The organism is Pseudoduganella sp. SL102 (assembly GCF_027856995.1).
In the GTDB taxonomy this organism is placed as follows: domain Bacteria; phylum Pseudomonadota; class Gammaproteobacteria; order Burkholderiales; family Burkholderiaceae_D; genus Rugamonas; species Rugamonas albidiflava.
Genome location: NZ_CP115554.1, coordinates 5683098 through 5740768 on the forward strand (window position 1 = coordinate 5683098; position 57671 = coordinate 5740768).

The 57671-nt window shown below is 67.7% G+C and carries 44 protein-coding genes and 1 riboswitch (2 of these 45 cut by a window edge); of the genes, 20 read left to right on the forward strand and 24 right to left on the reverse strand.

Annotated features, from left to right (window positions below; all coding sequences use genetic code 11):
- The 5 genes from OU994_RS23960 to OU994_RS23980 all read left to right on the forward strand — a co-directional run.
- On the forward strand, positions 1 to 328 hold the end of the coding sequence (locus OU994_RS23960) for an ATP-binding protein (RefSeq protein WP_281607981.1). 1025 nt of this gene lie to the left of the window's left edge; only the last 328 of its 1353 coding nucleotides appear in the window; the start codon falls outside the window, past its left edge; it ends in the stop codon at positions 326 to 328.
- A 191-nt stretch (positions 329 to 519) separates the two neighbouring features.
- The gene (locus OU994_RS23965) at positions 520 to 1005 is read left to right on the forward strand and encodes a VOC family protein (protein WP_218943757.1); all 486 of its coding nucleotides are present in this window, start codon (positions 520 to 522) and stop codon (positions 1003 to 1005) included.
- A 10-nt stretch (positions 1006 to 1015) separates the two neighbouring features.
- Positions 1016 to 1438, forward strand: coding sequence for a YciI family protein (locus OU994_RS23970; RefSeq protein ID WP_281607982.1), 423 nt, complete (start codon positions 1016 to 1018; stop codon positions 1436 to 1438).
- Positions 1439 to 1469: 31 nt separating this feature from the next.
- A complete protein-coding gene (locus OU994_RS23975) occupies positions 1470 to 2195 on the forward strand; it encodes a YciI family protein (protein ID WP_281607983.1) in 726 nt (241 codons plus the stop codon).
- Positions 2192 to 3505 (forward strand): RNA polymerase sigma factor, encoded by a 1314-nt coding sequence (locus tag OU994_RS23980; protein ID WP_281607984.1) that lies wholly within the window; start codon positions 2192 to 2194, stop codon positions 3503 to 3505. Before OU994_RS23975 ends, OU994_RS23980 begins: the two co-directional genes overlap by 4 nt.
- Positions 3506 to 3511: 6 nt before the next feature.
- Here the strand turns inward: OU994_RS23980 and OU994_RS23985 are convergent, their stop codons facing one another.
- From OU994_RS23985 to OU994_RS23995, 3 genes are all read right to left on the reverse strand, one after another.
- The gene (locus OU994_RS23985; RefSeq protein ID WP_281607985.1) at positions 3512 to 3928 is read right to left on the reverse strand and encodes a GFA family protein; all 417 of its coding nucleotides are present in this window, start codon (positions 3926 to 3928) and stop codon (positions 3512 to 3514) included.
- A 70-nt stretch (positions 3929 to 3998) separates the two neighbouring features.
- On the reverse strand, positions 3999 to 4493 hold the full coding sequence (locus OU994_RS23990) for an Imm26 family immunity protein (protein WP_281607986.1): 495 nt from the start codon (positions 4491 to 4493) through the stop codon (positions 3999 to 4001).
- A gap of 24 nt (positions 4494 to 4517) precedes the next feature.
- On the reverse strand, positions 4518 to 4826 hold the full coding sequence (locus OU994_RS23995; RefSeq protein ID WP_131144756.1) for a hypothetical protein: 309 nt from the start codon (positions 4824 to 4826) through the stop codon (positions 4518 to 4520).
- A gap of 123 nt (positions 4827 to 4949) precedes the next feature.
- Positions 4950 to 5053: riboswitch (TPP riboswitch) on the forward strand.
- Between the two features lie 89 nt (positions 5054 to 5142).
- Here OU994_RS23995 and OU994_RS24000 point away from each other — a divergent pair.
- Positions 5143 to 7248: a TonB-dependent siderophore receptor gene (locus tag OU994_RS24000; RefSeq protein ID WP_281607987.1), complete on the forward strand. Its 2106-nt coding sequence runs from the start codon at positions 5143 to 5145 to the stop codon at positions 7246 to 7248.
- A 123-nt stretch (positions 7249 to 7371) separates the two neighbouring features.
- Here OU994_RS24000 and OU994_RS24005 read toward each other — a convergent pair whose 3' ends face one another.
- Positions 7372 to 7887 (reverse strand): ATP-binding protein, encoded by a 516-nt coding sequence (locus tag OU994_RS24005; RefSeq protein ID WP_281607988.1) that lies wholly within the window; start codon positions 7885 to 7887, stop codon positions 7372 to 7374.
- Complete coding sequence (pnuC, locus tag OU994_RS24010) at positions 7884 to 8507, reverse strand: nicotinamide riboside transporter PnuC (RefSeq protein ID WP_281607989.1); 624 nt, start codon at positions 8505 to 8507, stop codon at positions 7884 to 7886. The genes OU994_RS24005 and pnuC overlap by 4 nt, the downstream gene beginning before the upstream one ends.
- A 128-nt stretch (positions 8508 to 8635) precedes the next feature.
- On the opposite strand from pnuC, the gene OU994_RS24015 reads away from it, so the two are divergent.
- Entirely contained in the window at positions 8636 to 10585 is a 1950-nt protein-coding gene (locus OU994_RS24015; RefSeq protein ID WP_281607990.1) for a S9 family peptidase, read from the forward strand.
- Positions 10586 to 10631: 46 nt separating this feature from the next.
- The gene (locus OU994_RS24020; protein WP_281607991.1) at positions 10632 to 11051 is read left to right on the forward strand and encodes a DUF1810 domain-containing protein; all 420 of its coding nucleotides are present in this window, start codon (positions 10632 to 10634) and stop codon (positions 11049 to 11051) included.
- Between the two features lie 50 nt (positions 11052 to 11101).
- Here the strand turns inward: OU994_RS24020 and OU994_RS24025 are convergent, their stop codons facing one another.
- From OU994_RS24025 to OU994_RS24070, 10 genes are all read right to left on the reverse strand, one after another.
- Complete coding sequence (locus OU994_RS24025) at positions 11102 to 13249, reverse strand: S46 family peptidase (RefSeq protein ID WP_281607992.1); 2148 nt, start codon at positions 13247 to 13249, stop codon at positions 11102 to 11104.
- Between the two features lie 140 nt (positions 13250 to 13389).
- Complete coding sequence (locus OU994_RS24030) at positions 13390 to 14778, reverse strand: efflux transporter outer membrane subunit (protein ID WP_281607993.1); 1389 nt, start codon at positions 14776 to 14778, stop codon at positions 13390 to 13392.
- A gap of 8 nt (positions 14779 to 14786) precedes the next feature.
- The gene (locus OU994_RS24035; RefSeq protein WP_281607994.1) at positions 14787 to 18032 is read right to left on the reverse strand and encodes an efflux RND transporter permease subunit; all 3246 of its coding nucleotides are present in this window, start codon (positions 18030 to 18032) and stop codon (positions 14787 to 14789) included.
- The gene (locus tag OU994_RS24040; RefSeq protein ID WP_281607995.1) at positions 18029 to 21139 is read right to left on the reverse strand and encodes an efflux RND transporter permease subunit; all 3111 of its coding nucleotides are present in this window, start codon (positions 21137 to 21139) and stop codon (positions 18029 to 18031) included. The genes OU994_RS24035 and OU994_RS24040 overlap by 4 nt, the downstream gene beginning before the upstream one ends.
- Positions 21136 to 22680 carry an efflux RND transporter periplasmic adaptor subunit gene (locus OU994_RS24045; protein ID WP_281607996.1) on the reverse strand — a complete coding sequence of 515 codons (1545 nt, stop codon included), beginning with the start codon at positions 22678 to 22680 and terminating at the stop codon, positions 21136 to 21138. Before OU994_RS24045 ends, OU994_RS24040 begins: the two co-directional genes overlap by 4 nt.
- Positions 22681 to 22930: 250 nt before the next feature.
- Entirely contained in the window at positions 22931 to 23281 is a 351-nt protein-coding gene (locus tag OU994_RS24050; protein WP_281607997.1) for a hypothetical protein, read from the reverse strand.
- A gap of 261 nt (positions 23282 to 23542) precedes the next feature.
- On the reverse strand, positions 23543 to 32485 hold the full coding sequence (locus OU994_RS24055) for a DUF4214 domain-containing protein (protein ID WP_281607998.1): 8943 nt from the start codon (positions 32483 to 32485) through the stop codon (positions 23543 to 23545).
- A 411-nt stretch (positions 32486 to 32896) separates the two neighbouring features.
- Positions 32897 to 33310 carry a hypothetical protein gene (locus OU994_RS24060; RefSeq protein WP_281607999.1) on the reverse strand — a complete coding sequence of 138 codons (414 nt, stop codon included), beginning with the start codon at positions 33308 to 33310 and terminating at the stop codon, positions 32897 to 32899.
- Positions 33307 to 35187: a signal peptide peptidase SppA gene (sppA, locus tag OU994_RS24065; RefSeq protein ID WP_281608000.1), complete on the reverse strand. Its 1881-nt coding sequence runs from the start codon at positions 35185 to 35187 to the stop codon at positions 33307 to 33309. The genes OU994_RS24060 and sppA overlap by 4 nt, the downstream gene beginning before the upstream one ends.
- A gap of 48 nt (positions 35188 to 35235) precedes the next feature.
- On the reverse strand, positions 35236 to 36747 hold the full coding sequence (locus tag OU994_RS24070; RefSeq protein WP_281608001.1) for a sodium:solute symporter: 1512 nt from the start codon (positions 36745 to 36747) through the stop codon (positions 35236 to 35238).
- A gap of 82 nt (positions 36748 to 36829) precedes the next feature.
- On the opposite strand from OU994_RS24070, the gene dgt reads away from it, so the two are divergent.
- Together dgt and OU994_RS24080 are read left to right on the forward strand one after the other, a co-directional pair.
- Positions 36830 to 38047 carry a dGTP triphosphohydrolase gene (dgt, locus tag OU994_RS24075; protein WP_281608002.1) on the forward strand — a complete coding sequence of 406 codons (1218 nt, stop codon included), beginning with the start codon at positions 36830 to 36832 and terminating at the stop codon, positions 38045 to 38047.
- Positions 38040 to 39107, forward strand: coding sequence for an acyl-CoA dehydrogenase (locus tag OU994_RS24080; protein ID WP_281608003.1), 1068 nt, complete (start codon positions 38040 to 38042; stop codon positions 39105 to 39107). The genes dgt and OU994_RS24080 overlap by 8 nt, the downstream gene beginning before the upstream one ends.
- Positions 39108 to 39112: 5 nt before the next feature.
- Here OU994_RS24080 and OU994_RS24085 read toward each other — a convergent pair whose 3' ends face one another.
- A complete protein-coding gene (locus OU994_RS24085; protein ID WP_281608004.1) occupies positions 39113 to 40153 on the reverse strand; it encodes a PEP-CTERM sorting domain-containing protein in 1041 nt (346 codons plus the stop codon).
- Positions 40154 to 40341: 188 nt separating this feature from the next.
- Between OU994_RS24085 and OU994_RS24090 the strand changes: the two genes are divergently transcribed.
- Entirely contained in the window at positions 40342 to 40668 is a 327-nt protein-coding gene (locus tag OU994_RS24090; protein ID WP_281608005.1) for a DUF3861 domain-containing protein, read from the forward strand.
- Here OU994_RS24090 and OU994_RS24095 read toward each other — a convergent pair.
- Positions 40665 to 41870, reverse strand: a complete 1206-nt coding sequence (locus OU994_RS24095) for an MFS transporter (RefSeq protein ID WP_281608006.1) — start codon at positions 41868 to 41870, stop codon at positions 40665 to 40667. The genes OU994_RS24090 and OU994_RS24095 overlap by 4 nt on opposite strands.
- A gap of 109 nt (positions 41871 to 41979) precedes the next feature.
- Here OU994_RS24095 and OU994_RS24100 point away from each other — a divergent pair, with 109 nt between their 5' ends.
- The gene (locus OU994_RS24100; protein ID WP_281611705.1) at positions 41980 to 42207 is read left to right on the forward strand and encodes a DUF3820 family protein; all 228 of its coding nucleotides are present in this window, start codon (positions 41980 to 41982) and stop codon (positions 42205 to 42207) included.
- A gap of 15 nt (positions 42208 to 42222) precedes the next feature.
- On the opposite strand, the gene OU994_RS24105 is transcribed toward OU994_RS24100, so the two are convergent.
- Positions 42223 to 42636 carry a PPC domain-containing DNA-binding protein gene (locus OU994_RS24105; RefSeq protein ID WP_281611706.1) on the reverse strand — a complete coding sequence of 138 codons (414 nt, stop codon included), beginning with the start codon at positions 42634 to 42636 and terminating at the stop codon, positions 42223 to 42225.
- A 279-nt stretch (positions 42637 to 42915) separates the two neighbouring features.
- Between OU994_RS24105 and OU994_RS24110 the strand changes: the two genes are divergently transcribed.
- Together OU994_RS24110 and OU994_RS24115 are read left to right on the forward strand one after the other, a co-directional pair.
- Entirely contained in the window at positions 42916 to 43275 is a 360-nt protein-coding gene (locus tag OU994_RS24110; protein WP_131148931.1) for a KGG domain-containing protein, read from the forward strand.
- A 388-nt stretch (positions 43276 to 43663) separates the two neighbouring features.
- Positions 43664 to 44413, forward strand: a complete 750-nt coding sequence (locus OU994_RS24115; RefSeq protein ID WP_281608007.1) for an IS1595 family transposase — start codon at positions 43664 to 43666, stop codon at positions 44411 to 44413.
- A gap of 91 nt (positions 44414 to 44504) precedes the next feature.
- On the opposite strand, the gene OU994_RS24120 is transcribed toward OU994_RS24115, so the two are convergent.
- The 4 genes from OU994_RS24120 to OU994_RS24135 form a co-directional block, all read right to left on the reverse strand.
- On the reverse strand, positions 44505 to 45449 hold the full coding sequence (locus OU994_RS24120; RefSeq protein ID WP_281608008.1) for a DMT family transporter: 945 nt from the start codon (positions 45447 to 45449) through the stop codon (positions 44505 to 44507).
- A 66-nt stretch (positions 45450 to 45515) separates the two neighbouring features.
- Entirely contained in the window at positions 45516 to 47714 is a 2199-nt protein-coding gene (locus OU994_RS24125; protein WP_281608009.1) for a bifunctional diguanylate cyclase/phosphodiesterase, read from the reverse strand.
- Positions 47707 to 48669, reverse strand: coding sequence for an EAL and HDOD domain-containing protein (locus tag OU994_RS24130; protein WP_281608010.1), 963 nt, complete (start codon positions 48667 to 48669; stop codon positions 47707 to 47709). The genes OU994_RS24125 and OU994_RS24130 overlap by 8 nt, the downstream gene beginning before the upstream one ends.
- Positions 48670 to 48799: 130 nt before the next feature.
- On the reverse strand, positions 48800 to 49720 hold the full coding sequence (locus OU994_RS24135) for a LysR substrate-binding domain-containing protein (RefSeq protein WP_281608011.1): 921 nt from the start codon (positions 49718 to 49720) through the stop codon (positions 48800 to 48802).
- Between the two features lie 140 nt (positions 49721 to 49860).
- Here OU994_RS24135 and OU994_RS24140 point away from each other — a divergent pair, with 140 nt between their 5' ends.
- The 6 genes from OU994_RS24140 to OU994_RS24165 all read left to right on the forward strand — a co-directional run bounded on the left by OU994_RS24140 (position 49861) and on the right by OU994_RS24165 (position 56781).
- Positions 49861 to 50562 (forward strand): pirin family protein, encoded by a 702-nt coding sequence (locus tag OU994_RS24140; protein WP_281608012.1) that lies wholly within the window; start codon positions 49861 to 49863, stop codon positions 50560 to 50562.
- Between the two features lie 234 nt (positions 50563 to 50796).
- Positions 50797 to 51456: a GTP cyclohydrolase II gene (gene ribA, locus OU994_RS24145; protein WP_281608013.1), complete on the forward strand. Its 660-nt coding sequence runs from the start codon at positions 50797 to 50799 to the stop codon at positions 51454 to 51456.
- Between the two features lie 118 nt (positions 51457 to 51574).
- A complete protein-coding gene (locus OU994_RS24150) occupies positions 51575 to 52993 on the forward strand; it encodes a serine protease (protein ID WP_281608014.1) in 1419 nt (472 codons plus the stop codon).
- Positions 52990 to 53991 (forward strand): FHA domain-containing protein, encoded by a 1002-nt coding sequence (locus OU994_RS24155; RefSeq protein WP_281608015.1) that lies wholly within the window; start codon positions 52990 to 52992, stop codon positions 53989 to 53991. The genes OU994_RS24150 and OU994_RS24155 overlap by 4 nt, the downstream gene beginning before the upstream one ends.
- Before the next feature lie 16 nt (positions 53992 to 54007).
- Positions 54008 to 54607 (forward strand): biliverdin-producing heme oxygenase, encoded by a 600-nt coding sequence (locus OU994_RS24160; protein ID WP_281608016.1) that lies wholly within the window; start codon positions 54008 to 54010, stop codon positions 54605 to 54607.
- Entirely contained in the window at positions 54604 to 56781 is a 2178-nt protein-coding gene (locus OU994_RS24165; RefSeq protein WP_281608017.1) for an ATP-binding protein, read from the forward strand. The genes OU994_RS24160 and OU994_RS24165 overlap by 4 nt, the downstream gene beginning before the upstream one ends.
- A gap of 12 nt (positions 56782 to 56793) precedes the next feature.
- Here the strand turns inward: OU994_RS24165 and OU994_RS24170 are convergent, their stop codons facing one another.
- Together OU994_RS24170 and OU994_RS24175 are read right to left on the reverse strand one after the other, a co-directional pair.
- Complete coding sequence (locus OU994_RS24170) at positions 56794 to 57210, reverse strand: VOC family protein (protein WP_281608018.1); 417 nt, start codon at positions 57208 to 57210, stop codon at positions 56794 to 56796.
- A protein-coding gene (locus OU994_RS24175; RefSeq protein ID WP_281608019.1) for a TetR/AcrR family transcriptional regulator crosses the window boundary here: on the reverse strand, positions 57207 to 57671 show its 3' portion. 192 nt of this gene lie beyond the right edge of the window; 465 of the gene's 657 nt are visible here — the last part of the coding sequence; its start codon lies beyond the right edge, outside the window; it ends in the stop codon at positions 57207 to 57209. The genes OU994_RS24170 and OU994_RS24175 overlap by 4 nt, the downstream gene beginning before the upstream one ends.

The window sequence follows — 57671 nt, forward strand, 5'->3', positions numbered from 1 at the left end:
TAACCTGATCGAGAATGCCCGTCGCTACGGCAAGACGCCCGGCACCGACCTTGCCGAGATCGATATCCGCTGCACCATCAAGGGCATGCACACGGCCCGGCGGGTGGTGATCGACGTGCAGGACCATGGCGTGGGCGTGCCGGAAGAGCGGATGGCCGAGTTGCTGAAACCGTTCACCCGGCTCGACGAAGCGCGCAGCCAGGCCAACGGCGCCGGTCTCGGCCTGGCCATCGTCGAGCGCGTGCTGCAACGGCATGGCGCGGAACTACAGCTGAGCAATCGGGACGGCGGCGGCCTGTCGATCCAGATCAGCATGGAAGCGGCCTAGGCGCCTGCGCGCAGGCTACTGACAGCACCTGTCAGTGGCCTGCGCCATCATGGCGGCCGCACGTGCCCACGCGCGGCCGGCCGGCGCCACGAAAAAAAAATTCAGCAGCTTGTCGATCTGGCGTTTCGCCGTCCGTCGTGGGAGTATGGGAACGCGGTTCGTGTTCCTTAACCACCATCGAGGAGATAGCCATGAACGAAGCTCAGAAAATCCCGGCCGACATGCCCAGCGTGACGCCGCACCTGGTCTGCCGCGGCGCGGCCGACGCGATCGAGTTCTACAAGAAAGCCTTCGGCGCCATCGAACTGGTGCGCATGCCGGTGCCCGATGGCGGCGGCAAGTTGATGCATGCAATGATCCGGATCGGCGATTCGCCGGTGATGCTGGTCGACGAATTTCCCGACTGGAACAGCATTGGCCCGCAGGACTTGCCCAACTCCCCCGTCACGCTGCATTACAACGTCGCCGATGTCGATGCCGCGTTCCGGCGCGCGGTCGAAGCAGGCGGCAAGGCCGTGATGGAACCGCAGGACATGTTCTGGGGCGACCGCTACGGCGTGCTGCGCGACCCGTTCGGCCATAACTGGTCGCTGGCCACGCATATCCGCGACGTCAGTCCCGAAGAGGCGCTGGAAGCGTCGAAGACGGCCATGCCCTGCCCCGAAGTCGCCCAGTAAGGAGAGCGCCATGCGATTCATGATCATCGTGAAAGCGTCCGCCGCCAGCGAAGCGGGCAAGATGCCCTCCACCGAACTGCTCGAAGCGATGGGCAAATACAACGAGGAGCTCGTCAATGCCGGTGTGATGCTGGCCGGCGAGGGCCTGCATCCCAGCTCGAAGGGCGTGCGCATCCGCTACCACGGCAAGGAGCGCACCGTCATCGACGGCCCCTTCGCCGAAACCAAGGAGCTGGTTGCGGGATTCTGGCTGATTCAGGTAAAGTCGCGCGAAGAGGCGATCGAATGGCTCAAGCGTGCGCCGATGGAAGACGGCGATGAAGTCGAGATCCGCCAGGTCTTCGAGGCGGAGGATTTCGGCGCCGAATTCACGCCGGAACTGCGCGAACAGGAGGACCGGCTGCGCGAGCGCCTGGCGGCCGATCCGGCCTGATTTTTCCTTCACCGACGTAGAGGAGAATGGGATGCATTTCATGGTGATACGGCGCGCCGACGCCGCTTCGGAAAGCGCTGATTTTCCAGCCGCGCCGCTGGCCGCCAACCTGGCAGGCGCGGTGCCGGGCGCCCGCTGGCTGCATCCCGGTGGCGAGGCAGCGCGCCTGCATCGCCGTGCCGGCGCCTGGACGATCGAACACGGTCCATTCCCCGCCGGCGAACTGGCGGCCGGCTTCGCCATCATCGACGTGCCATCGAAGGAAGCGGCGATCGCGTGGGCCCTGCAATGGCCCACCGCCGATGCCGAGGGCGGCGCGGTGCTGGAAGTGCGTGAAACCGGCTGTTCCGGCGGCTGCGCCGGCATCGACACGCAATCGCCGCCCCAATTGACGCCATACGCGGTACTGCTGCGCTCCAGCCCCGGCCTGGAAGCGGACGACATGCCGCCGCCTGAAGTCATCGCCCGCATGAATGCGCGCAATGCGCACGATGCCGAGGCCGGCGTGCTGCTGGCGGGCGACGGCCTGAAACCCACGGCGAAAGGCGCGCGCGTCAAGTTCAAGGGCGGCCGGCCGACGGTCGTCGACGGTCCGTTCACCGAGATCAAGGAACTCATCGCCGGCTTCTGGCTGATCCAGGCCGCCAGCCGCGCCGAAGCCATCGCATGGGTGGAAAGCTATCCCTTCCCCTGGCCCGAGGTGAGCCTGGAATTGCGCGCGGTGGCCGCTCCGCCTCCCGGGCCGGCCGCGCATTGAACGAGCGGGTCCATCGCACCGTCGAGGCGGTGTGGCGCATCGAATCGGCGAAGATCATCGCCGCGCTGGCGCGCCTGCTGCGCGACGTCGGCCTGGCCGAGGAAATGGCGCAGGAGGCGCTGGTCGCCGCCCTGGAAACCTGGCCGGCCAGCTTTCCCGACACGGGCACGCCGGACAATCCGGCGGCATGGCTGATGGCCACCGCGAAAAACCGCGCGCTCGATCACCTGCGCCACCGCAAGCTGGCGCAGGACCGCGAACCGCAGCTCACCTATGAAATCGAAAGCCTGCTCGAGGATGCCGCGCACAACCAGGAGCAGGCGCTGGACCGGGCGCTGGACGACCGCATCGGCGACGACCTGCTGCGCCTCGTCTTCATCGCCTGCCACCCGGTGCTGCCGACCGAAGGCCGGGTGGCGCTCACCTTGCGGCTGCTGGGCGGCCTGACGACGGATGAAATCGCGCGCGCCTTCCTGGTGCCCGAGCCCACGGTGGCGCAGCGCATCGTGCGGGCCAAGCGCACGCTGGCGGAAGCACGCGTGCCGTTCGAGGTGCCCGTGGGGCAGGAACTGGTCCAGCGGCTGTCTTCCGTCCTGCAAGTGATCTACCTGATCTACAACGAAGGCTATTCGGCCAGCGCCGGCACCGACTGGATGCGGCCCGCGCTGTGCGACGAGGCGCTGCGCCTGGGCCGCATCCTGGCTGGCCTGGCGCCCCACGAACCGGAAGTGCATGGCCTGGTGGCGCTGATGGAAATCCAGTCGTCGCGCGCCCGCGCCCGCCTGGCGCCGGATGGCTCGCCGGTGCTGTTGCTCGACCAGGACCGCGCGCGCTGGGACCAGTTGCTGATCCGCCGCGGCCTCGCCGCCCTGGAGCGTGCCAGCCAGCCCGGTAAAAGCCTGGGACCGTACGGGCTGCAGGCCGCGATCGCCGCCTGCCATGCGCGTGCCCGCAAGGCGGCCGACACGGACTGGGAACGCATCGCCGCGCTGTATGACGGCCTGGCCCAGCTGGCGCCGTCGCCGGTGGTGGAGCTGAACCGGGCGGTAGCGGTGGCGATGGCCTTCGGCCCCGCCGCCGGCCTCGAAGTAGCCGACACGCTGGTCGACGAACCGGCGCTGCGCAACTACCACTTGCTGCCCAGCGTGCGCGGCGACTTCCTGTTCAAGCTGGGCCGGCTGGACGAGGCGCGCGCCGAATTCCTGCGCGCCGCCGAACTGACGCAGAACGAACGCGAACGCACGCTGCTGGTGTCGCGCGCGGCGGCTTGTCCGGTGCTGGCGGCGAACGCCGGTCGGGACGCTGGATGAGCGCCCTTACGATGGGATGTCGCGCACGCTTTCGCCGCGCGTGCGCAGGTAGCGTGGCAGGGTATCGGCCAGCTGCAGCCAGCGCAGGTGGCTCTGCATATAGGTATGGTCACCGGGCGGCACCAGCTCCGGGTCGTCCAGGCTGGCCGTGGTGACATCGAGTTCGCCCGGGCAGCGCGCATCCTCGAAGGTGACCTGGGTGCCGCAACCGGCACAGAAGCCCCGCTGCACGCCGGCGCTCGACGCATAGTAAGCCAGGCTGCCGGCCGTGAAATGCAGGCCGGCGCGGGGCACTGAAAACCATGCCACGCACGGCGCGCCGCTGGCGCGGCGGCACATGGTGCAGTGGCACAGCGTGCTGTTGAACGGTTCGGCCGTGACCAGGTAGCGCACGGCACCGCAGAAGCAGCCTCCCTGGTGCATCGCCCTCTCCTTCCAGGCCGTGTTCCAGCCTCTTGTTCCAGCCCTGTTCCAGCCCTGTCCTGAAGCTGTCCTAGCCCTGTACTGGCCCTGTTCCGGCGCTGTCCTGGTCCTGTTCGAGCAGCTTGGTCAACAGCAGCTCGGTGGAGCCGTAGCCGTACAGCGAATCGCTTTCCAGGCCCGCCGTTTCATACGGCACCGATACTTCGCGCTCCGGCTTGGCGGGATCGTCCGCATAGGTGGCCTGCCAGGCGCGCTTCAGCGCGTCCGAACGGCGGATGAACACCGGCACCGGCCAGTCGTTGCGTTCGAAATGCCCGGCTTCGCCCAGCACCGGCCAGCGGCCGTTGGCCAGCGCCATGTCGCCGGTGCGGATCGCCTTGACGGCGTCGCCCGCCTTCAGGCCCTGCACATCGGCCAGCGTGGGCATGGTGGCCCGTTTCGGTCCGAACAGATAGGCCAGCATGATCTTCCCCTGGGGCGACATGCGGGCAACGAGCCCGGCCGCGTAGCCGCCGTTAATCAGCGGAACGGCAAACCAGCTTCCTTCGTGGTACGGCTGCTTCATTCGATTCTCATTATGTGGACTGCCTTACATGTTCTCGTCGTAGCGGTATTGGGCCGCGATCGGGCCGGCCTTGAACAGCGCATCGCGCAATTCCTTGTCCAGCTTCGGGTCGCGCCGGCGCGCCCACTCGATCAGCATGGCCACGTGCTTGCGGGCACTGTCGCGCTGGCTGGCCAGCACGAGCTTCAGTTCCGGGTCGGTGCAGGCCGCGCAACGCTGGTTCGCCATGTCCAGCGCGCCCAGCCGGTCGATCAGCGACGTCAGCGCGCGATGCATGTCGAGCACCTGGGCATCCAGGCTCTCGCGGTTTTCAACGACATGTTCCTGCGTCATGGCGCCCTCCTGTCGGCGTGGCATGGAAAACCGGTATTGTCGGTCGGAGTCCATGTTTCCACAAGTATAACAATGGCGCCGGACGGATGGCGCACGACATTGCATTCAAATGTGATAAGCTTCCGCCTTCGCTAGGGGTCCTGGGCATGCTTGCATGATCCGGGTGAGAGATACCCTTCGTACCTGATCTGGATAATGCCAGCGAAGGAAAGCGCAGTACGGTGCTCGTCACTCTCCCCCTCGGAGCCGGTCGCAGCACTTCCCGGGTGTGCTCCTCGCTGGTTCGATAACGAACGAGAACGACAACAGCACCTCGATGAACAAGACCACTTTCGCCGTATCCGCCGCCGCGCTGGCCATCGCGCAGGCTTTCCCCGCACTTGCCCAGCAGGGCACGACCGGCACCAGCGAACCCGCGATGACGGAAATCGTCATCACCGCGGTGCGCGGGACCGCGGAAAGCGCTTCCGTCGCCGGCTTCTCGGAACGGCCCCTGCTGCTGACGCCCGCCTCCGTCAGCGTGATCACGCGCGAGCAGATGCAGGCGCTGAACATCCGCTCCACCACGGACGCGGCGCGCTACGATGCCAGCATCAGCGACGCCTACAACGCGGTCGGCTACGCCGAACAGTTCTCGATCCGCGGCTTCAAGCTGGACAATGCGAACAGCTACCGCAAGGATGGCCTGGCGATTTCGGCGGATACCCAGATCCCGCTGGAAAACAAGGAGCGCTTCGAAGTGCAGAAGGGCCTGGCCGGCATCACGGCAGGCATCGCGGCACCGGGTGGCGTGGTGAACTACGTGACGAAACGCCCCACCAGCACCACGCTGCGCTCGGTGCTGTTCGAAGTGAGCGAACGGGGCAGCCTGCTGGGCACCGTCGACCTGGGCGGCCGCTTCGAGGACCGCCGCTTCGGCTACCGCATCAACCTGGCCGGCGAACGGCTGCGCTCCTACGTGGATGGCGCGGATGGCCGGCGCAGCTTCGTTTCCGGCGCATTCGACTGGCAGATTTCCCCGCAGGCCCTGCTGCAGGTCGATGCCGACTACCAGAAGAAATCGCAGGTGTCGGCGCCCGGCTTCCAGCTGATCGATAACGTCTCGCTGCCGGCGGTGGATCCCGCCACGCTGCTGAACGACCAGCCATGGAGCTACCCGGTGGCCACCGAAAGCATGAACTTCGGCGCGCGCTTCCAGTACCAGCTGGCGCCGGACTGGAAGCTGGAAGTGAAGGCGAACCGCCACGTGTTCAAGCGCGACGACTACACCGCCTTCCCGTACGGCTGCTCGGCCCAGGAACTGTACCCGGGCTTCTGCGGCAATGGCGACTACGATGTGTACGACTACCGCAGCCTGGGCGAACAGAAGAAGCCGCTGGCCGCGCAGGCCATGCTGCAGGGCCGCTTCGCCACCGGCACGCTGTCGCACGAGCTGTCCACCGGCTTCGCCTACTACGGCAACAAGGAAAGCTGGGGCGAGGATGTCTACGAGTATGCCGGCACCAGCAACATCTACCATCCGGTGGTGGTGCCGCCGCGCAGCGACCTGTCGACCGGCCCCGCATCCGTGCAGCGCAAGGACAACGAACGCGCCCTGTTCGTGCAGGACATCGTGAACCTCACCGGCGAACTGGCGCTCCATGCCGGCGCGCGCTACGTGAAACTGAAGCGCGACGAAGCCGGCGTGGCACCGAGCAGCGCCAACTTCTGGCTGCCGAACGTGTCGCTGGTGTACAGCCCGCGCAGCGACGTGGCGCTGTATGCCAGCTACGCGCGCGGCCTGCAGCACGGCGGCATCGCGCCGCTACAGACTGTCAACGAAAACCGCGCGCTGGCGCCGTCGACGTCGAAGCAGGTGGAGATCGGCGCCAAGGCGCTGTTCGGCGGCATCAGCTATGCCGCCGCGCTGTTCCAGATCGAGAAAGGCCTGGAATACATCGATGCCACCAACACCTTCGTGCGCAATGGCGAGGCGCAGCACCGCGGCGTCGAGTTCTCGGCACAGGGCAAGGCCACGCGCGAGCTGACGGTCGGCGCCTCGCTGGCCGCCTTGAGCACGAAACAGGGCGGCACCGGCCAGGCCATCTACGACGGCAAGCGCGTGACGAACGTGCCGGCCATCCGCTCCACCGTCTTCGCCGAGTACGCCCTGTCGCCGGCATTCAAGGTGAACGGCGACTGGCAGTTCGCCGGCAAGAAGGCGTTCGACGAAGAGAACCGGGTATTCGTGCCGAAGTACCACCTGCTGAACCTGGGCACTTCCTACGTGACGCGCGTGAACGGCATGCCGCTGATGCTGCGCGCGCAGGTGCGCAACGCGCTCGACAAATTCTACTGGCGCGACGTGACGCCGGACCTGGGCGGCTACCTGATACCCGGCCTGGGCCGCACGTTCCGGGTATCGGCGCAGCTGGACTTCTGACGGCTCCCCCGTCTGAGCTCGTGTCAGCGTGGCATTGCAGGGCCTTCAAGGAGCACCGCTCCTTGCCTGCCATGCGGTGACGCCTTGCAAGGCGTCACTCCTTCCAGGCACCATGACACGGGCTCAGGCGCTGCCAAGCACCTCTTCCACCTGCCGCAGCCGCTGCGCCAGCGGTCCGCTGATGCGCACGTGGGCGATCGCGCGGGCGGCCAGTTCCTCCGACAGGATCGCGTTCACGGCCGCACTCTGGTCTTCCGGCTCGCGCTGCAGGCCGTCCGGCTTCCACGGCATGTCCGGCGCGCAGACGAACGTGACGTCGTAGCCGCGCGCGGCCACCAGCGCCGCCAGGCGCGGGTCGATGCGGCCGAAGTAGTGGCGGCTGTACACGGCCGTCATCAGCGGCGTGGTGTCGCAGAACAGGAAGCGGCTGGCCCGCGCCATGGCGAGGTCTTCGCGCGCGGCCTGGGTTTCGGCGATATGCAGCTGGTCGGCTTCGACCGGCACGCGCTGGCGCTGTTCGACGAACTCGCGCAGGTATTCGGGCACCCACACATCGCGATAGTGCCCGGCCAGGGCCTGGGCCAGCGTGGTCTTGCCGGATGAAGCGCTGCCGACGATCGCGATGCGCATCGTCCTCATCGCAGCACCATCGCTTCGCTGGCGCGCTGTTCGGCCAGCATCGACTTGCGCCACGCCAGCAGGCCGATCGCCGCCATCGCCACGAACAGCCCGTACAGCAGCGCGGTCAGCATCAGGCCCTTGTGCACGTAAAGCGCCACGTACAGCACGTCGACGATGATCCACACGTGCCAGTTCTCCAGTTTTTTCCGCGACAGCAGCAACTGGCCCACCAGGCTGCCGGCCGTGAGGAAGCCGTCCGCGAACGGCACGTCGGTATCGGTGAACGTCATCAGGAACCACGCCAGCGCGGCGAATCCCGCGAGCCAGCCCAGCGCCGCGGCCGCCCTGCCCCGCCACGCCAGCTGCGTGACCGGCAGCCGCGCATGCGTGTCGTCGCCGTGCAGCCACTGGTACCAGCCCCACACCGAGACGGTGATGAACACCAGCTGCAAGCCCATGTCGCCATACAGCTTCGCCTGGAAGAACACCACGCCGTACAGCGCGGAAGACAGGATCGCGAACAGCCATGCCCAGTGGTTCTGGCGGATGTTCAGCCAGACGGTGGCGATCGACAGCACAAAGGACAGCAGTTCGAGCGGCGTGGTGGACAGGCCGAGCAGGTTGAGGGTTTCGTTCATGAGGCAGCGCTCTGGAGGACGGCGGATTATGCCATGGGGGTGGGAGATGAACCAGCGGCGCCGCTGCTCGCTGTTGCAATTGTGAAAATTCTATATAACAACTATAATTTCCGCAAAATAAGGAACCCATGACTTGCCTGCCCGCTCTCCTCGCCCTGCTGCCGTTCGCGGCGATTGCCGCAACGCCAGCGGTGTCGACACCGCTGCCCATCGAGACCTTCATCGGCGCAGAACCATCTGCCGCACCGCGGATATCACCGGACGGAAAACATCTCGCGGCAGCCACGACGACGGTGCACGATGGCCGCAAAGTCGATGCGCTGGGTATCTATCGTTTGCCCGAGCTCACCGTCGAGAGCCTGATGCCGATGAAGGCGCCGCTGTTACCCCTGCAGTACGCGTGGGTTGGCAATACCAGGCTGGTCGTGGCCCAGGGCAGCCGCAAAGGTTCGCGCGGCGCCGTCCATTCGGCAGGCGAAGTGCTCGCGGTGAATCACGACGGCAAGAAGCAGCAGTATATCTACGGCTACGAGCGGCTGCGTGCCGTCCCTGGCGGCGGCAACGAAGATCATGGGTCGGCTTACATTGCCGACGGGCTGCCGGCACGGAACAACCGCATCCTGCTCGGATCGGTATTGTGGGAAGTCGGCGCGACCGACCTGATCGATGTCGACACATTCAATGGCGCACGCAGGACGCTGACGCGGGTCGACCAGGCCCATGCGATCTTCGTACGGCAGAACGACGGATTTGCGCGTTTCGCACATGGCCGGACCGAGGGTGGCGGCTTCAAGCTGTTCCGCCGCGAAAATACCGAGGCGCCCTGGCTGCCGGTAGCCGCGGCGCGAACTGGCACGCAATTGACACCGGTGGCGTTTTCCAGCGACGACAGCGAATTTTTCGCCCTCCACTCGGCGGACGGGGGACCGGCAGCGCTGATCGCCGAAAACGTCGCTACCGGCCAGCGGCGCGTACTGGCGTCGGACCCGACCGGATCCATCACCGGCCTGATGTGGGGAAGCCGGCGTACGCAGCCGTTCGCGGCATTGGCCACGACCGGCATTCCGGTGGTTCGCTACCTCGCCCCGGATACCGACCCCGATGTGATGCTGCATCGCGACCTGTCCCGGCAGTTTCCCGGCGCAGTGGTCGAATTCACCGATGCTTCCGACGATGGCGGCCTCCTGCTGTTTTCCGTGCGCAGCGACCGTGACCCGGGCGCTTACTACCTGTACGACCGCAAGGCCAACACCGCTGCCATGCTGTTCGAGAAAATGGCTGCGGTGGATCCGGAACGCATGGCGCCACGCCTGCCGATCACGTTCCCCGCCAGGGATGGGCTGCCGATCCATGGTTTCCTGACGATGCCGCCCCACCCCGCCGGCACGAAACTTCCCCTGGTGGTAATACCGCATGACGGCCCGTATGGCCAGAAGGATGACTGGTTCTTCGACGCGGATGCCCAGTTCCTGGCCAGCCGGGGCTACGCCACGTTGCAGGTCAATTTCCGCGGTTCGGCAGGCCGCGGCGAATCGTTCCGCAAGGCGGCGTTCGGGGAGTGGCGTGGCCAGGTGATCGACGACCTGGCCGACGGCGTTCGCTGGGCCACGCGTCAACACGACATCGACGGCAAACGGATGTGCGTGTTCGGCACCGGGTTCGGGGCCTTCGTCGCCATGACATTCGCGTCCCGGGAGCCCGGCGTGTTCAAGTGCGTCGTCGGCTACTCCGGCATCTACGACCTTGCCGCCTACCAGAAGAACAACCTGCTGCAGGACGTCGGCTCTCCCGAACACGTCAGGCGATTCGTCGCCGGCGACCGCTCGGCGATCGACCAGCTCGCGCCGGCATCGCATGCGCAGTCGATCACGGCAAAGGTGTTGCTGATCCACGGCGGCAAGGACGACGTCGCGGCGGACAGTCATGCGGTGCGCCTGCGCGACGCGCTGGAGAAGGCCGGGCGGGCACCGGAATGGTATCTCGAACCTGCCGAAGGCCATGGTTTTACCGACGAACGCCATCAGGTCGAGGTCTACCGCCGCCTCGAAGCCTTCCTGGCGAGGAACATCGGCAAATGAACGCGGCGATCGGCGATATACTGCCAATTCGCTCCGGAGACCGCGCATGCCATTCGACCTCGCCCGCTTCATCACCGCCCAGGACCGCGTCTACCACGACGTGGTGCGCGAGTTGCGCGCAGGACGCAAGACAAGCCACTGGATGTGGTTCATCTTCCCGCAGCTGAAGGAACTGGGCCGCTCGGACACCGCGCAGTTCTACGGCATCGCCTCGATCGACGAGGCGCGTGCCTATCTCGATCATCCGGTACTGGGCGCCAGGCTGCACGAATGCACGCGGCTCGTCAACGCCCATGCGGGCACGCCGGCCGATGTCATCCTGGGGCACGTCGATGCGCTGAAATTCCGTTCGTCGATGACGCTGTTTTCCAGCGCGGCTCCCGGCGAAGCCTGCTTCGCCACGGCGCTGGCGGCGTTCTACGACGGCAAGCCGGACCAGGCCACGCTGGGCCTGCTGGACGCATGAAAAAAGCCGCCACCCTCGCGGATGGCGGCCTGCCCTGAGCGCCGCGGCGCTTACCTGCGCGGATTCGTCTTCGGATACCTGATCGTCATTTCCTTCAGCAGGTTGTCGGCACCGTCGACCTCCTTCATCACCCACAGCATGTAGCGCACGTCGAGGTGGATCGCGCGCGTGATGGCGGTGTCGAAGTACCAGTCCTTGGTGATCGATTCATACGTGGAATCGAAGTTCAGCCCGATCAGTTCGCCGCGCTTGTTGACGATCGCCGAACCGGAGTTGCCGCCGGTGGTGTCGGCGCTGGACAGGAAGTTCACCGGCACGGTGCCCAGCACCGGGTCCTTGAACTGGCCGTAGCGCTTCGCCTTCACCGCGTCCAGCAGTGCCTGCGGCGCGTTGAACGGATCCTTGCCGGTGTGCTTCTCGACGATGCCTTCCACCGTGGTGAACGGACCCTTGGTCAGGCCATCCTTCGGCGAGTACGAATCCACGGTACCGTAGGTGACGCGCAAGGTCGAATTGGCATCCGGGTACACCGGCTTGCCCTGCGACTTCTTCCACGCGATCACGGCGCTCATATATTGCGGGATCACCTTTTCCAGGTTGCCTTCCGATTCCTTCGAGCGCTCTTCCAGCGCCAGCGCGAACGCGTGCATCTTCACGGCCAGCTGCATGAACGGGTCATCCGACCGTTCCAGCGTGGCGGCATCGGCATCGAGCAATGCCAGGCGGGTCTTCGTGTCGCCCAGCTTGCTCTTCCGGTACAGCGCCGGCACGTCGGCCACGGCGGGCAGCAGCGCATCCAGGCCTTGCGGATGGAACGGCGCTGCCAGCTTCGCGTAGCGCTGCAGGCCGGCGGTGAAGCGGGCCTGGTCCACGCTGTCCACGTACGACTGCTCCAGGCGCGCCAGCCGGGCCTTGATCATCGCCAGGTCGCGGTCCTGGTAGCCGGATTCGCGCTGCGCATCGGGCTTCCTGCGCTCCAGCGCCAGGCGGTACAGGGTGCGGGCCGACCTGAACAGGTCGGAGTTGGTGGCCACGTTCCAGCCGAAGGTCTGCTGTTCCAGCGCCATGTCGGCGGCGATCGCCGCATCCAGCTCCGGCAGCATCGACGCCGACACGTTCGCCTGCCTTCCATACCAGGCGCGGAATTCGGCATCCTGCACGTCCTTGATGGCGGCGATGTCCTTGCGCGCGAAGCCATCGAGCAGGCCCTGCGTCTTCTTCATGCGATTGTTGATCGATTTCGCCACCGAGGCGTAGCGCACTTCGTCGTTCTTGTTCTGCTTCGTGGCCGCCGCGATCGTGTCCAGGTCGGCCTGGTATTCGGCCACCATGGCGGGATACGAGGTATCGCGCGCGAAGCGGATCTCGGCCGGCAGCTTGTAGCGGCTGGTGCGGCCAGGGTAGCCGGCCAGCAGGATCGGGTCGCCCGCCTTCAGGCCTTCGGCCGACACCACCAGGAAGTCCTTCGACTTGTACGGCACGTTGTCCGGCGAAGGATCGGCCGGGCGGCCGTCCTTTCCCACGTAGGCGCGCAGGAACGAATAGTCGCCCGTGTGGCGCGGCCACTCGTAGTTGTCGATGTCGCCGCCGTAGTTGCCGACCATGTCCGCCGGCGCGTAGACCAGGCGCACGTCGCGGATCATCATCTGGCGGATGCGGTAGTACTCCAGGCCGCGGTGGAACGCCGGCACCGAGCAGCGGTAGGACTTGTCGGTCTCGCATTCGGCGGTCAGCGCCTTGATGCGGCTCTCGATCGCTTCGTGGCGCGCCTTGCCGCCCGTGTTTTCCAGCCCTTTCAGCACGCGGTCGGTCACGTTCTCGACCTTCTCGGTCACGTACACGAGCGCATTCGGACCACCCGGCAGTTCCTCGGCGCGCGTCTTCGCCAGGAAGCCATTCACGATGTAGTTCTTCTCCGCCGTGGAATTGCGCTGGATCGAGCCGTAGGCGCAATGGTGGTTGGTGACCACCAGGCCATCCGGCGACACGAACGATGCCGAGCAGCCGCCCAGCGACACGATGGCGCTCATCGGGTGCCTGGCCAGGTCGGCAAGCCGCTCGGCCGGGATCTGGATACCGATGCGCTTCAATTCCGATTTCAGTTGCGGCAGCTGGTGGGGTTGCCACTGGCCTTCGTCGCCGTGTGCGACACCGAAGGCGGCCAGCAGAGCGGCCGGCAGGACTAGTTTTTTGAACAAGATATGTTCCCCTGGGGTTGATGAAAAGCCGGGGAAGTATAGGTAAAAAAACGGTGACAGGCACTATTTTTTCACCCAACGGCAGAAGCGGGGGCCAGACCCGCCGGGTCTGACCCCTCGGCTCGTTTTTGGGGCGGGTTTTACTGCTGTAGCCCTCCAACGTTCCATCCGCCGCCTAGAGACTGGATCAGCGCTACCGCCGTGGTCTGCCGGTCCGCCTGCACCTGGATCAGCGCGCGCCGGGCGGACAGCGCGGTGACCTGGGCGCTGACCACTTCCGTGTAGTTCACCTGCCCGGCCCGGTAGCGGTTTTCCATCTGCTGCTCGACCTGGTCGGCCGCTTCGGAGGCTTGCCGGCGCAGTTCCTGCTGCTGGGCCAGCGCCCGGGTGGCGGCCAGCTGGTCCTCGACGTCGGCGAAGGCGGCCAGCACGGTCTGCCGGTAGCGGGCGATGGCGGCGTCGCGCGCGGCCCTGGTCTGCTCGACGCGGGCGGCGATGGCGCCGGCGTCGAACAGGGTCTGCGCGGCCGACAGGCCCAGCGACCACAGGCTGTTCGACGCGCTGAACAGGCCGCCCACCTGGCTGTTGCCGTAGCCGTACGAGGCCGAGAGGTTCAGCGACGGGAAATACGCCGAGCGGGCGATGCCGATGTTTTCGTTGGCGGCCGCCACGTCCCGCTCGGCGGCGGCGATGTCCGGCCGGCGCTGCAGCAAGGTCGACGGCACGCCCGGCGGCACCTCCGGCACCACCACGCTCCACGCGGCCGGCGCCAGCGAGAACTGCGCGGGGGCCTTGCCCAGCAGGACGGCGATGGCATGCTCGTACACGGCGCGCTGGCGGATCACGGTCAGCTGGTCGGCGCGCGCGTTGAAGAGCTGCGTCTGCGCCTGCAGCAGGTCGGATTTGGCGGTGACGCCGGCGCTCACGCGGTTCTGGGTAATCTGCAGCACGCGTTCGTAGCCTTGCACCGTGGTGTCGAGGATCTGCTTTTCCACGTCGGCCTGGCGCAGGCCGATATAGTTGGCCACCAGCTCGCCCTGGGCGGACAAGCGCGCCGCGGCCAGGTCCGCCGCGCTGGCCTGGGCACTGGCCTGCGCGCCCGTCACGCCGGCCCGCAGGCTGCCCCACAGGTCCGGCTCCCAGCTGCCGCCGATATCGACCCGGTAGTTGTTCGACGGCCGGGTGTCGCCGCCGCCCGACCGGCTGCCCGAGCCGTTCAGCGCCACGGTGGGGAACAGCGAAGCGCGCTGCTCGGCCACCACGGCGCGCGCCTGCGCATACTGCGCGGCCGCCAGCGCCACGTTCTGGTTGTTCACCTCCAGCGAGGCGGCCAGTTCGTTCAGGACCGGATCGCCGAACAGCATCCACCACGGGCCGCGCTCCAGCGCATCGGCGGGCGCCGCCGGTGTCCAGCCCTCGGCTTCCTTGTAGGTGGCCGGCGTGGCCGCCGCCGGCACCTCGTACTTCGGGCCGACGGCGCAGCCGCACAGCGCGGCGGCGAGAGCGAGGGTGGACAGGCGATGCATCATGGTGGTCTTCATGTGGTCAGGGGCGCGTCGCCGGCGCCGGCGCGGCTCAGGTTGCGTTCTTCGGGATTGCGGGTGCGCAGCTTGTCGAGCACGATGTAGACGACCGGCGTCGTCAGCAGCGTCAGCAGCTGGCTGGCGATCAGGCCGCCGATGATGGCGATGCCCAGCGGCTGGCGCAGCTCGGAGCCCTCGCCGAAGCCGATCGCCAGCGGCAAGGCGCCCAGCGCGGCGGCCAGGGTGGTCATCAGGATCGGGCGGAAGCGCAGCAGGCAAGCCTCGCGCACCGCGTCGAGGGCGCTCAGCCCGCGCGCCCGCTCCGCCTCCAGCGCGAAGTCGATGATCAGGATGGCGTTCTTCTTGACGATGCCGATCAGCAGGAACACGCCGATCAGCGCGATGATCGAGAACTCCATGCGGAACAGCAGCAGCGCCAGCACGGCGCCCACCCCGGCCGACGGCAGCGTGGACAGCACCGTGACCGGATGCACCAGGCTTTCGTACAGGATGCCCAGCACGATGTAGATGACGACGATCGCGGCCAGGATCAGCAAGGGTTGCTGCCTGTTCGATTCCTCCGCCTGCCTGGCCTGGCCCTCGAAGCTGCCGCGCACATTGTTCGGCATGGCGATATCGGCCTCGGCCTGCTTCACCGCTTCCTGCGCCTGGCTCAGCGTGAATCCTTCGCCCAGGTTGAACGAGATCGTCGTCGCCAGCTCGCCATCCTGGTGGTTGACCGAGGTGGGCGTGGCGCTTTCGGCGAACGAGGCGATGCCGGACAGCGGCACCATCGCCGAGCGCGCGGTCGACAGTGCCGCGCCGGTCGACGAGTCGCGCTGGCCCTGCGCATTGTTGGCCGATGCGTTGCTGCCGCCGGAAGTCGCGGAAGTGTCGGTGCCAGTGCCCGTCTCCACCGTCTCCGCCGCCTTGCCCGGCACATACACATCGCGCAGCGCCTCGGGACTCTGCGCATACTCCGGCGCCACTTCCATCACCACCTTGTACTGGTTCAGCTCATCGTAGATGGTGGCCACCTGCCGCTGGCCGAAGGCGTTGTACAGCGAGTTGGTCACGTCGCGCACCGTCATGCCGAAGCGCGCCGTGGTTTCCTTGTCGATGGTGACGAAGGTTTCCACGCCGTTGTCCTGCTGGTCGGTATCCACGTCCGTCATTTCCGGCGCGTTCTTCATCGCGTCGGCCAGCTTGACCGCCCAGTTCTTCAGGTCTTCGCGGTTATCGCTCTTCAGCGTGTACTGGTAGGTGGAATTGCTGGAACGCCCGCCCATGCGCAAGTCCTGCACGGGATTCAGGAACAGCTGCACGCCGGTCACCTTCGCCAGCTGCGGGCGCAGCCGGTCGATCACGGCCTGGCCGGCCACGTCGCGCTGGTCCGCCGGCTTCAGGTTGACGAACATGAAACCGCCGCCGGCGCGCGATCCGCCCGTGAAGCCGACCACCGTGTCGACAGCCGGATCCTTGCGGATGATGTCCACCAGCTGCCGCAGTTTCTGCTGCATCGCCTGGAACGAGATGCTCTGGTCGGCGCGGATGCCGCCGTTGATCTGCCCGGTATCCTGGCGCGGGAAGAAGCCCTTCGGAGCGGCCGCGAACAGGTACACGTTGAGCGCCACCACGAAGCCCAGGATCAGCATCACCAGCCAGACGCTGTGCAGCGCCCAGTCCAGCGCATGCGCATACACCCGCTGCATCCAGTCGAACCCGGCTTCGAACGCACGCGAGATGCGGCCCGGCGGCTTGCGGTCCTTGTCGGCGCGCAGCAGCCAGGCGCACATCATCGGCGTCGTCGTCAGCGAGATCACCAGCGAGATCATCACCGCGGCCGACAGCGTTACCGCGAACTCGCGGAACAGCCGGCCCACCTGCCCGCCCATGAACAGCAGCGGGATGAACACCGCCACCAGCGACAGGCTGATCGACAGCACGGTGAAGCCCACCTCGCGCGCGCCCAGCAGCGCCGCCTTGAAGCGGTCCATGCCGCTCTCGACGTGGCGCGCGGTATTTTCCAGCACCACGATGGCATCGTCGACCACGAAGCCGGTGGCCACCGTCAGTGCCATCAGCGACAGGTTGTTCAGCGAAAAACCCAGCATGTACATCACGCCGAAGGTGCCCAGCAGCGACACCACCGTGGCGATGGCGGGAATGATGGTGGCCCGCACGCTGCGCAGGAAGGCGCTGACCACGAGTACCACCAGCACCACCGACAGGACCAGCGTGAACTCGACCTCGTGCAGCGACGAGCGGATCGAGGTCGTGCTGTCCGACGCGACGGAGACGGTGATGTCCTGCGGCAGCTGGGCGCGCAGCTGCGGCAGCAGCGCGCGCACGCTGTCCACGGTCTCGATGATGTTGGCGCCCGGCTGGCGGGTGATCAGCACGATCACCGCCGGCTGGCCGTTGAACAGCCCCAGGGTATTCTTGTTTTCCGGGCCATCTTCCACGGTGGCCACGTCGCGCAGGCGGATCGCCGCGTTGTTGCGCCAGGCGACCACCAGGTCGCGGTAATCGGCCGCGGTCCGTCCGCCGGTCGCCATGCCGGGCGCGGCGTAGATCTGCAGGCGCCGGCCTTCGCTTTCGATGGCGCCGCGCGGCCGGTTGGCATTGGTGGCCTGGATCGCGGCGCGCACGTCTTCGGTGGACACGCCATACTGGTTCAGCGCGAACGGCAGCAGTTCGATGCGCACCGCCGGCAGCGAGCCGCCGCCGATTTCCACGTCGCCCACGCCCTTCACCTGCGCCAGCTTCTGCTGCACGATGTTCGACACGGCCTCGTAAATCTGGCCCGGCCGCCGGGTCGGCGATGTCAGCGCCAGGATGATCACCGGCGAATCCGACGGATTCATCTTGCGGTACGTGGGGTTGCTCTTCAGCGTGGCCGGCAGGTCGGCGCGCGAAGCATTGATCGCCGCCTGCACTTCGCGGGCGGCGGAATCGATCTTGCGGTTCAGGTCGAACTGCAGGTTGATGCGCGTCGAGCCGGACGACGAGTTCGACGTCATTTCGTTGACGCCGGCGATCACGCCCAGCCGGCGCTCGAGCGGCGTGGCCACGCTGCTGGCCATCGTATCCGGGCTGGCGCCGGGCAGGTTCGCCGACACGGAGATGGCCGGGAAATCGACCTGCGGCAGCGGCGACACCGGCAGCACGAAGAACGCGGCAATGCCGGCCAGCGCCAGGCCGATCGTCAGCAGGACGGTGGCGATCGGGCGCCGGACGAACGGTTCGGACAGGTTCACGATGCCGCTCCGCCAGGATTCCGGTCACCCGCGGAGAGCTCCGGCTTCCGGCCGAAGCGCTGCGCCAGCCGGTCGAAGCCCAGGTAGATCACCGGCGTGGTGTACAGCGTCAGCAACTGGCTCAGCAGCAGCCCGCCGAAGATGGCCAGGCCCAGCGGCCGGCGCAGCTCGGCGCCCTCGCCCCAGCCGAGCATCAGCGGCACGGCGGCGAACAGCGCAGCCAGCGTCGTCATCAGGATCGGGCGGAAGCGCAGCAGCGCCGCCTGGTGGATCGCTTCCCGTGGCGTTTTGCCGTCCTCGCGCTCGGCCTCGATGGCGAAGTCGATCATCATGATGGCGTTCTTCTTGACGATGCCGATCAGCAGGATGATGCCGATGATGCCGATCACGCCCAGGTCCTCGCCGGACACCATCAGCGCCAGCAGGGCTCCCACGCCGGCCGACGGAAGCGTCGACAGGATCGTCAGCGGGTGGATATAGCTTTCGTACAGCACGCCCAGCACGATGTACACGCAGACCACGGCGGCCAGGATCAGCCACAGCTGGTTGGTCAGCGAGGCCTGGTAGGCGCCGGCGGCGCCCAGGAACGTCATGGTGACGGAACCGGGCAGGCCGATCTCGGTGGCCGCTTCGCGGATCGCCTCCACCGCGCGGCCCAGCGATACGCCATCGGCCGTGTCGAAGCCCAGCGTGGTGGCCGGGTACTGGGCCACGTGCGTGATCTGCAGTGGCGCCGGCCGTTCGGTGATAGTTGCCACCGCCGACAGCGGCGTGGGCTTGCCGCCGCCGGTGCGGATCTGCAGGTCGCCCAGCGACTGCGGTGTCGACAGCATGCCCTGCTCCGCTTCCAGGATCACGCGGTACTGGTTCGTCTCGGTGAAGATGGTGGACACGATGCGCTGGCCGAACGCGCTGTAGAGTGCATCGTCGATGGCCGATGCCGTGATGGACAGGCGCGACGCGGTATCGCGGTCGATGTCGATGTAGGCGGCGGCCCCGGTGGCGCCGGCATCGGACACCACGTTACGCAGCTGCGCCTTTCTCGCCATCTGCACGGCGAGCCTGTTGGCCCATTCGTTGACGGTGGCGGTGTCGGCACCTTCGATCGACACGCGGAACTGCGTCGGGCCGCTCTCGGCGTCGATGGTCAGGTCCTGCGTCGGCTGCAGGTAGATGCGCACGCCGGCAACGCCGGACACGCGCTGGCGCAGCCGCTCCATCAGCTCACCCTGGTCGCCCCGGTCCTGCTTCAGATTGATCAGCATGCGGCCGGTATGCAGCATCGTGTTGTTGGCGGCATCGACACCGACGATGGAGCTGAGCGACTGCACTTCCGGATCCTCCAGGATCGCCTTTGCGGCCTGCTGCTGCAGCTCGGCCATGCGGGCGTACGGTACGGCCTGCGCCGCTTCGATGCGCGCCTGCAGCTGGCCGGTGTCCTGGGTGGGGAACAGGCCTTTCGGGATCAGCATGTACAGCAGCGCCGTCAGCACCAGCGTGCCGAGGGCGACCAGCAGCGTCAGGCCCTGGCGCAGCAGCACCCACTGCAGCGAGCGGTCATAGTGGTGGATTACCCGGTCGAAGAAGCGCTGCACGCGCGCGCCGAAGCCGTTCGGGTCGTCGTCCTTGTGCGAGGTCAGCCAGCGCGCCGACATCATCGGCACCAGCGTCAGCGACACCACGGCCGAGATCAGGATCGTGATCGACAGCGTGACGGCGAATTCGCGGAACAGCCGGCCCACCACGTCGCCCATGAACAGCAGCGGAATCAGCACGGCGATCAGCGATACCGTCAGCGAGATGATGGTGAAGCCGATCTGCTTCGCCCCCTTCAGCGCGGCGGCCATCGGCGTTTCGCCTTCCTCGATGTAGCGGGCAATGTTCTCGATCATCACGATCGCGTCGTCCACCACGAAGCCGGTGGCGATCGTCAGCGCCATCAGCGACAGGTTGTTCAGGCTGTAGCCCATCAGGTACATCACGCCGCAGGTGCCGACCAGCGAGATGGGGACCGCCAGGCTGGCGATCACCGTGGCGCGCACGCTGTGCAGGAACAGGAAGATCACCAGCACCACCAGCACCACGGCCAGCAGCAGTTCCAGCTGCACGTGGTGCACGGAACCGCGGATGCCGGTGGTGCGGTCGGACAGCACGTCCACCCGCAGCGCGCTCGGCAGGCCGGCCTGCAGCTCGGGCAGGCGCTGCTTGATCGCATCCACGGTGGCGATCACGTTGGCGCCGGGCTGGCGCTGCACGTTCAGGATGATGGCCGGCTTCATGTTGGCCCAGGCACCCAGCTTGATGTTCTCGGCCGAATCGACGACCCGCGCCACGTCGGCCAGCCGCACCGGCGCGCCGTTCCTGTAGGCGACGATCAGGCTTTTATAGTCGCTGGCGGTCAGCAGCTGGTCATTGGCGTTGATCGTGAAGGCGCGCGTGGGACCGTCGAACGACCCCTTGGCACTGTTCGAGTTGGCATTGCCGATCGCCGTGCGCAGCGTGTCGAGGCCGAGCCCGTAGCTGGCCAGCGCCAGCGTATCGGCCTGGATGCGCACCGCGGGGCGCTGGCCGCCGGACAGGCTGACCAGGCCTACGCCCGAGACCTGGCTGATCTTCAGGGCCAGGCGCGTGTTGACGATGTTCTGCACTTCCGTCAGCGGCATCGTGTCCGACGTGATGGCCAGCGTCAGCACCGGCGCGTCGGCCGGGTTGACCTTGGCGTACACGGGCGGCGCCGGCAGGTCGGTGGGCAGCAGCGAGCTGCCGGCGTTGATGGCGGCCTGCACTTCCTGCTCGGCCACGTCGAGCGTCTGGCCCAGGCCGAACTGCAGGGTGATGATCGAGACGCCGGCCGCGCTGTTGGAACTCATGCGCTGCAGGCCGGACATCTGGCCGAACTGGCGTTCCAGCGGCGCCGTCACGGTCTGCGCCATCACTTCCGGGCTGGCGCCCGGGTACAGCGTCTGCACCTGGATGGTGGGGAAATCGACCTGCGGCAGCGCCGACAGCGGCAGGAACTTGAAGCCCACCAGGCCGGCCAGCATGATCGCCAGCATCAGCAGCGAGGTCGCCACCGGCCGGCGGATGAAGGGGGCCGATGGACTCATCGTGCCGGTGCCGGCTGTTCGCGGCGTTCGCTGGCGCGCTGGCCACCGCTCATGCCGGCGGCGGTACTGGTGCCGTCCGCGGCGCTCGGCGCGCTGCGCCCGCCCGCTTCCGGCATCGAACGCTCGGGCGCTTCCCCTTGCGTGGCGCGGCGGTCCTGCATCTTTGCCGCATCGCTGCCCACCGCGCCTGGCGCCACGTCCGGCGCGCCGGCCGGCCGGTTATCGGCCTGCGCCCCCGCCTGTGCCCCCGCCTCGCCGCCCTGGGCGCCCTGCCGCTGGCCGGCGTTGCGCCCCTGTCCCGCACCGCGCTGGCCCGGCTTGTCGCCCGGCAGCGTCACGTTGGCGCCTTCCTTCAGCCGGTCGGCGCCCTCGGTGATGACCTTCTCGCCGACCTTCAGGCCGGAAACCACCTGCACCTTGTCCACCGTCGCCTGGCCGCGCTTGACCGGCCGCATCGTCACCGTGCGGTCATCCTTCAGCACCCATACGTAGTCGCCGTCGGTGCCGTGGCGCAGCGCCGTCACCGGCACCAGCACGGCATTGGCGATGGTGCGCATTTCCAGGCGCACGTTGACGAACTGGCTGGGGAACAGCGTCATCCTGTCGTTGTCGAAGCGGGCCTTGGCCATCACGGTACCGGTCGACGTGTCGACCTGGTTGTCCAGCGCGGCAAAGCGGCCGCTGGCCAGCACCTCGGTGCGGGTGCGGTCGAAGGCCTGCGCGACCAGCGTGGCGCCGGTGGAGGCACGGCTCATGATGTCCGGCACGCGGTCCTGCGGCACGGCGAATTCCACGTCGATCGGCGATTGCTGCGTGATCACGGCGATGCCGCTGGCATCGCCGCTCGACACGAGGTTGCCCACGTCGACCACGCGCAGGCCCACGCGGCCGGTGATCGGGGCCACCACCTTCGTGTAGCCCAGATTGAGTCTTGCCGTGCCTTCGGCGGCGCGGTCCGTCATCACCGTGCCTTCCAGCTGTTTCACCAGGGCGGCCTGGGTATCGACGTCCTGCCGGGCGATCGAGTCCTGCGCCAGCAGCGTGCGGTAGCGCTCCAGCGTCAGGCGGGCGTTTTCCAGCTGCGCCTCGTCGCGCTGGCGCTGGCCGGTGGCTTGCAGCAGCGCCATCTCGAACTGGCGCGGGTCGATCTGCGCCAGCACCTGGCCCGCTTTCACGAGCTGCCCTTCCTTGAACAGCACCTTTTGCAGGATGCCCGATACCTGCGGCCGCACCGTGGTGGTGGCGGCCGCCGTCACCGTGCCGAGCGCATCGAGCGTGACCGGCAGGTTGGCCTGCTCGGCCGTGGCGACGCCGACCGTGGTCGCCATGCCGCCGCGGCGCCCGCCCGGTCCGCCGGGACCACCGGGGCCGCCCGGACCACCCATGCCCGGCCCGCCAGGGCCGCCTTCGGCCGGCCGGTGCGTGAGATACCACGCCAGCCAGCCGATGGCGACAATGGCGAGCAGGGCAATCAGGGTTCCAAGGATGCGGGTACGGCGGCGGGGTTTGTGGGGGTTCGTGAGCGCTGCTGGCGAGGTCATCGCTGATCCTTGTGGCTGTTCAGTAGAGTAACTATGCTTATCAAATCGACTCTATCACAGCGACTTCGGCGCCTTGTTTCGCTTTGCTTACATTTACACGCTGAAACGGGCTGGAACGGCGGGAGGCTGGGGATCGCACCGGCACGCGTGCCGGTGGAAATGCTGAACTGGCGGGGTTTGCGCGGTGCCGGCCGCGCCGTGGGGAATACCGGCGGTCGTTACAAACTGGCTACAAATCTCCGCGCCACGCTCATGCGCGCGACAGCAGCCGGGCATAGTTCTGCGGGGCGGCGACACCGGCCATCATCGCATTCGTGAAGGCCGAACCCATCAGTGTCATGGCCTCCTGGTTGGCGCCGACGATGTCGGCAAGTGAGCGCTGCTGGATATCGACGGCATTCCTGGCCAGTGCGGCCATGCAATCCTGCGACGCGTTGGCGATGGCGCGCGCGGCGTGTTCCTGGACGATGCGGATGGAGCTCATCCATATTTCCTGGGTGGTCGACTGCAGCGAGTGCGAATAGGCATTCCCGAGCTGGGCAAAGATGTTCAGGAAGTCCGCGCCCTGGCCGGCAGGCGCAAATGCAGGATACGTAGTCATGGCGGTTCCTATCGAGAGTTGCGGCTAAAAAGGGTTGCGACGAAAAAGGGTTGCGGCGAAAAAGCGTTGCGGCGAAAAAGGATTGCGGCGAACGAGGTGCGCGAAGCGGTGCGCGAAGGGCATGCGGCGCGACCAGCATAGGCCCGCGCTTGCGCGGCGGTCAAGCGAATTCACCCCGCGCGGCGCCGCTCCCCCCTTGCAGCAAAGAAGCGGCACGCCGGGATACTGTCCCCGGCGTGCCGCTGTCGCTGTCCGAACCGGCTACAGCATCGCGATGGTGGTCGACATCGTGCCCGCCAGCGCGATCACTTCCGCCGCGTCGGCGAAGCCAAGCAGCACGTCGCCGCGGTCGGCCCCGCCGCTGGCCAGCGCGTCGAGCCAGTAGCTGGCTTCGCCGTCCGCGGCTTCGCGGTGCAGGCCGTTCCGGTACAGCGCTCCGGTGAATTGCGCATCGCTCATCGCCCCATGCAGGGCCATGCTCTCGCTGCTGGCCATGAAGGCATCGGCGATGTCCATCATCGACATGCCGCCTTCGTGGGCGCCGATCCAGTGGTTCAGGCCCGCCGCATCCGGCGCCCGGTCGAACAGCACGTCATACAGCCGCACGATAACCGCCACGTCGGTGGCATGGAACGCCACCTCGGCGGGCATCGCCAGCTTCTCGGCGGAATTGGCGATGCCCAGCGCCACGTCGGAGCGCGCCGTGCCGGAGGCCAGGTAGCCGACCCAGAATGCCAGCCCTTCACTGTCGGGCACGCGTTCAAAGGCATTCCGGTACAGCTGGCCGACGAACGCGGCATCGTCCAGTTCCGCGGCGCCGAAATGCCCATACAGCGCGTCCGCAACCTGGGACAGGCCGGCGCCCTCCTCCGCCATCCGCACCATCGCGTCCAGCGTGGCCACGCTGGCCTGCTTGCCGGCCAGCGCTTCCACCAGGCGCGCCGCCGTGCCGGCCACCGACATGTCGGCGCCGGTGAAGCGCAGCGTTTCCACGCCGCGGATCATGTCCGTGCCATCCGCGCCACCAGCGCGATGGCTGGCCACGAGGCCGCCATCCACCACGCGGAAGCCGTACTCGCCGCGCCCGGCGCCGGCCAGTTGCACGGTATCGTTGCCGCTGCCGCCGTCGACCGTGTCGTTGCCCTGGCCGCCGAACACCACGTCATTGCCGGCGTCGCCGAACACCATGTCGTTGCCGGAGCCGCTGCCGACGATATCGTTGCCGCCGCCGCCGTGCAGCACGTCGTCGCCCTCGCCCAGCATGATGTCCTGCGCCGCACTGTCGCTCCACACGACCTGCGCGCCGGTCTCGCTGATCACCCGCACCGGTCCCACCACCACCGCGAACTCCACGTCGTGCAAGGCGATGCTGGAGCCGGGCGGCAGCGCACGGGCATCGATGACGAGCGCCGTGGGTGCCTGCCCGGCGGCTTCCGGTGCTCCGGAGATCGCCAGCGTGCCGGGTGCGGCATTGCGCGCCGCGGTCGGCACCAGGGTGTGGACCAGCAACGCGGCGGCGTCATCGAGGCTGTCGATGTAGCCGCTGCCGGCCCGGGTCAGCTGCGCCTGGTCGGCCGAGCCGTCCGCGGTATGCGCACGGATTTCCCGGACCAGGTCCGTCAACGCGGCGGCCACCGGTGCCGGCCGCGCCACGCCGCTGGCTTCCAGGCCGAAGCCCAGCGGCACCTGCGCGGTCAGCAGGCTGGTACCGGCCGCGCTCTTGACCAGCGGAATGTCGGCGCGCTCCCTGTCGCCGACCTGCTCCACCCGGGTCGATGTCACGACAGGAACCGTCACGACCTGCGACACGGAACCGTCGCCGCGGGTGGTGACGACGGTCCGGACGACGAGCCCGTCGATCAGGGGATCCGTGGGTGGCGGATCGACCGGCGGCGGATCGACCGGCGGTGGATCGACCGGCGGTGGATCGACCGGCGGTGGGTCGACGGGCGGCGGATCGACCGGCGGCGGATCCACAGGCGGTGGGTCGACGGGCGGCAGTGTCGTGTTCACGACCGGCGCCGCCGCCAGCGGCGCCGCGTCGTTGCCGGCCGCATCCTGGATCGCGGCGGCATCGTTTCCGCCCGTCGGGTCGGCGTAGGCCACCGTCACCGGCTGGTCATGGCGCACCGCCGTGGCGAGCGTCAGCGTGACCGTGCGGGCGGCGGCGTCGACGGCGACCGCCGATACCGCGATGGCCGTGCCGCCCGCCATCACCGTGAACGCACCGGTGGCCGGGCCATGCGCGGCGTCGAGCGGGCCGGCCTCGTCGTACGTGAGCACCAGCGTGCGGCGGTTGACGGTGGCGCCGGCGAACGCCGGCGCGACGGTATCCGGCACGCTGCCCTCGACCAGCACGCCATCGAGCGGCGGTACGTGCCCGGCCAGGGCCAGCTCGGCATCGTTGCCGGCGGCGTCCCTGATCGTGCTCGCGCCCAGTGCCAGCGCGCCGATCGCGATGCCGTCGGCATCGGTATCGCCGGCCTGCACCGTATAGCGGTACGTGACGGTGTTACCGCTGGCGGAGACGAAGGTGGCGGCGCGCGCGGTGCCACCCACCATCAGGCCCAGCGTGCTGCCGGTGCCGGTGACGATCACGTTTTCGTCGAAACTCACCGTGAACTCCAGCTGCCCGCCGACGGCATACGTGCCGTTGGCCGGTATGCCGACGATGGCGACCGACGGTGCCTGCGTATCCAGCGGTGGCGGGACCGTGGTATCGACCAGCACGCCGCCCAGCGGCGGCAGGTGGCCGGCCAGGTCCAGCGCCGCGTCGTTGCCGGCGGCATCCCTGAGCGTGCCGCCATGGAGCGCGATGCCGAGTACCGCGATGCCGTCCCCATCGCCGTCGCCCGCTTGCACCGTGTAGCCGTAAGTCAGCGTGCTGCCGCTGCTGGACAGTAATTGCGCGCTGCGAGCGCTTCCGCCGATCGCCAGGTCCAGCGTGCTGCCGGTGCCGCCGACGGTCACGTCCTCGCCGAACGCCACGGTGAAGACCAGTTGCGTGCCGGTGCCGTAGACGCCGTTGCCGGGCACCGCCACGCCGGTCACCGCCGGCGCCTGCGTGTCGACCAGGATGCCATCGGTCGAGGGCAGCTGGCCGGGCAGCGCCAGCGACGCATCGTTGCCGGCCGCGTCCCTGATCGTGCTCGCGCCCATTGCCAGCGCGCCGATCGCGATGCCGTCGGCATCGGTATCGCCGGCCTGCACCGTATAGCGGTACGTGACGGTGTTACCGCTGGCGGAGACGAAGGTGGCGGCGCGCGCGGTGCCACCCACCATCAGGCCCAGCGTGCTGCCGGTGCCGGTGACGATCACGTTTTCGTCGAAACTCACCGTGAACTCCAGCTGCCCGCCGACGGCATACGTGCCGTTGGCCGGTATGCCGACGATGGCGACCGACGGTGCCTGCGTATCCAGCGGTGGCGGGACCGTGGTATCGACCAGCACGCCGCCCAGCGGCGGCAGGTGGCCGGCCAGGTCCAGCGCCGCGTCGTTGCCGGCGGCATCCCTGAGCGTGCCGCCATGGAGCGCGATGCCGAGTACCGCGATGCCGTCCCCATCGCCGTCGCCCGCTTGCACCGTGTAGCCGTAAGTCAGCGTGCTGCCGCTGCTGGACAGTAATTGCGCGCTGCGAGCGCTTCCGCCGATCGCCAGGTCCAGCGTGCTGCCGGTGCCGCCGACGGTCACGTCCTCGCCGAACGCCACGGTGAAGACCAGTTGCGTGCCGGTGCCGTAGACGCCGTTGCCGGGCACGGTCACGCCGGTCACCGCCGGCGCCTGCGTGTCGACCACGATGCCGCCGGTCGGCGGCGCGTGCCCGGCCAGCGACAGCACGGCATCGTTGCCCGCCGCGTCGCGGATCGTGCCGGTGCCCAGGCCGATCGCGCCGATCCCGATGCCATCGGCATCGTTGTCGCCGGCCTGCACGGTGTAGCGGTACGTCACGGTATTGCCGGTACCGGACAGGAACACGGCGCTGCGCGCGGTGCCGCCGATGTCCAGGGCCAGCGAGCCGTCGGTGCCGGCGATGGACACGTTTTCGTCGAAGGCCACCGTGAAGTCGAGGTGTTCGCCGGCGCCATGGCTGCCGCCCTGCGGTACCGTCACGCCCGTTACCACCGGCGCGCGCGCATCCACCACGATGCCGGCGGTCGACGGTACCTGGCCGGCCAGCGACAGCACGGCGTCATTGCCGGCCGCATCGCGGATCGTGCCGCTGCCCAGGCCGATCGCGCCGATCCCGATGCCGTCGGCATCGTTGTCGCCGGCCTGCACGGTATAGCGGTAGGTCACGGTGTTGGCGGTGCTGGACAGGAACGCCGCGTTGCGCGTGGTACCACCGATGTCCAGGGCCAGCGAGCCGCCGGTGCCGGTAACGGTCACGCTGGCGTCGAAGACGACCGTGAAGTCGAGTACCGCGCCAGCCGTATGGGCGCCGTCCTGCGGCAGCACCACGCCGGTCACGGCGGGTGCCTGGGTGTCCACCGTGATGCCGGCGGTCGATGGTACTTGCCCGGTCAGCGACAGCACGGCATGGTTGCCCGCCGCATCGCGGATCGTACCGGCGCCGGTATCGATCGCGCCGATGGCGATGCCGTCGGCATCATGGTCGCCGGGCTGCACCGTATAACGGTAGGTGACCGAGTTGCCGGTGCTGGACACGAACGCCGCGCTGCGCGCCGCGCCGCCGATCGTCAGCTCCAGCGTGCCATCGGTGCCGGTAACGAACACCGCGCTGTCGAAGGACACCGTGAAATCGAGCGCCGCGCCAGCGGCATGGGTACCATCCGACGGTACCACCATGCCGCTCACCACCGGCGCCTGCGTGTCCACCAAGATGCCGCCGGTCGGCGGCAGATGCCCGGTCAGCGACAGCGCGGCATGGTTGCCCGCCGCATCGCGGATCGTACCGGCGCCGGTATCGATCGCGCCGATGGCGATGCCGTCGGCATCATGGTCGCCGGGCTGCACCGTATAACGGTAGGTGACCGAGTTGCCGGTGCTGGACACGAACGCCGCGCTGCGCGCCGCGCCGCCGATCGTCAGCGCCAGCGAGCCGTCCGTGCCGGTGACGGCCACGTTCTCGTCGAAGGTCACCGTGAAGTCGAGTTGCGCGCCGACGCCATGGCTGCCACCCTGCGGCACCGACATGCCGGCCACCGCCGGCGCCTGCGTGTCCACCACGATGCCGCCGGTCGGCGGCACGTGCCCGGCCAGCGACAGCGTGGCATGGTTGCCTGCCCCGTCGCGGATGGTGCCGGTGCCGGCGCCGATCGCGTCGATCGTGATGCCGTTGGCCCCGTCCCCGGCCTGCACCGTGTAGCGGTAGGTGATCGTGTTGCCGGTGCTGGACAGGAACGCCGCGTTGCGCGCGGCGCCGCCGATGGTCAGGGCCAGCGTGCCGTCCGTGCCGGTGACGGTGACGTTCTCGTCGAAGGCCACCGTGAAGTCGAGCTGCGCGCCGACGCCATGGCTGCCGCTCTGCGGCACCGTCACGCCCGAAACCACCGGCGCCCGCGCATCGACCAGCACTCCCGCGGTCGACGGCACGTGCCCGTCCAGCGACAGCGCGGCATCGTTGCCCGCCGTGTCGCGGATCGTGCCGGTACCGGCATCGATCGCGCCGATGGCGATACCGTCGGCGTCGCTGTCGCCTGCCTGCACGATATAGCGGTAAGTGATCGTGTTTGCGGTGCTGGACACGAACGTCGCGCTGCGGGCAGTGCCGCCGATCGTCAGCGCCAGCGTGCCATCGGTACCGGTGACCGTCACGTTCTCGTCGAAGGCGATGGTGATATCGAGGTGCGCGCCGGCGCCATGCGTGCCGTTCTGCGGCAGCGTCACGCCGCTGACCACCGGTGCCTGCGTTTCCACCACGATCCCCGCGGTCGATGGCACCTCGGGCGCCAGGTACATCCCGACCTGGTTCCCTGCCGGATCCAGGATCGTCGTGGGGTCGAAGTCGAGCTCGCCGACTTCGATGCCGTCCGCATCCTTGTCCCCGGCCTGCACGATGTAGCGGTAGCTGACCGTGTCGACGTCATGGGACAGGAATGCCGCGTAGCGTACGACTCCGCCGATCGTCAGGATCAGCCTGCTGGCGGAGTCCGTCACGGTCAGCACCTCATCGAACGTGATCGCGAAATCGAGCGCGTCCCCGGTAACATAGGTACCGTCCTGCGGTACCGTCACGCTGGTGATCTGCGCCAGGGCCGTATCGATGAGGATGCCGCTGGTCGGCGGCACGTGCCCGGCCAGCGACAGGATCGCATCGTTGCCCGCCGCATCGCGGATCGTGGCGCTGCCGGCACTGAGCAGGTCGACCGTGATGCCGTCGGTATCGAGGTCGGTGGAGACGATGTAGCGGTAAGTGATCGTATTGCCGCTGCCGGAGAAGAAGTTTGCGTAGCGCGGGCTGCTCCCGACCGTCAGCCGCAGGAAGCTGCCGGCATCGGGATCGGCACCGCCAACGATGACCGGCTCGTCGAAGGTGACCGTGAAGAAGAGCTGCGTATTGTCCGGGTAGATGCCATCGGCCGGTACCGTCATGCCGCTCACGACGGGCGCGCGCCCATCCACCGTGATGCCGCCGGTCGGCGGCACGTGCCCGGCCAGCGACAGCGCGGCATGGTTGCCCGCCGCATCGCGGATCGCGCCGCTGCCGGTGCCGATCGCGCCGAGTTCGATGCCATCGGCATCGTCGTCGCCGGTCTGCACCAGGTAGCGGTACGTGATCGTGTTGCCGGTGCTGGACAGGAACGCCGCGTTGCGCGCGGTGCCGCCGACGTTCAGGCCCAGCGTGCCATCGGTGCCGGTGACAACCACGTTCTCGTCGAAGGCGACCGTGAAATCGAGCGCCGTGCCGGCGGCCCGGGTACCGTCGGCAGGAACCGTCATGCCGCTGACGGCAGGCGCCCGCGTGTCCACCGTGATGCCGGCGGTCGGCGGCACCTGCCCGGCCAGCGACAGCGTGGCATGGTTGCCCGCCGCGTCGCGGATCGTGCCGGTGCCGGCGCCGAGCGCGCCGACGGCGATACCGTCGGCGTCATGGTCGCCGGCCTGCACGGTGTAGCGGTAGGTCACCGTATTGCCGGTGCTGGACAGGAACGCCGCGCTACGCGCGGCGCCGCCGATCGTCAGCGCCAGCGTGCCGTCCGTGCCGGTCACGGTCACGTTCTCATTGAAGGCCACCGTGAAGTCGAGTTGCGCGCCGACGCCATGGGCGCCGTCCTGCGGTACCGTGACGACGGCCACGACGGGTGCCTGCGTGTCCACCACGATGCCGGCGGTCGGCGGCACTTTCCCGGTCAGCGACAGGGCGGCATGGTTGCCTGCCGCATCGCGGATCGCGCCGGTGCCGGTGCTGATCGGGCCGACCGCGATACCGTCGGCATCGTTGTCGCCAGCCTGCACGACATAGCGGTAAGTCGCTGTCCTGGCCGTGCTGGACACGAACGCCGCGCTGCGCGCGGCGCCGCCGATCGTCAGCTCCAGCGTGCCGTCCGTGCCGGTGACGGTCATGTTCTCGTCGAAGGTGACAGTAAAGTCGAGCGCCGTGCCGGTGCCGTGGGCGCCGTTTGGCGGCACCGCCACGCTGGTCACCGCCGGTGCGCGCGTGTCCACCAGGATGCTGGCCGTCGAGGGAACGTGCCTGAACAGCGTCAGCGAAGCGTCGTTGCCGGCCGCGTCGCGGATCGTTCCCGTGCCGGCGCTCAGCGTGCCGACCGCGATGCCGTTGGTATCGTTCTCGCCCGCCTGCACGGTGTAGGTATAAGTGATCGAATTCTGGTTTTTCGAAGCGAAGGTGGCCGAGCGCGCCGTGCTGCCGATCGTCAGGCCCAGCGTGCTGTCGGTGCCCGTGACGATCACGTTCTCGTCGAAGGTGACGGTAAAGGTCAGCGTTTGCCCGGCACGGTAGGAGCCGGCCGCGGGCACGCTGATGTCGCCGGTGACGGATGGTGCGACACTGTCGACCAGCACGCCCGCGGTGCTGGCCACGCCCTGCAGCGCCAGCACCGCATCGTTGCCGGCGGCATCCTTCAGCGTGCCGCCGTTGCCCGACAGCGCGCCGATCGTGATGCCGTCGCTGTCGGACCTGCCGACTGCCAGGTTATGCCGGAAGAGCAGCGCCGTGGTACCGCTGCCGCTCACGTAGTTCGCGTAGACGGTCGTACTGCCGATGACCAGCGCGAGGCGCGGCGTGCCGCCGCTGGTGTCGACGGTAACGGCTTCGTCGAGCGTGACCGTGAAGTTCAGCTGTCCGCCTTGCGCATAGGTGCCCGCCGCCGGTACGGCGACCGCAACGACAGCAGGTGCGAAACTCTCGACCAGCACGCCGGTGGTGTCGCCCACGGCCTGCAGCGTGATGTCGGCTTCGTTGTCGGCAATGTCGCGGATTGCGCCGCCGTGCAGCGCCAGCGTGGTCACCTCGATGCCGTCGGTGTCCGCCAGCCCGGCAGCCACCGTATATCGGAACGTCAGCGCCGCGGTTCCACTGCCTCCCGTGTAGACCGCCTGCACCGTCTGGCCGCCGATGACGAGATCCAGCGCCGGCGTGCCACTGTTCGTGTCGACCAGCACGGTTTCATTGAACGCGACCGTGAAGTCGAGGTGTTGACCTGCGCTGTAGGTGCCCGGGGCGGGCGGGCTGACCGAGTCGACCAGTGGTGCGGTGGAGTCCGGCGGGAGTTCTCCCAGCAGCACCTCGCCGGGACCGATAGCGCTGAAGTTCGCCGAACCGGTGGCGTCGGCGGCATACGTGGTGACCACCATCACATAGGTATGGCCGGCGATCAGCGGCATGTTCGGCAAGTGCGACAGCCAGTTGACCGGCTGGTCGTTCTCATCCCTGAAGTCGATGTCCTCGTTCGCGGCGATGATATTGTCGAGAGGGCGGTCCGGATCGAAAGTGGTGTCGTACAGCCAGATCTGGGTGTCGGAGCGGCCATCGGCCACCAGGCCCACCGCGGAGTCGACCGTGAGCGTGTAGCTGCCCGAGACGGTCGGCGTCAGCACTTCCGTCGCGTAGTTGTAGAGCACGTTCTGATTCGTCTGGTCGACCGCGACGATGTCTGGTCCGTACCAGATCGCGGAATAACCGGTGTCATTGTCCTGGCCGTTGAACAGGTACGGCAGGCGGGGGCGGTAGTATTGATGCTCGCCGTCCAGCACGGCTGAGAACTGTGTCGTTTCGGAACTCATCGCGATTTCCCAACAGTAATTTCGGAAATCAGATGATGCCGGTGGGATATATCGCGCCTTTGCCCTGCATCAAACATGGCCGATAAGATGCGCCGGCAGTCGCGCTTGAACGACAGAAACGGTGCGTTTCCTGTTGCTGGCGCAAGGCAGCGCCGCCACAGTTGTCATTCGTGTATCGGCGATATAAGGCGGCGTGCTCTTCCATACAGGCCGGCCATTCGCTTCGCCGCCAGGGCGGGAAAAATTCTCAGCACCATTGGAAGTTACATACGAGAATTTTTCGTGGTAGGGTGGCATGGCGCAGCTTCGTCCATGAATCGGACATCGCTGGCCGCAATGGCCATGCTCCCTGACCCGGCAATGCCGGATGACAGCGCGGCCGATACCCTGCCGGGCCGCTACCGGCCAGCGTCAGGCGTGCGCCGGGCCTGCCGCCCCCTCCTCATCGAGCCACTGCGCCAGGTGCAGCAGCACGCCGGCCGGATCCCATACATACGTGACCAGGGCGCCGTAAGGCTCGCGCTTCGGCGGCGCCAAGCGCGCGCCGCCGAAGGCGCCGGTGTCGAGCAGCGCTTTGACCTGCGCATGCGCCGCCGCGGCGTCGTCCACGGTGATGTGCAGCATGGTGTTCTCGACCCACTCCTTCGCGTAGGCGTTCTGCAGGTAGAAGCAGTGGCCGCCATTGGCCAACAAAGCCAGGCTCGCGTCCTCGTACTCGACCTGCCAGCCCAGCGCCACGTAAAACGCCTTCGACACGGCGAAGTCGGCGGCGCCAATGAAAGGCCGCACGTCGCGCACGCGCAGGCCGGCCGGCGGCGGCGTCATTCCGGCACGCCGCACAGGCAGTGCGTCAGCGCCATGAACGGTTTCTTCTGCGCCGTCATCTCGTTCAGCCAGTTCAGTTCCTTCACGACATGGCCGGCCATGCCGGCCGGGATGCCGGCCGGTGCCAGCACGCTTCCCACCTGCCGCGCCACGGCGGCGTCGACCAGGTCGGCGACGGCCTGCGGCGCGCCGAAGAAATCGAGCAGCTTGTCGAAGCGGGTGGTTTCGCGCTCGATGTAGACGATGCGCGGGTCGGCGCCCAGCTTGGCACGGCGCGCAGCCGAACGCACCGCGTCGTTGAAGCTGCCCAGCGTGTCGACCAGGCCGCGGTCCTGCGCCTGGGCGCCGGTCCATACCCTGCCCTGCGCCACGGCGTCGATCTTTTCCGGCGTGCTCTTGCGGGCTTGCGCGGCCTTCGTCGTGAATTCCGCATACACGTGGTTGATCGACGATTGCAGCAGCTGGCCGAAGCGCGGGTCCATCGGGCGCGTCGGGTTGCCGGCATCGCCCAGCCAGGTGGTGGGCTGGCCGCCGCTGTGGATACCCAGCTTGTCCATCACCTTGTCGAACGTGGGGAACAGGGCGAACACGCCGATCGACCCGGTGATCGTGGAAGCGTCGGCGATCACCTCGTCGGAAGCCATCGAGATCCAGTAACCGCCCGACGCCGCCAGGTTGCCCATCGAAACGACCACCGGCTTGCCGGCCGCGCGCGTCAGTTCCAGCTCGCGCCGGATCAGTTCCGAGCCGAAGGCGCTGCCGCCGGGCGAATCGACGCGCAGCACGATGGCCTTGATATTGTCGTCCTCGCGCGCCATGCGGATCAGGTTCGAGGTCGACAGGCCGCCGATCGAGCCCGGCGCGGCGATGCCGTCGCCGATCTCGCCGACCGCCATCACCACGCCGATCGCGTCGCCGGACAGCCGGGGCGCCAGGCGCGCCAGGTATTCGTCGAAGCCGACCTGGCGGAACGACTTGTTCTCCGGGTCGGGCACGCCATGCTTGAGCACCAGCGCGCGGATCTCGTCGCGGGTCTTCAGGCCATCGACCAGCTTGATCCCCTGCGCCAGCCGGGCCAGGTTGCCGCCGTGCTGTTCCATCAGTGCCGGCAGGTTGTCGATGCCGCGCGCGATCGTGCCGGAGGGCAGCTTGCGGGCCTGTTCCACGTCCTGCAGGTAGCGGTTCCACAAGTCGTTGTTCAGGTAGGCTTCCGCTTCCATCGCGGCGGGCGACGGCCCGTTGGCCACCAGCGGCTCGGCGGCGCTCTTGAAATTGCCCACTTTCAGCAGGTTCACCGTCACGCCCAGCTTGTCGAGGGCTTCCCGGTAATAGGTGCGGTACTTGCCGTAGCCGTCCAGGATCACGGTGCCCATCGGGTGAAGGTAGACTTCACTGGCGTGGGCGGCGATCTGGTACTGGCCCTGGTTGTAGTTCGAGCCCCAGGCCACCACCCGCTTGCCGCCGGCGCGGAAGCGGTCGATGGCCGCCGCGATCTCGCGCTGCATGGCCGGGCCGCCGCCTTCCATTTCGTCGACCAGCAGCAGCGCGCCGGCGATGTCCGGATCGCGGGCCGCATTGTCCAGCACCCGCAGCACGTCGCGCAGCTGGATGTAGCGGCGCACGTTGTCCTCGCCGAGATTGGCCAGCGCGGCCAGCTTGGCGCCGCCCGGCGCCTGCTCGACCAGCTGGCCGTTCAGGTTCAGCACCAGCATGGTCTTGTCGCCCAGCGGCTTGGCGCCGCCGCCGAAGATCGCATACAGCAAGGCAATGACGATCACCAGGAAAATCAGGTTCATCACGGCGCGGCGGCTGGCATCGATGAAGCGCCACACGCGGCCAAGGCCGCCACGGACGTAGGAAAACACGGATCGGGACACGGGCAACTCCGGAGAATGTTGAAAAGGTAACGCTATACTTGAACTGTATCAGTTTGCGTCTGTTGCCGTGGCACCGGCGGCTCCGGTGCCTTCTTTGCCCTTGCCACGGCTTCCGGGTGAGGAAACCAGCCACAGCCCGGCAAACACGAACAGCCCGTTCACGACCAGCAGTTCCAGCCCCAGCCTGTACGTGCCGAAGAACAGGTGCTGCCAGTGTTCCAGCAGCGCGCACTGCAGGGGCCCGGCGATCACGACGGCGGGCACCAGGCGGTCGCGCACCACGCGGCGCGTCAGCAGGCCGAAGCCGAACAGGCCCAGCAGCGGGCCGTAGGTGTAGCCGGCCAGCTTGAGGATCACGCCGATCATGCTGGCGCTGTCGATCCACTTGAACACCATGACGAGCAGCAGGAACAGCGCACAAAAGCCGAGATGCACGCGGTGCCGCCAGCGCATGGCCGTCCGTTCGTCCAGCGCCTGGGCTGCCTGTCTGCGCTGCATGCCCAGCAGGTCGATGCAGAACGACGACGTCAGCGCCGTGATCGCGCCATCGGCGCTGGGGAACAGCGCCGACACCAGGGCCACGAAGAAGATCAGCTGCATCGCGGGCGGCAGGTGCTCCGTCACGATGGCGGGAAACAGCCTGTCGCCGGTGGCCGTGACGCCGGCCTGCGGCGCATACAGGTGCAGCAGGCCGCCGAGGAACAGGAACAGCCCCAGCACGATCACCAGGATCAGCGTGAGCAGCAGCATGTTCTTCTGCGCACCGGCCAGCGTGCGCACCGAGATATTCTTCTGCATCATCTCCTGGTCCATGCCGGTCATGGCGATGGTGATGAAGGCGCCGGCGACGACCTGCTTCCACAGGTAGCCGGGGCTGTCGACGTCGAAGTCGAACACCCGCGCCAGCCCGGCCGCCCGCATCTGGTCCAGGCTGTCCGCCACCGACAGGTCCATCGCATGCAGCAGGAACCACACGCAGGCGGCCAGGCCGGCCAGCATGCCGGTGGTCTGCAGCATGTCGGTCCAGACGATGGTCTTCACGCCGCCCTCGTAGGTGTACAGCAGGATCATCAGGAGGATCACCAGGTTGGTGGCCCAGAACGGCACGCCGAGGCGGTCCAGGATCGCCGCCTGGAGGATGTTGACGACCAGGTACAGCCGCGCGGTGGCGCCCAGGGTGCGCGAGACGATGAAGAACGCCGCGCCGCTCTGGCCGGCGCGCCGGCCCAGCCGCACCTCGAGGTAGTGGTAGATCGACGTCAGCTTCAGCCGGTAATACAGGGGCAGCAGCACGAAGGCCACCACCAGGTAGCCGATCACGTAGCCGGCCGTGATCTGCAGGTAGCCGAAGCCGTCTCGCCCGACGGCACCGGGCACGCTGACGAAGGTGACGCCGGACAGCGTAGTGCCGACCATGCCGAACGCGACCAGCGCCCACCGGGAGTTCTTGTTGCCGATGAAAAAACTGGCATTGTCGGCGTTGCGGGACGTGGCCCAGGCCACCGCCAGCAGCAGGCCGAAATACACGAAGATGACGAAAAACAGGAAAGCCGGGGACATGCTTGGAACATCCAGAGTGTGAATCGGCAGCAATATACACCGGCGGCCGGCTACAATCGGCGCAGCAGAAAGAGGAACCACCATGTACAGTGCCGCAACACGACAATTCGCACGCGAGCAGGAAGCGCTGATCCTGCCGCTGGAAGTGCGCGTCCATGCGCAGGCCGATGGCCGCGCCGAGGGCCGCGAGGAATGCATGCGCGACTACGCGCGCGTGCTGTATTCATCGTCGTTCCGCCGGCTGCAGGGCAAGATGCAGCTGCTCGGCGTGGACGCCAGCAACTTCAACCGCAACCGGCTCACGCACAGCCTGGAAGTGGCCCAGATCGCCCGTTCGATCGCCGCCGACCTGGGACTGGAACGCAGCGTGGTGGCGGAAACCTGCGCGCTGGCGCACGACCTGGGCAATCCGCCGTTCGGCCACTATGGCGAACGCATCCTCGATGAACTGGGCAAGGAACACGGCGGCTTCGAAGGCAATGCGCAGGCGTTCCGCATCCTGCGCACGCTGGAGAAGAAGCACCATGCCTACCCGGGCCTGAACCTGACGGTGCGCACGCTGGCCGGCATCACCAAGTACTTCCACCGCCGCGCCGACAATCCCCGGAAGTTCCTGTACGACGAGGATTTCCATTTCCTGTCCGGCGAGCTGGCACGCCATGGCCTGGCGATCCGCAAGACGATCGATGCGCAGATCATGGACCTGTCCGACGAGATCGCGTATGCCGCCCACGACCTGGAAGATGCGATGAGCTTCGGCATCATCACATGGGGCGAGATCCTGCACGAGTTCCGCATCAGCCGCGACTTCGCCGATGCCTTCGAGCCGTTCTCGCGCATCGCCCACGGCGCCCACGAAGAGGCGCTGAAAAGCGAGGCGCAGGCCAGTTCGGAGGAATACTCGATCGTGCTGCGCAAGGAAATGACGTCGCAGATCGTGCACGAACTGTGCCGCGACATCGCCGTCATCGATGGCGCGCACGGCCAGGAACTGGGCTACCGCAGCATGGGGCCGCTGGCACGCGGCCTGAAGACGCTGCTGTGGAAGGCGATCCTGCGCAAGAAGGATGTGCAGCTGTACGAGAAACGGGGCGAGAAGATCATCCGCGGCCTGTTCGAGGTGCTGACCGACCGGCGCTACAACCGCGACAACGTGCTGCTGCCGGCGGAACTGCGCTGCCTGAAGGATTCCCGCGAACGGCTGGTGCTCGATTACCTGGCCGGCATGATGGACGTGAACGCCGCCGTCGAATATGAAAAGTATTTCGGCAAGGGCAGCCTGGAGCGCATCTATGGATGACGGCGCGATCGGCGGCGCCGGCGATCCCTGGCGCGAGGCCGAGCTGGCAGGCTTCCTCTTGCCGGAACAGCAGGCGCGCCTCCATGCGCACGGCTGGCTGACGATGCTGGCGCCGCGCGCCGCCGGCGGCGCCGAGCTGCCGCTGCCCGAGGTGGTCCGGCTGGAAGAGGAAATTGCCGCCACCGATGGCAGCCTGGGATGGGTGGTCACGCTGTGCGCCGGCGCCGGCTGGTTTGCCGGCTTCCTGCCCCCTGCCCTGGCACGCGGGATCATGGCCACGCCGGGCGTGTGCCTGGCCGGCAGCGGCGCGCCGACCGGCTTCGCCGATATCGATGGCGACGATGTCGTGATCACCGGCCGGTGGGACTACGCGAGCGGCGCGCCGATGGCCACGCACTTCACGCTGAACGCCGTGCTGCGCGAGCGCGGCGAAGTGCTGCGCGACGAACAGGGCAAGCCACGCATCCGCGCCTTCATCGTGCCGGCGCGGCACGTGGCGCTGGAGGCTTCGTGGCAGGCGATCGGCCTGCGCGCCTCGGCCTCGCACGCCTACCGCCTGGATGGCGCGCGGATACCGGCCAGCCACGGCTTCACGATCGACGCGGCCCATGCGACGGCCGATGGGCCGCTGTACCGCTTCCCGTTCATGGCGCTGGCCTACGTGACGCTGGCCGCCAACCTGCTGGGCATGGCCAGGCATTTCCTGGCGCTGGCCGGGCCGCTGGTCGCCGCGCGGCGCCAGCATGGCAGCGGCGTGCCGCTCGGCGAAGTGCCCGCGGTGGCGGCGTGCCTGGCCCTGGCGCGGGAGGAACTGGCCGAACACCGCACCGCCTTGTACGAAGTGCTCGACCGCGCGTGGGACGCCGTGGTGCGCCACACGCTTGCGGACGAGGCGGCCCTGCAGCGGGTATCGCTGCAGCTGGTGGATACCTGCCGCCGTACCGTCGACAGCCTGTACCCTTGCTGCGGCCTGCAGGCGGCGCGCGAAGATGCGGAGATCAACCGCGTGTGGCGCGATTTTCATACCGCCACACAGCATGCGCTCTTGCTGCCCGACTGAGGTGGTCAGTCGCGGCGCCTGCGCGCGTGGCCGTACAAGGCGAGGCCACCCAGCAGCAGCATCGCGTACGTGGAAGGCTCCGGTACCGGCGTGAGCATCACCAGGCTGTCGCAATCGCCGTTGATGCACCTGGCCGTCAGGATTTCGCCGTGCTCGTTGACGGCATCCACGCCGAAGGTCAGGCCGGACGCCCCATCGACCAGGTCGGCGATGCGGGTGATGGTGTCGCCCTCGACGATCACGGCATTGAAATCGTGGTCACGGCCATAGATCCGGCCGGCCGAATCGATATGGAAGATGCGCGACAGGTAGTCGTAGTGCTCGATGCCGCCATCCTTGATGACCCAGGCCCGGCTGCCGAACCAGTCCGTTTCAGTCCCGAGTACATGGCCGAGCTCGGAAATGCCGCTGATATTGTTGCTGAATTCTCCGCGGACGAGTCCACCAAGGGTGGTCATCGTGCCGTTTTCCCAGAGGAACGGCACGAAGCGTTCGTCGGTATCTCGCGTCACTCCTGCCACTTGTCCCTGGTCATTGATTGCGATCCCATACGTGTCGCCATTCGAACCCAGCATACCCAGGTCCACCGTGCTGCCGTCCGCATTCACGATGTAGCTGCCGTTTACGTCCCCTTTCCTGTCGGTACGAACATAGTTGACCAGCACGGTTTCGGCATTGTTGATGTCCCGGGCTGTGCTGAGGAGATCCTGCGATCCGCCGATATCGCGGTATACGCCGTCCCGCATCACGAAGGCTCGGTAGTGCCAGGAGTCAAAGGTTGTCGTTCCGACAAAAGTGTTCGCGTCATTGATGGCCCGCGGTGTGTGTTGCCCCGGCAACGCGATCGGCATGGCAGTAATGCCATCCCGGCTGAACATCAGCGGAGCGTTGATGCCGTAGTCATAGCCGATGCCGATCCCGCTATTGTTCATGCCCTGCACGTTGTAGGAACCGAGATCGGCGACCACCGTCATCGTATAGTCCGGTGCGGCCACTGCCGGCAGTGTCGCCAGCGAGAAACACAATGAAACTGCCAGTTTGCGCATGAGTTTCGACTCCATTGATTGAAATACATGCAATGTATGCCATCAATGTGGCTTGCTGCCTGCAAGTGTTGTCCGGACACCACCTGGCCGCTTCGCGCCAGCGCGCATGCCCGTGCGGCAGGCGGCCGCCGCTCCGCGAGGACCGCTGATAAGCTCCAGTCTTGTCATGCGTTCACCCGGAGAAGCCGATGAAACAGCACCGCTACCGCATCACCGTCGAACACCTGCAGGACCCGGGCGGCAACCCGGTCACGCGCGATCCGCTGACGTTCGAGACCGGCAACCACGACGACCTTTTCGCCATCGTCGAACGGATGCGCGGGCGCGGCGATTTCGACGCGGCGACCGCCACGTCGCTGGCCGTCGGGCTGAAGCTGTTTTCCGAAGTGATGCTGGAGAACCGGGACCACCCCTTGTTCACCGAATTGCAGCCGCATTTCAAGCAGTTCATGAAGCACCTGAAAAAAGGACCCGCGACACCGGGCGAGTCCTCTCCGGACCCCGAAACGCCTTAATGGGCTGCCGCGTGCACCGGTTTGCCTGACACGGCCGGCCGCGGGTCCTGCCGGTCCAGCCGGCCGGACAGTACCGTCAGGCCGTAAGCCACCAGCACCACCAGCGCGCCGATCCAGCCGGTATGCACGAGGCCGAGCCGGTCGACGATGTGGCCGCCGCCCCAGGCACCGCCGGCAATGCCGAGGTTGAAGGCGGCGATGTTCAGGCCCGATGCCACGTCGACGGCGCGCGGCGTGTGGTGTTCCGCCTGCCGCACCACGTAGACCTGCAGGCCGGCCACGTTGCCGAATGCCACCGCGCCCCACAGCAGGACCGTCAGCACCACCAGCCACGGGTGCGGCGCGGTGAAGGTCAGCACCAGCAGCACGGCCGCCAGGCCCAGGAAGATGATCTTCAGTGCGCCGATCGGGCCGCGCCGGTCGGCCAGCCTGCCGCCCCAGATATTGCCGGCCGCCACCGACACGCCATACACCAGCATCACCGCGCCGACGGCGCTCTCGCCGAAGCCGGCCATCTGCTGCAGGATCGGCGCGAGGAAGGTGAACGCGATGAACGAGCCGCCGTAGCCGACCGCCGTCATGGCATAGACCAGCAGCAGGCGGGGCTGCCCCAGCACCCGCGCCTGCGCCAGCAGCGAGGCCGGCCTGCTGTGCTGGATGTCCTTCGGCACGAACAGCAGGCTGCCGAGGAAGGCGACGACACCCAGCGCCGAGACGGCCAGGAAGGTTTCGCGCCAGCCGAAGTGCTGGCCGATGAAGGTACCCAGCGGCACGCCGGTGACCAGCGCCACCGTCAGCCCGGTGAACATGATGGCGATCGCGCTGGCCGCCCTGTCCTTCGGCACCAGCGAGGTGGCGATGGTGGAACCGATCGAGAAGAAGACGCCGTGCGCCAGGCCGGTGAGGATGCGCGCGGCCACCAGCGACTCGTAGCCGGGTGCCTGCCAGGCCAGCAGGTTGCCGGCGGTGAACAGCACCATCAGCGCCAGCAGCAGGATCTTGCGCGGCAGCTTGCCCGTGAGCGCCGTCAGCACCGGGGCGCCGACGGCCACGCCCAGCGCATACAGGCTGACGAGCAGGCCCGCCGACGGCAGTGTGACGCCCAGGTCGGCGGCGATGGTGGGCAACAGGCCGACGATGACGAATTCGGTGGTGCCGATGGCGAAGGCGCTGATGGTCAGCGCCAGCAAGGCGATGGGCATGGATGACTCCTGTAAAGTGACGGATGCCGTGCAGTATCACGGAAGTCATTCTTTCGAAAAATACCCTTTCAAGCAGAAGTTCTTTGACCCACGCGCAACAATCGCCACCATGAATAGTGAAGCCCTTGCCCTGCTCCTCGTCCGTGAAATGCCATATGGGAAATACCAGGGGCGCAAGCTGGCCGACCTGCCCGGCCATTACTTGGGCTGGATGGCCCGCGAGGGGTTTCCCCGAGGCGAGCTGGGGGCGCTGCTGGCGCTGATGTATGAGCTCGACCATAACAACCTGCGCGGCTTGCTCGATCCGTTGAGGGCCAGTCGTCCGGCTGGCCGGTAACGGGGGCAGGCTTCGTCAACCAGGGATCGACGGTTCGTCGCCGGCACTGCGGACGACGAGCTCGGGATAGCCGGTCGCGGGATCGACCTTTCTGCCAAAAACGTGCGCCGGCAGTACGGCCGCCAGCAACTCCACCGTGGTGCGCACCGTGCAGCCGGGAGCGACGTGGCCGCCGAGCACCTGCCCATCCGCGTCGGCGATGGTCATGTGCAGGTGCGCGCCATCCGGCGACACGGAGCCGGCCAGCGTGAGGATTTCGATATCGCCCACCAGCTCATCGGCTTGCGGCCGGCCGGCGAAACGCAGCCGCGCGACGGACAGCGAGCCGATGCCCTGCAGGACAAAGGCCGCGCCATGCGGCCGCAGCAGCGCTTCGATGGCGCCGCGCACGTCATCGCCGGGGCCCAGCCGCAAGGGCTGCGCATGCATCGCGACAGGGACCTGGCCGGCCTGGGAAGGAAGGGAAAACGCTGGCGTTGCAGAGGAAGTCATGGGGTTCCGGCAGGGCTATGAATGTTACATCATCCAATTGCTGTGTTACTTTTCCATGCGGCGTTGTCCTACAAGGCACTGTCCTGACCTCTTATAAAAACGTCCATCCGATGGGCCTAAGATGAGCGCTCCCTTACACGACTTGCACGCGGTTCCAGGCGTGACGACAGGTCAGGTAAAGGATGTGCAATGTTCATCACATTCAAGGAGATAACCATGGCATCTAAAGAAGGCAATAACCAGGGCGGCAACAAGGGCAACAACCAGAGCGGCGATACCAGCAATCGCGGCTTTGCCTCCATGGACCCACAGCGCCAGCGCGAGATCGCCTCCGAAGGCGGCCGTGCAGCGCACGCTTCCGGCAATGCCCACGAGTTTACCTCGGAAGAGGCACGCAAGGCCGGCAGCATGAGCCACAAGAACGACGGTAATCGCCAGAGCGGCAACCAGGGTTCCAGCGGCGGCAATCAGGGCAGCCAGGGCAACCAGGGGTCGAGCGGTGGCGGCACCCGGGGCGGTACGCCCGAGCAGCATGCCCAGGCCGGCCGTCAAAGCCACAAGAATGACAAGGGCTGAGCGCTGAGCGCTTTCCCGCCGCGCCAAGGCGCAATTTCTGGCCATTCGGAAATATCGAAAGCCGCTCCACGGAGCGGCTTTCCCGTTTTTATCCGCGGCGCTGTGAGCGGTAATTAAGCGAACTTCCCGCCGGAATCGCGGTCTGACTTCCTGTTGAGATACTTCATGTATATCAGGAGGCGGCATGGGCACGGCGGAGGTTCGAGTACTGATCGAAGCATTAATGCAGCAACCGCTTTCAGAAGATCAGGTCGCGTTGCTGCAGGGCTTTCTTGCCTGCGTCGAGCAACCAGGGCAGTGCCATCGCCTGATCGAGGAAGCCGCCGGAAAGCCGCCGTGTCCGCATTGCGGCCGCGAGAAGTCTCACCGTTGCGGTCAGGCTAGTGGCTTGCAGCGCTATCGCTGCGTGGCGTGCCGGCGCAGCTTCAACGCCTTGACCGGTACACCGCTGGCCCGTCTGCGCCTGCGCGACAAGTGGCTGCAATACCTGCAATGCCTGATCGAGTCGACCCCAGTGCGCTCGGCGGCCAAGCGCGTGGCGGTGGCCAAGTCGACCAGCTTTCGATGGCGCCACCGTTTTGTGGCCGCCATTCTCCGGGCGCCCCGTCCGCAGCTGTCTGGCATCGTCGAGGCCGATGAAACCTACCATCTGGAATCACAGAAGGGCTCGCGCCACCTGGACCGCCCGCCCCGCAAACGCGGCGGCAAGGCCAGCCGGCCCGGCATCAGCAGCGAGTTGGACTGCATCCTCGTGGCTCGTGACCGCAACCGGCAAACGTGTGACTTCGTCACGGGCCGCGGCCCGGTCAGCGCCGGCCAGTTGATGAAACACCTGAAGCCCGTGCTGGCGCCCGATGTGCTGCTCGTGACCGATGCCGCCAAGGCGTACCAGGCTTTCGCCAAGCAGGCCGGCATCACGCACGAAGCAATCAATGTGCGTGCCGGAATCCGAGCGCGCGGCGCACTGCATATCCAGGGTGTCAACGGATGGCATGGCCGCTTCAAGACCTGGCTGCGGCGATTCAACGGTGTCGCTAGCCGCTACCTGGCCAATTACACCGGCTGGCTACGCGTGCTCGATGCCGCCGTGTTGACGACACCGCGGCAATGGTTACGCATTGCCGTGGCGCCAGCCTAGGGTCGTCGGCTCATTGTCGCGCCCGGCATGCAAGAAAGTTCCGTGACCACCGGCAAGGCTATTCAACGCGAACAGCGCCTTTCTACCCCATTCACCGCGATGCCTCCCCGGCCACCGGCGCACGCCGCCACCCCGGCAGTTTCACCAAGCCCATCGTCAGTGCGCAGCCGGTCAGGATCACGCCGCAGCAGGCCGCCATCCGCGCCGTGAAGGGTTCGTCCAGGAACAGGCCGCCCCACAGTACCCCGAACGCGGGAATCAGGAACAGCGCGCTCATGGCGCGGCTGGCGCCGAGGCGCGCGACCATGCCGTAGAACAGCACGTAGGCAAAGGTGGTGCACAGCGCGCACAGTGCCAGCAGCGCCGTCCAGGCATGCGTGGACGGCATCGTGTCCGGCCAGGTCACCGCCATCGGCATGGCCAGCAGCGCGGCGGCCGCGACCTGGCTGCCGGCGGCCACGGCCACCGGCGGCACGTGCGCCAGGTAGCGCCGGGTAAAGTTGCCCGTGAAGCCGTACAGCATCGTCGCGGCCAGGCAGGCGACGCTGGCCGCCAGCGTTTGCCACAGCGGCCCCTGGCCCAGGTGCACCTTGTCCGCCACCAGCAGCAGCACGCCGGCGAAGCCGATGGCCAGGCCAGTCATCCGCTGCACCGTCAGGGCCTCGCCGAGCCAGATGGCACCGATCAGCGCGGCGAACAGCGGCGTGGTCGACGACAGGATGGACGACAGTCCGGCCGGAATCGCCAGCGCGGCGAAATTGAACAGGAGGAAAGGCAGCGCCACATTGGTCACGCCGACCAGCGCAATGCCCTTCCAGTGCCGCAGCGCCGTGCCGCCCAGGCCCTGCCACAGCAGCAGCGGCAGCATCATCAGCGCCGCCAGCAGTGCCCGTGCGCCGGCCATCGCGACCGGCCCGAAGGCCGGTGCCGCGATGCGGATGAACAGGTACGATGCGCCCCAGATCGCCGCCACCAGCACCAGCTGGCCCGCGTCGGCGCGCCTGATGGCCGCGCCCGCCGCATCCGTGGTTTCCATGGTTCCCTCGTCTGTGATCGAAGGACCATTCTCGCCGTGCCGGAGGCTCTTTCCAAGAGCCAGCGTTCAGCGATCCGGTGGAGCCAGCGCCAGGCGATGGCCATCGCCCATCATGCGTTCGAAATCGGCGGCGGGGATCGGCTGGCTGAACAGGTAGCCCTGCAGCTGGTCGCAGCCCAGCTCGCGCAGGAAAGCCATCTGCTCCCGCGTCTCCACTCCTTCGGCGACGATCTCCTGCCGCATCTGCTGGGCCATCGTGACGATGGCCCGCGCGATCGCGCAGTCATCTTCCTCGTGCGGCAAGCCGGTGACGAAGGCGCGGTCGATCTTGAGCGTGCTGATCGGGAATTTCTTCAGGTACGCCAGGCTCGAGTAACCGGTGCCGAAGTCGTCCAGCGCCAGCGCCAGGCCCATCGCCACCAGCTCGTTCATGATCGCGATCACGCTGTCGGCGCCGCGCACCAGCAGGCTTTCGGTGATCTCCAGCATCACCTGCCCCGGGTCCACGCCGTGGCGTTCCAGCGCGTCGGCCATGCGCTGCGGCAGGCCCCGGTCGAACTGGCGCGCCGACAGGTTGATGGCGACCGGCGGCATGGCCAGGTCCGCCTCGCGCCATCGCCGGATCTGCCGGCAGGCTTCCTCGATGACCCAGTTGCCGAGCTCCATGATCAGGCCGGTTTCTTCCGCCACCGGGATGAACACGCCCGGCGAAATCAGCCCGCGCACCGGATGGCGCCAGCGCAGCAGCGCCTCGGCGCCGACGATCCGGCCGCTGCGGAGGCTGACCTTGGGCTGGTAGTACAGCAGCAGCTCGCCGTTCGCCAGCGCTTCGCGCAGTTCGCTTTCGATGCGCCGGTGCTCGTTGACGCGCTGGTTCATCTCTTCGGAAAAGAACAGCAGCGCCGGTTCCATGCCGGTGCCGGCGCGCGCGGCGGCCACGTCGGCGCCGCGCAGCAGCGCGCCGGGTTCCTGCGCATCCTCGGGCCAGACGGCGATGCCCACCTGGGTGCCCACTTGCAGCGCGTGCTTGCCGACGGCGACCGGCGCGGCCAGCACGTCGACCAGCTTGCGCGCCACCAGCGCGGCGTGTTCGCGCCGTTCGATGCGTGGTAGCGCGATGGCGAACTTGCCGCCGCCCAGCCGCGCCAGGATGTCGCCCTCGCGCAGCCGTGAGCGCAGCAAGCGGGCCGCCTCGACCAGCAATGCATTGCCCACGTCGTGGCCCAGCGTGTCGGCGATGGCGCCCAGCCGCGTCACTTCCACGACCAGCAGCGCGCCGGGTTCGCGGTTGCGCCGCGCCTCGGTCACCGCCTGCCCCAGCAACTGCATCAGCAAGCCCTGGTTCGGCAGGCCGGTCAGCGGGTCGTGGCTGGCCATGCGCTGCACGCGCGCCTCGGCATCCTTGCGCACGCTGATGTCGGTAAACAGCGAATAGCTGTGGCTGATCGTGCCCGCCTCGTTGCGCACGGCGCCGACCACCACGGCCTGGGGGAACAGCTCGCCATTCTTGCGGCGGCCGACGATTTCGCCGCGCCACGGCGCCGCGCCGCGCAGCACGGCCCGCACCTGCGCGGGGAGCCCTGTGTCATGGGAGCCGGAGCGCAGCAGGTCGGGCGTCCTGCCGATCGCCTCGGCCATCGTGTAGCCGGTGATGCGGGTGAACGCACCGTTGACGGAGACGATGCGTTCATCCGCATCGGTGACCAGCACACCCTGGTCGGTGTCTTCGATGATACGGGCATGCAGGCTGGCCTTGTCGGCAGCCGGGAGGCGGTCCTCGACGCGTGCCAGCGCCACGTGCATGCCGGCCGGATCGCCCATGCCATCCTTCACCAGCGTGATGGCGAGACGTACGCGGATCGTCTCGCCGGATTTCCTGCGGCGGACTACCTCGGCGCTGGCCCGGCCGGTTTCCCCGACCAGTTCGGTAATGCTGCCTTCCTCGTCGTCGTCCGTGTACAGGCACAGGACATGCCGGCCGAGCGCTTCCCCGGCCGTATAGCCGAACATGCCGGCGGCGCCGGCGTTCCAGGCGGTGATGTAGCCGGCCAGGTCGAGCTCCAGCGCGGCCTCGCCGGGTTCGGCCGCTTCGGCCGCTTCGGCAACCTTGGCCGCTTCGCCGGGCGCTGGCTGGCCAGCCGCCGCGCCGGCCAGTTCGCCAAGCTCCCGCTCCAGCTCGCCCAGCGTACTCGCCAGGGCGGCGCCCCGCAGCGAGCGGGCCGCGCGGCACAGCGCCAGGCAGCGCGCGATCACCGTGTCATCCATGGGAACCGCCCGTTACGCCGCAGGTCACGGCCAGCATCCAGTCGCTGGCGTCGGCCACCATGTCGTTGAACTCTGTGGCAGACAGCCGGGCACGGTCGAGCGCGGCGCACACCGTAGCGAACTCGGCCCGTTCCGCCGCTTCCACCAGCGCCAGCAACGCGCCCAGCTCGCCATGGCGATGCAGCAGCGCGCGCTGCACGCCATCGTCGATGGCCAGCGGCGCCAGCACGTCGGCCAGCGGCGCGCCGAACAGCACGCCCAGCAGCGAAAACATGCCGGCCATGAATGCCAGCTCCTGGTGCGGCCGGTCCAGGCCGGTGGCGCGGGCCAGCAGTTCCATCAGCCGTGCCCGCACCGATACCCGTGCCAGCAGCACTGCCGACCGTTCATCGCCGCGGGCGGCGAACAGCATCAGGTTCAGCCAGCGGCGCAACTGCTGGCGGCCCAGCAGCAGGATGGCCTGGGAAAAGCTCAGTACCTTGCGGCCATTGACCAGGCCGAGCGAATTCACCAGCCGCAGCAGGTGATACGACAGCGTGGCATCGTGGCGCAGCAGTTCCTCGATCTCGCAGGTGTCCGCATCCGCGTTCACGCGCTGCACCAGGCGCAGCGCCAGCGCCCGCGACGCCGCGCCGTTGCCGGCGGGCCGCTTCGGCGGCGCCAGCGCCCAGTCGCCCTCGATCCATTGCACATGGCCGGGCAAGGTGCCGGCAAGGGCCGTGTCGACACGCGCGGTGCGGCCGGAAGGCAATTCGTGCCAGCCCGCCTGCCGCAACGGCGCGGCAAGGGACTCGGCCAGCTCGGTCCGGTAGAAACAGGCGGTTTTCGCCGCCAGGCCAAACAACGGCTGGACGGGGCCATGCTGCTGGCCAGCGAGGTGGCCATCCGTGACCAGCAGCAGGCCGGCGGGTTTGCCATGGCGATCGGCAAGCAACTGCAGGAAGAACATAGTCATGGGCAAATCCCTGGAAGGCGCTGAGCGACGAACAGGATCTTACCCTTGAACAATTGGCGACAGTCAACAGTTACCGCAACTCAATATCACGAAAGTTCTTTGCTTCGCGCGCCTTATTGACGCATCGCAATCATGCTGCGGGAAGGTGCCGGCACATGCGGTCGAACAGCGCGCCGGCACGCATCCGCGCCAGCCACCATTGCAGCGCGGCGCCGGTTTCGCCGGTGCGCCAGGCCAGATAGAACGTCTCGTCCGGTTTCGGTTCCTCGACCTCCTTTTCCACCAGCAGGCCGGCGGCGATCGCCGCGCGCGCGCAGGGCTCGGGCAGGAAGCCGAAGCCCAGGCCGGCCACCTGGTACTGCACCTTGGAGGCCATGTCGGGAACTGTCAGCGTATCCTGCCCCAGCAGCAGGCCGACGGTGCGGGGAGCCATCTGCCGCGCCGAATCCGCCATCGCCACGGCACGATGCTGCTGCAGGTGCGTGCGCCCCAGCCGGCCTTCCACCGCGGCCAGCGGGTGGGACGGCGCCACGGCGAAGACCCAGGCCAGCGTGCCGATGGGCTCGGATACATAGCCGCCCCCGGCGGGGCCGTCGCCCGGGGCGCCGACCACCAGGTCGACGCGCCGGTCCAGCAGGGCTTCCCACGTGCCGGACAGCGCTTCGCGCACGATGCGCAGGCGGGTCTGCTGGGCGACTTCGTAGAAGGCGCGGATATCGTCGCCGAACGCCAGGCTGGAAAACATCGAATCGTGGCCGATCGCCAGCTCGGTTTCCCAGCCGGACGCCACGCGCCGCACGCGGTGTTCCAGGTCTTGCGCGGCGCGCAGCAGGTAGCGCCCTTCCTTCAGCAGTTCGCGGCCGGCTTTCGTCAACTCCACTTTCGGGCCGTTGCGCTCGAACACCTGCACCCCGAGATCGTCCTCGAGCTTGCCCACCGTGTACGAAATGGTCGAAGGAACGCGGTGCAATTCCTTGCCGGCCGCGGAAAACGAGCCGCGGCGGTCGATCGCATCGACGATCTGCAAGGCTTCAAGGCTGAGTCTGAGCATATTCGATTTTTTCGATAATACAGGGGTAAATTTTCCGTTTTTTTAATCGTTTGCGCCCGCCTATACTCTCTTCATCCGAGCTGACAACACACTGAACGGTGTGTTCGAAACGATCGCAAACAACAATCAAGGAGCATATCATGCAAGAAGTCCGTCGCAGTGAAGAACGCGGTGCCGCCAACCACGGCTGGCTCGATTCGCGCCATACTTTCTCGTTCGGCCATTACCACGATCCGCGCCACATGGGCTTTGGCCCGCTGCTGGTGATCAACGAGGACAAGGTGATGCCGGGCCAGGGCTTCGGCACGCACGGCCACCGCGACATGGAAATCATTTCCTACGTCCTGGAAGGCGCGCTGGAACACAAGGACAGCATGGGCAACGGCAGCGTGCTGCGCTACGGCGACGTGCAGCGCATGACGGCCGGCACCGGCGTGCGGCACAGCGAGTTCAACCACTCGTCCACCGAGCGCGTGCACTTCCTGCAGATCTGGATCCAGCCGTCGGAAACCGGCATCGCTCCGGGCTACGAGGAAAAGCACTTTTCGCCGGACAGCAAGCAGGGCAAGCTGCGCCTGATCGCCTCGCCCGACGGCCGGGACGGCTCGGTGGTCATCCACCAGGATGCGCGCATCTACGCCACCATCCTGGACGAGGCGGACAGCGTGACGCACGTCCTGGACGATGAGCGTACCAGTTATGTGCACGTGATCCGCGGCACGGTCAGCGTCAACGGCACCGCGCTGAAAAGCGGCGACGCACTGAAGATCACCCGCGAAACGCAGGTGAAGCTGGACCAGGCCGAGGCGGCCGAGGTGCTGGTGTTCGACCTGCCGTATTGATGCCAGGCCAGGCTTGATGTAACGGCGAGCCCGTCCCCACCGCGGGGCCGGGCACGCTGGCTGGACTCCTCCGGCGGGCAGGAACCCTGTTGTGATGGCTTGCAACAACGGGGCCGTGTCCGCTTTCCTGCCTGGCCCCGGGGTAGCCAGGGCCCCGGCCGGCCGCCGCCGGGCCGAAAGCACAATTTTTGTTATGATGAGGGGCTATACCGTCCCTATCAAAAGAGCTTAGCCATGCAGCCCGTTGCTGAAATTCCCGTTGATCCCGCCGCCGATCTCGAATACGTCACCTCGTGCGCGCTGCCCACGCCGTGGGCGGAGTTCACGCTGCATGCGTTCATCGAACATTCGACCGGCAAGGAACACCTGGCGATGGTGCTGGGCGATATCGGCGATGGCGCGCCGGTGCTGGCGCGCGTGCACAGCGAGTGCCTGACGGGCGACGTGCTGTTTTCCCAGCGCTGCGACTGCGGCGCCCAGCTCGAAGGCGCGCTGCAGCGCATCGCCGCCGAGGGCCGCGGCGAGCTGCTGTACCTGCGCCAGGAAGGCCGCGGCATCGGCCTGCTGAACAAGATGCGTGCCTACCGGCTGCAGGAAGCGGGTGCAGACACGGTGCAGGCCAACGAACAGCTCGGCTTCAAGCCGGACCAGCGCAGCTACGAGCTGGTAGCGCCGATGCTGCACCAGTTCGGCGTGCGCAGCCTGCGCCTGATGACGAACAACCCCCGCAAGATCGCCGCGATGGAAAAGCTGGGCGTACCCGTGGCCGACCGCGTGCCGCTGCTGGTCAACCGCAACGTGTTCAACCAGCATTACCTGAATACCAAGGCGCAGAAACTGGGGCACATGATGTCGCCCGTCGTGGCCACCGCCACGAGCGATGGGGAGCAATGATCTTTCTATCAAGATCAGCAAGGAAAAAGTAACCAAGCGTAACGAGCGGGCCCGCGACGCCCCCGGCCGGATTTCCTGAGGTACACTCTTCGTTGTCGAAAAGTAGTTCAGGAACTGCATGAAACCCACCCGGCTTGCCGCAACCGTTCAATTCGCGATCACCGTGACCTGGGGTGCCGCCGCAGTGGCCGCGCCCGTTCCGCCATCGGCACCAGCGCTGCCGGGCATGCAAGCCCCGCCCGGCGCCGCACCCGCGCCGCGCCGCGTGCCGGCGCCGGGCGCGCAAGGGGACTCCGCCCCGCTGCCCACGCCCTCTTCCGCCGCGCAAAAACTGTACGCGGCGGCCAAGGCCGACCTGCTGCAGGTGCGTTCGCTGCTGAAAAGCGGCCGCACGCAATCCTCGGTGGGCTCCGGCTTCCTGGTCGGCACATCGAACCTGGTGCTGACGAACTACCACGTGGTGTCGCAATTCGCGCTCGACCCGGAAACCTATACGGGCGAATGGGTCGATACGTCGGGCCAGCGCGGCAACATCGAGTTGCTGGCGGTCGACGTGCTGCACGACCTGGCGGTGGTGCGCGTGAACCGCTACGGCACCGGCTTCTTCAAGGTGCCGGAAAACGCCGTTGGCCTCACCCAGGGCCAGTACCTGTACTCGCTCGGCAACCCGCTGGACCTGGGCTTCGCCATCTCGGAAGGCGCCTATAACGGCGTGATCTCGCGCAGCTTCTACGACCAGCTGATGTTCACCGGCCCGATCAACTCCGGCATGAGCGGCGGCCCCAGCGTGACGGCCGACGGCCAGGTCGCCGGGGTCAACGTGGCGAAGCGGCTGGACGGCGAGCTGGTCAGCTTCCTCGTGCCGATCCGCTACGCACAGCGGCTGCTGAAGCAGGTCGGCGAAAAAGCCGTGGCACCCAAGGATTTCACCGCCGTCGTCACGCAGCAGCTGCTGGCGCACCAGAAGGCGATGGTCGACCAGTTGCTGGCCGGTCCGCTGACGAAGAAGACCATGGGTCCCTACGAAGTGCCGGTGCGGGAAACCGAACAGATGCGCTGCTGGGGCAATTCCAGCGCCCAGGTCACCTCGCGCACCGAGAAGCCGTTCGCGGTCGATACCACCAGCTGCACGATGGAGTCGTCGGTGTTCGTCTCCGGTTCGCTGCAGACGGGCGCGGTCGGCATCCGCCACCAGTACCTGCGCAGCACCGGGCTCGATGCGATCCGTTTCGCGCAGCTGTCATCGAGCTCGTTCAAGAACGAATCGTTCGGCAGCTACAAGGACAGCCGGCTGACCGGCCCGCAATGCACCGAACAGTTCGTGACGAACGGTTCGCTGCCGATGCGCGCCGTGCTGTGCGTGCGCGCCTACCGCAAGTTCGCCGGCCTGTACGATTTCTCGCTGCTGACGGCCAGCACCGACGACGGCATGATGAACCTGCAAAGCCGGCTGGATGCGCGCGGCGTGTCCTACGAGAACGGCATGCGTACCGCGCGTGCCTTCCTCGAAGCGCTGGCGCGCACGGGTGTCAAATGACGGCACCCTACTTCATCGAGATCCTGGCCCGCAACGGCGACGTGCTGTCCCGGCAGCGCTTCGAAGCGCTGCCCGTCACGCTGGGCCGCGGCTACGACAACGACTTCGTGCTCGACGACGCGCATACGGCGCCGCGCCACGCGGTACTGGAACGGGACGGCGACGGCGCCCTCGTGCTGCGCGACCTGGGCAGCCAGAACGGCATCGTGCTGCACGGTCGGCGCCAGGACGCGGTGGCGCTGGACGGCACCACCGCCGTGCGGCTCGGGCACACGCGCCTGCGCGTGCGCGACGCTGCCTTCCCGGTCGAGCCGGAGCTGACGGATACCACGATGCATGCGTGGGAAGGCGGCGCGCCGGCGATGGCCGGGCTGGCGCTGATCGCCCTGTTCCTCGGCGTGGACGAGGCGCTGACCGATACCGAAGGCTTCCAGGCGATCCGCTACCTGCTGACGATCGCCACCGGCCTGGGCGCCGGCCTGGTGTGGAGCGGCGTCTGGGCGCTGGTCAACCGGCTGTTCGGCGGCCATGCGCGGCTCGGGCGGCACCTGTTCATCCTCGGCGCCGGCCTGGTGGCCATCGGCGCCTGGAAGGTGCTGTCGGCGGTCCTGGCATTCGCCTGGTCCGCCGAGATCTTCACGCGCTACGGCAACCACATGACGATCCTGATCGTCTGCGGCATGGTGTACTTCCACGTGCGCACCGTGCGCCCGCACATCTCGACGAGGCGGCTGCAGGTCGCCTGCGGCGTGCTGCTGGCGCTTGGCTCGGGACTGGAAATGATGAGCAACCTGCAGGGGACCGGACGCCTGTCGGATGAACTGTACATGTCGGTGCTGCTGCCGCCCGCCGTGCGCCAGAGCCCCGACCACAGCGTGGACGATTTCATGGGTTCCGCCGCGCGCCTGCGGCTGGAAGCCGATGCCGAGCGCAAGCGCGATGTGCCGGGCGACGAGACGGACGAACCGGACGAATCGGACGGCGACAGTACCGAGTGAACGATACAATCACGGGATGACCGCCGAACGCATCGACATCCTCGCCGCCTTGCGCGACGCAACCGCCACCCGCCACGCCGAGCTGGATGGCGGCATGCCGCTCGCCCGGCCGGCGCCCACCCTGCAGGACTACCGTGACCACCTGGCGCTGCTGCGCTGCTGGCTCGTGCCGATCGAGGCCTGGCAGGCCCGTTTCAGCGACGGCCCGCAGGATGCCGCACTGCTGCCGCCACAGCCCCACCTGCCGCAGATCGAGGCCGACCTGGCCCACCCGTCGCTCGATGGCGCCGGCCCGCGGCTTGCCGCCGCGCCCTGGCATGGCGGCGACAGTGCCGACTATCGCTGGGGTGTGTCGTACGTGATCGAAGGCTCGCGCCTGGGCGGCGCGGTGCTGTACCGCCGGCTGGCGGAGCGGCTGGCACCGCATCCGCTGCGCTACCTGCATCCCGGCGTGCCGCCCGGCCCGCGCTGGCAGCAGTTCCTCCGCGCGCTGCGCGAGCATGTGCACGGCGAAGCCGCGGTGGCCGAAGCGTGCCGCGGTGCCTGCGATGCCTTCGACAGCCTGATCGCGCTGCGCCTGGCCGCCACCGCCGCGCCGGCGCGGGCCGCCGCATGAGCGAGGCGCCGGCTCCCCGGGCGCAACCGCCCCAGCCGGTCGGCCTGGACAACTGCGCCGACGAACCGATCCACATCCCCGGCCTGATCCAGCCGCACGGTGCGCTGCTGGCGTTCGCGGCCGACGGCACTCTGCGCGCATGGAGCGCCAACGTGGCCGGCCTGCTGGGCATCACGCCGGCGATGGGTATTCCCTACACCGGGCTGGCGCTCGAGGCGGGCGTGGTGGAGCAGTTGCGCGCCTGCCTGGAAGAAGGCGCCGACTCGCCGACCGGCATCGAAAGCCGCGGCAACGGCCATACCTTCGATTGCGTCGTGCACGGCAACGGCACGCAGGCGATCGCCGAATTCGAACTGCGCCAGGTGGCGGCCGATGCGCTGGCCGCTTTCGCCCTGAAAGCGCACGCGGCGATCGAACGGCTGCGCCGCCAGCGCTCGATCGAGGCGCTGCTGCGCCATGCCGTGGAACAGGTGCGCGAGATCACCGGTTTCGACCGCGTGATGGCCTACCGCTTCCGCCACGACGACAGCGGCGACGTCGTCGCCGAAGCGCTCCGCGACGAGCTGAAGCCGTTCCTCGGCATGCGCTACCCGGCCGGCGACATTCCCGCCCAGGCCCGCCGGCTGTACACGATCAACACGCTGCGCCTGATCGCCGACGCCGGCTACACGCCGGTGCCGGTGCTGGGCGCGGCCAGCGATGCGCCGCTGGACATGAGCCATTGCGTGCTGCGCAGCGTATCGCCGATCCACATCGAATACCTGCAGAACATGGGCGTGGGCGCGTCGATGAGCGTGTCGATCGTGATCAACGGCCGGCTGTGGGGGCTGATCGCCTGCCACCACATGGCGCCGCTGCGCGTGCCTTACTCGGTGCGGATGGCGTGCGACGTGATGGCGCAGGTGCTGGCCGCCGCCGTGCAAAGCCTCGACTCGCGCGAGCGGGCCGCGCTGGCCGAACAGGCCGCGGTGGCGCGCACGCGGCTGATCGAAACGCTGCTGCAGGAGGACGACGTGCTGGCCGCGCTGGAGCGCCACGCCGACGAACTGGCCGGGAACCTTGCCGCCGACGCACTGGTGTTCGCGCAACAGGGCAAGCTGACGGCGCACGGCGTCGACGACGACCTGGCCGCGGCGATCGTGGCCTCGCTGCCGCCGGACGGCGACGAGATGGTGCACCGCTTCAGCCGCGAGCAATGGCCGGAAGCGCTGCGCGAACGCCTCGGCCCCTGGGTCGGCCTGCTGGCGCTGCACTTCGACCCGGCCACCACGGGCTGGCTGCTGGCATTGCGCAAGGAGCAGGTCGAGACAGTGCGCTGGGCAGGCAAGCCGGACAAGCTGGAAAAGACCGGCCCGCTGGGCCACCGCCTGACGCCGCGCGGCTCGTTCGACGAATGGGTGGAATCGGTGCACGACAAGGCGGTGCCCTGGGAATCGGCGCGCCTGATGGTGGCCGACCAGCTGCTGGGCGAGATGCACCGGGCCAGCATGGCGCGCCATGCCGAGACGGAAAAGGCACGCATGCAGTTGCTGGCGATGCTGGGCCACGACCTGCGCGATCCGCTGCAGTCGATCTCGATGGCCGCCTCGGTGCTGCAGCACGGCGCCCAGCCGCAGCAGCTGGGGCAGCGCATCGAGCGATCGTCCGGCCGGATGCAGCGGCTGATCAGCCAGGTGCTCGACATGAGCCGCCTCGACAGCGGCCTGGGGCTGGCCATGCGCAAGACCGAGGTCGACCTGTCGAAGGCGCTGGAAGACCTGCTCGACGAAGCGCGCATGGCCCACCCCGGCACGATCTACCATGCCGCGATCGAGCCCGAGGTGCATGGCTGCGCCGATCCGGACCGGATGGCGCAGGTGATCAGCAACCTGCTCAGCAACGCGCGCCACCACGGCGCCAATGGCCAGCCCATCCTCGTTTCGCTGCGCGCGGTAGAAGGGCAGGCGGTGCTCGAAGTGCGCAACGACGGCGCGCCGATCGCGCCCGAACTGGCCGCGCAACTGTTCAATCCCTTCAAGCGCATGGCGCTGCAGAACCGTGCCAACCGCAGCGGCATGGGGCTGGGCCTGTACATCGCCGAGAACGTCGTCAAGGGGCATGGCGGCAGCGTCACGTACCGCTACGAAGCGCCGCACGTGGTGTTCCGGGTGGCGTTCCCGCTTCGGCCGGCCTAGCGGGCGGCGCGGCTATCGGCTGGCCGGGTAAGGCGCGCCCTTCAGCTCCACCGTATTGCCCTCCGGGTCCGTGATGTAGATCGACGGCCCCTCGCCTTCGGCGCCGTAGCGCGCTTCGACCGGCCCGCTGGCAACGCCGAACCGCTCCAGGTGCGCGCGGATCGCGGCTTCGTCGAACGGCTCGACGCGGAAACAGAAGTGGTCGACATTGCGGCCCTCCTTCCCCGGCGGCGCGCCGCCCATCCGCCCCAGCTTGCCGTCGACGGGTACCAGGTCGACCAGCGCGCTGCCGGCGCGCAGCTGCACCAGGCCGATCTCGTCCTGCCGCCGCTCGACCGGACAGCCCAGCACCTCGGTGTAGAAGCGCATCATGCGCTCCAGGTCGACCACGCGCAGCACGATGTGGTCGAGTTCACGAATGGCGATCATCGGGCCTCCTGTTTTCCCGGCCATGTGGCCATGACGAAATCGATGGTGCGATGCAGGTCGTCCCGGGTTGCGCCGCCGGCGGCCTGCACCGCCATGCCCTGCACGATGGTGGCAACGAAGCTGGCCAGCTGCGCCGCGTCGGCGTGGGCCGGCAGGTCGCCTTCCGCGACCGCCCGTTCCAGGCGCAGGCGCAGGCGCTGTTCGCGCGCGCTGCGCAGTGCCACCAGTTCGTCGCGCAGCGGGCGCGCCTCGTCGCCGCAGGCCAGCGCACCGCTGGTGCCGAGGCAGCCGTGCGGGCTGTCGGGGCACGTCTGCACATCGGCCGAGCCGCGCAGCAGCCGCTCCACGACCTCGCGCGAAGTGGCCGCCTCCAGCGCCGCGTCGCAGAAGTCCAGCCGCGTGCTCTGGTAGCGCGCGACGGCGCGGCGGAACAGCCCCTCCTTGTTGCCGAACACCGCGTA

Bases quoted from the DNA above. Each gene is read 5' to 3' on its own strand.
- dgt (WP_281608002.1), top strand. From the start codon at position 36,830: ATGTACAGTGCCGCAACACGACAATTCGCACGCGAGCAGGAAGCGCTG.
- OU994_RS24060 (WP_281607999.1), bottom strand. From the start codon at position 33,310: ATGACGCCGCCGCCGGCCGGCCTGCGCGTGCGCGACGTGCGGCCTTTC.
- OU994_RS24130 (WP_281608010.1), bottom strand. From the start codon at position 48,669: ATGACTATGTTCTTCCTGCAGTTGCTTGCCGATCGCCATGGCAAACCC.
- OU994_RS24100 (WP_281611705.1), top strand. From the start codon at position 41,980: ATGAATAGTGAAGCCCTTGCCCTGCTCCTCGTCCGTGAAATGCCATAT.
- OU994_RS24050 (WP_281607997.1), bottom strand. From the start codon at position 23,281: ATGACTACGTATCCTGCATTTGCGCCTGCCGGCCAGGGCGCGGACTTC.
- OU994_RS24020 (WP_281607991.1), top strand. From the start codon at position 10,632: ATGCCATTCGACCTCGCCCGCTTCATCACCGCCCAGGACCGCGTCTAC.
- OU994_RS24030 (WP_281607993.1), bottom strand. From the start codon at position 14,778: ATGATGCATCGCCTGTCCACCCTCGCTCTCGCCGCCGCGCTGTGCGGC.
- pnuC (WP_281607989.1), bottom strand. From the start codon at position 8,507: ATGAACGAAACCCTCAACCTGCTCGGCCTGTCCACCACGCCGCTCGAA.
- OU994_RS24085 (WP_281608004.1), bottom strand. From the start codon at position 40,153: ATGCGCAAACTGGCAGTTTCATTGTGTTTCTCGCTGGCGACACTGCCG.
- OU994_RS24000 (WP_281607987.1), top strand. From the start codon at position 5,143: ATGAACAAGACCACTTTCGCCGTATCCGCCGCCGCGCTGGCCATCGCG.
- OU994_RS23965 (WP_218943757.1), top strand. From the start codon at position 520: ATGAACGAAGCTCAGAAAATCCCGGCCGACATGCCCAGCGTGACGCCG.
- OU994_RS23995 (WP_131144756.1), bottom strand. From the start codon at position 4,826: ATGACGCAGGAACATGTCGTTGAAAACCGCGAGAGCCTGGATGCCCAG.
- OU994_RS23970 (WP_281607982.1), top strand. From the start codon at position 1,016: ATGCGATTCATGATCATCGTGAAAGCGTCCGCCGCCAGCGAAGCGGGC.
- OU994_RS24155 (WP_281608015.1), top strand. From the start codon at position 52,990: ATGACGGCACCCTACTTCATCGAGATCCTGGCCCGCAACGGCGACGTG.
- OU994_RS24045 (WP_281607996.1), bottom strand. From the start codon at position 22,680: ATGACCTCGCCAGCAGCGCTCACGAACCCCCACAAACCCCGCCGCCGT.
- OU994_RS24040 (WP_281607995.1), bottom strand. From the start codon at position 21,139: ATGAGTCCATCGGCCCCCTTCATCCGCCGGCCGGTGGCGACCTCGCTG.
- OU994_RS24110 (WP_131148931.1), top strand. From the start codon at position 42,916: ATGGCATCTAAAGAAGGCAATAACCAGGGCGGCAACAAGGGCAACAAC.
- OU994_RS23975 (WP_281607983.1), top strand. From the start codon at position 1,470: ATGCATTTCATGGTGATACGGCGCGCCGACGCCGCTTCGGAAAGCGCT.
- ribA (WP_281608013.1), top strand. From the start codon at position 50,797: ATGCAGCCCGTTGCTGAAATTCCCGTTGATCCCGCCGCCGATCTCGAA.
- OU994_RS24005 (WP_281607988.1), bottom strand. From the start codon at position 7,887: ATGAGGACGATGCGCATCGCGATCGTCGGCAGCGCTTCATCCGGCAAG.
- OU994_RS24070 (WP_281608001.1), bottom strand. From the start codon at position 36,747: ATGTCCCCGGCTTTCCTGTTTTTCGTCATCTTCGTGTATTTCGGCCTG.
- OU994_RS24120 (WP_281608008.1), bottom strand. From the start codon at position 45,449: ATGGAAACCACGGATGCGGCGGGCGCGGCCATCAGGCGCGCCGACGCG.
- OU994_RS24095 (WP_281608006.1), bottom strand. From the start codon at position 41,870: ATGCCCATCGCCTTGCTGGCGCTGACCATCAGCGCCTTCGCCATCGGC.
- OU994_RS24170 (WP_281608018.1), bottom strand. From the start codon at position 57,210: ATGATCGCCATTCGTGAACTCGACCACATCGTGCTGCGCGTGGTCGAC.
- OU994_RS24135 (WP_281608011.1), bottom strand. From the start codon at position 49,720: ATGCTCAGACTCAGCCTTGAAGCCTTGCAGATCGTCGATGCGATCGAC.
- OU994_RS23990 (WP_281607986.1), bottom strand. From the start codon at position 4,493: ATGAAGCAGCCGTACCACGAAGGAAGCTGGTTTGCCGTTCCGCTGATT.
- OU994_RS24160 (WP_281608016.1), top strand. From the start codon at position 54,008: ATGACCGCCGAACGCATCGACATCCTCGCCGCCTTGCGCGACGCAACC.
- OU994_RS24055 (WP_281607998.1), bottom strand. From the start codon at position 32,485: ATGAGTTCCGAAACGACACAGTTCTCAGCCGTGCTGGACGGCGAGCAT.
- OU994_RS23985 (WP_281607985.1), bottom strand. From the start codon at position 3,928: ATGCACCAGGGAGGCTGCTTCTGCGGTGCCGTGCGCTACCTGGTCACG.
- OU994_RS24015 (WP_281607990.1), top strand. From the start codon at position 8,636: ATGACTTGCCTGCCCGCTCTCCTCGCCCTGCTGCCGTTCGCGGCGATT.
- OU994_RS24080 (WP_281608003.1), top strand. From the start codon at position 38,040: ATGGATGACGGCGCGATCGGCGGCGCCGGCGATCCCTGGCGCGAGGCC.
- OU994_RS24125 (WP_281608009.1), bottom strand. From the start codon at position 47,714: ATGGATGACACGGTGATCGCGCGCTGCCTGGCGCTGTGCCGCGCGGCC.
- OU994_RS24165 (WP_281608017.1), top strand. From the start codon at position 54,604: ATGAGCGAGGCGCCGGCTCCCCGGGCGCAACCGCCCCAGCCGGTCGGC.
- OU994_RS24140 (WP_281608012.1), top strand. From the start codon at position 49,861: ATGCAAGAAGTCCGTCGCAGTGAAGAACGCGGTGCCGCCAACCACGGC.
- OU994_RS24150 (WP_281608014.1), top strand. From the start codon at position 51,575: ATGAAACCCACCCGGCTTGCCGCAACCGTTCAATTCGCGATCACCGTG.
- OU994_RS24090 (WP_281608005.1), top strand. From the start codon at position 40,342: ATGAAACAGCACCGCTACCGCATCACCGTCGAACACCTGCAGGACCCG.
- OU994_RS24105 (WP_281611706.1), bottom strand. From the start codon at position 42,636: ATGCATGCGCAGCCCTTGCGGCTGGGCCCCGGCGATGACGTGCGCGGC.